The following is a 57,671-nucleotide window of genomic DNA, read 5'->3' on the forward strand; positions in this document are numbered from 1 at the left end:
CATGCGCATCACTGCTCGCCCAGCCGGATGCGCGGATCGAGCGCGACATAGGCGAGGTCGACCAGGAGATTGACGATCATGAAGTTGAAGGCGATGAACAGCACGCTGCTCTGCACCAGCGCGTAGTCGCGCTGGAGGATGGCGTCGAGCACCATGCGGCCGAGGCCGGGCAGGGCATAGATCTGCTCGACGATGACCGCGCCGCCGAGGAGATAGCCGAACTCGATGCCGCTCAGCGTCACCACGGGGATCAGCGCGTTGGGGAGCGCATGTCGCCAGATGACGCTGCGCGCCGAGGCGCCCTTGCTGCGGGCGGTGCGCACATAGTCGTCGCTCAACACGTCGAGCATGGCCGAGCGCGAGATGCGGGTGACCGAGGCGGCGAAGGCGAAGCCGAGCGTGATGGCAGGCAGGATCAGCTGGCTGAGATTACGCAAGGGATCCTGCCAGAGCGGCGTGAATTCGCCCATGGCCGGCAGCACGCCGAAGCCGGCCGACAGCGCGTAGATGATCAAAAGGCCGAGCACGAAGCTCGGCGTCGACTGGCCGATCATAGCGACGACGCGCACACCGAGGTCGGACAGTTTCTCACTATGCGTGGCGGCGTAGATGCCCGCCGGCATGCCGGCTGCGAGTGCGATGATCATCGACAGCACGGCCAGTTCCAGCGTCAGCGGGAAGCGCTCGAGGATGACGTCCAATACCGGCCTGCCATAGGTGACGGAGATGCCGAAATTGCCGTGCAGGATGCCGCCGATCCAGCGCCAGTACTGGACGAACCAGGGCTGGTCGATGCCGAAATAGGCGGCGAGCGCATCGCGCTGTGCCGGCGTCAGCAGGCCGGCTTCGGTGCCCAGCATCGCGGTGATCGAATCGCCCGGCACCATCCGGATCGCCACGAAGACCAGGATCGACACGCCAAGCAGGACGAGAGGAAACGCCGCAAGTCGTCGCATCAGATAATTCACGCGAAGAAGACCTCTCGTCTAGAGCATGATGCCGAAAAGTGTGAAACGGTTTTCGGACGACATCATGCTCTATCCCTTTGATCTGGAGGCGGATTCAAATTTCAGGTCGATTCAACCTGAAATCATCCGTCTCCAGGGCCGCCCACGGCTACTGCTGGATGGTAACCTTGCTGAGGCTGAACAGCGTGCCCGTCGGCGTCGGCACGAACCCGGCGACGTTCTTCTGCTGGGCGGTATAGCTGTAGGACGTGTAGAGCCAGATCCAGGGCGAGACTTCGGCGAGGTGCTTCTCGAACTCGGTGAAGATCGCCTTGCGCTTGGCCGGATCGGTCTCGGCGCGGCCTTTCTGCATCAGGCTGTCCAGCGTATCGTCGATGTAGTTGGCCACCTTCTGCAGATTGCCTGATTTGGTCCAGTAGCGGTTATACATGGTGTAGGGGTCGGCGCGGCCGCCATTGAGCGCGATCGCCATGTCGAAATCGCCCTTCAGCCAGGCGTCGACATAGACGTTGAGCTCCATCATCTTGATGTCGAGCTTGACGCCGATCTCGGCGAGCTGCGATTGGATGACCTGGGCTTCTGCCGCCGCCGTCGGCGGCTCGCCGGTGGCGCCGATCACGGTCGCCGAAAAGCCGTCGGCAAAGCCTGCCTCCGCCATCAACTTCTTGGCCTTCTCGACATCACGCTTGTAGCAGAAGAGCTGGCTTGGATCGGTCGCAAGTGCTGGGATGGTCAGCGGTCCGGTGACCTTGCCTTCACCGAGCGCGGCGGTGTCCAGAACTTCCTGCCGGTCGATGGCGCAGGAGATCGCCTGGCGCACCTTGAGTTCGGTCATCGGCTTGCGTGACGGATTGAGCTGCAGCACGTTATAGGCCAGCACCGGCGCGCGGTTCAGTTGCAGGCTAGCCTCCTTCGGCACCAGCGTGGCGACGAGCGGATCGTTGAGCAGCGCGAAATCGACCTGCTTGGTGCGCATGGCGGCGAGGATCGCCGCTTCATCGGGCAGCACGCTGATTTCGATACCGTCGACGCCGGTCGCGCCGCCGGCCCATTCCTTGTTGGCGCTCAAGACTTCCTTGGCGTTGGGGTCCCATCTATCGAGCTTGAACGGGCCGGAGCCGACCGTTTTGGTGCCGATCGAGCCGGCCTTGATCTCGGCCGCCGGCACGATGGCCGCGTTGATGTCGCTCATCGCCGTCAGGATCGGCGCGTCGGGCTGCGATAAATGGAACACGACGGTTCCAGCGTCCGGCGTGTCGATGCTGGCGATCGACAGGAAGTTGGCGCGGGCGGCGGCGCCTGTCTTCTCGTCCAGGATGCGCTCGAACGATGCCTTGACGTCGGCCGGAGTCACGGCAGCGCCGTCCTGGAATTTCGCCTTGGGATCGAGCTTGAAGGTCAGCTCCTTGCCGTCCTTGGAGAATTCCCAGGAGGTGGCGATGGCCGGGACGATCTGCAGGCTGGCATCGACCCGCACCAGCGGCTCATAGATCAGCTCCAGGAGCCGCAGCGAGGAAAAGGCCGTCTGCTTGTGCGGATCAAGTCCCGTTGCGTCCTGCGACCAGGCCATGTGCAGCGTCGCCGCCTGCGTCGAGACCGTGGCGATGCCGAGCATGGCTGCCAGCGTGATGCCCGACAGCAGCTTTCTTGTGAGGTGAACCATTCTCGTCTCCCATCTTTGCTTGAACCCGATGCCCTTGCAGTTTCTGCGGACCGCTTCCAAGACACACGCGCTTTGGAGCATCGGCCCAGTCTATGCGGCTTCGCGCCGTCTTGTCTAAGCAGCTTCATGCCGTCTCGTCTCAAGCGCCTTCATGCGTCTTGTCGCTGATTGCCTTTCGCAGGAAACCCCCTGCCTTGGCGAGGGCTGCGCGCGCCTCCTCGACCTCAAGCCCGGTGATGGTCAGCAGGATCGCCAGCTTCACGTCGTTGCCGGTCCGGCCGAGCGCCTTGCGCGCCTGCGCCGCCGTGCAGCCTGTGGTCTGCATCACGATCCTGGTTGCCCTGGCGACCAGTTTCCTGTTGGACGGATTAAGGTCCACCATCAGGTTCTGGTAGCTCTTGCCGATGCGGATCATCGAGGCCGTGCTCAGCATGTTGAGCACCAGCTTCTGCGCCGTTCCGGATTTCAGCCGCGTCGAGCCGGTCAGCACCTCGGGACCGACGACCGGCGAGATGGCGATGTCGGCAATGCCTGCTATGGTCGATGCCGGATTGCAGGACAGGGCGACCGTCGTTGCGCCCACCTGCTTGGCATAATTCAACCCGCCGATCACATAGGGCGTGCGCCCGCTGACCGCGATGCCGACCACCACGTCGTCCGGAGTGAGCTTGATGTCCTGCAAGGCCCTGGCGCCCATCTTGGGATCATCCTCGGCCCCTTCGGTCGAGCGCACCAGCGCGTCGGGCCCGCCGGCGATCAGGCCAACGACCATGCCTTTCGGCACGCCGAAAGTGGGCGGACATTCCGAGGCGTCGAGCACGCCCAGCCGGCCGCTGGTGCCGGCGCCCATATAGATAAGCCGAGCGCCTTTCTGGAAGGCGAGGACGATGCGGTCGACCGCGGCCGCGATGTCCGGCAGCACCTTTTCGACCGCTGCCGGAACCACCCGGTCCTCGTCGTTGATCTTGCGCAGCACATCGATCGTCGGCAGCAGGTCGATGTCCATGGTCCGCGGATTCCGGCCTTCGGAAACCAGCCGGTCCAACTCGGACATCAAACCTTGCTCGCTCATCCCAGTGCTTTCAAATCAGTGCTTTCAAAAATCAGGCCGCTCAGCCTGTTCGGAAGTGGTTCCTCTTTGGCTCCGGCACACGCGTATTTCGTTATGCTACCCCGTTTCGTTAACGTCTTAGAATTCAATATTCGTTCCGTCAACGGAAAGATGGAATAAATTATTCCTGCCGCGCTAACGCTTGCCGAGCGACCTGCGGGCAAGAATGATCGCCCCGGAAACCGCGTCGCCATCGGCGGCTTTCAGGCGCCGGCGAACGTCGGGTGCGAGCCATGGTTCGAGCGGACTGGCGAGCCCGCCCAGCAGGGCCACGCGCGGCGCGCCTTTTTCGAACAGAACCCGCACCAGCGTGTCGATCTGTTCGGCGGCCTTTTGCACGATGCGCCGCCCTGCCGGATCGCCTTGGTCGGCGTGGCGCATCACCATCGGCGCCAGGGCCGCATAGTCGGTGGCGCTGGCGCGGTCCATCCAGGCCACGGCTTGCATCGGGTCGTTCTCGAAACGCTGCATGACTTCCGCCAGCAGTGCCGTGCGCTCATGCCGGCCGTCATGGGCGCGCAACGCCAGCTGCACGGCCTTCAGCCCGAGATCGGCGCCGCTGCCTTCGTCGGAGATCGGAAAGCCATAGCCTCCGGCGCGCAGGTCGCGCCCTTCGACGAAGCCGAGGCCGATCGAACCGGTGCCGGCGATGACGATGGCGCCGTCCTGGCCCGAATGCGCGCCGAGGCAGGCGGCGACGCCATCGCTGACGAAATCGATGCTGGCAAAGGGATGCGCGATCGCCCGCAGCGCCTCCAGCGCGCCCTTGCGGCCGATCCCGGCAAGGCCGATGCCGGCGTGAATCCGGGCGCTTTCCGCCGCGCCGAACCCTGCCTCCTCGATCGCCGCGCCAAAGGCCTTGGCAACCGACGCCCAGGCCGTATCGATGCCGAGCCGCGTCGACGCCGGACCGGAGAGGCCTTGTCCCAGCACGGTTCCCTCGGCATTCTCGACGCGGGCGCGACAGCCGGTTCCGCCGCCGTCGACGCCGACAAAATAATCGGAGCGGCCGTTGTTCATGCGCTCAGCCGCTCGATGTCGGCGCCGCACAGACGCAGCTTGCGGTCCAGTTGCTCATAGCCACGGTCGAGATGATAGATCCGGTTGATGGTCGTCTCGCCCTCGGCGACCAAGGCCGCCAGCACCAGCGACACCGAGGCGCGCAAATCGGTGGCCATGACTTGCGCGCCATGCAGTTTCTCGCCGCCGCGCACCAGCGCGGTGGTGCCTTGCAGCTTGATGTTGGCGCCGAGCCGCATCAGTTCGGGAACATGCATGAAGCGGTTCTCGAAAATGGTTTCGCGCAGCAGCGACGCGCCCTGCGCGCAGCACATCAGCGCCATGAACTGCGCCTGGAGATCGGTCGGAAAGCCCGGATAGGGTTCCGTCGTGACGTCGGCGGCCTTGAGCGGCTGCTCGCGCGACACGATGAGCCCGCGGTCGCCCGGCCAGACGCCGACGCCGGTCGCCTCCAGCAGTTGCACCACGGAGGCCATGTGCTCGAGCCGGGCATGCGTCAGTTCCAGTTGCCCGCCGGTGATCGCCGCGGCGATGGCATAGGTGCCGGCCTCGATGCGGTCGGGAATGATGTCGTGCCTGGCCGCGCGCCAGTCCGTGTCGCCGGCGATCAGGATGCGATGCGTGCCGGCGCCTTCGACGCGCGCGCCCATCGCGTTGAGGCAAGCGGCGAGGTCGGCCACCTCCGGCTCGCGCGCCGCGTTGAGGATTTCGGTTTCGCCCTTGGCCGTGGCCGCCGCCATCATGGCGGTTTCCGTCGCCCCCACCGATGGCGAGCTCAGCACGATGCGCGTGCCGGTGAGCCCGTTTGGCGCCGAGGCGACGATCAGCCCCTTCTCGATGGCGATGCGGGCGCCCAGCGCCGCGAGTGCGGCGACATGCATGTCGACCGGCCGCGCGCCGATCGCGCAGCCGCCGGGCAGCGAAACCCGCGCATGGCCGAAACGGGCGAGCAGCGGCGCCAGCACCAGCACCGTCGCGCGCATCTTTCTGACGGTGTCGTAGGACGTCTCCCTGGAAACGGCGGCACTGGTGTCGATCGTCGCGGCATGGGCCGATCGCGTCACCTCGGCGCCGTGCAGCCGCACCACGCCGAGCATGTTCTCGACATCGGTCACATCGGGCAGGTTGGTCAGTTCGAGCGGGTAGGGACTGAGCAGCGCCGCCGCGATCTGCGGCAGAGCGGCGTTCTTGGCGCCCGATATGGTGACCGCGCCTTGCAGTCTTTGCCCGCCGACGATGCGCAGTCTGTCCATGGCTGAAACCTTGTGCGCCGGGCCGCGTCCGGGCGCGGCGCTCTCGAAAGCTGTTCCCGAGCTCAATCCGGCCCGCTTGAGAATTAATTCCGCGTTCTTGGCTGTCAATCGAAATTGGAATAAATTATTCCTTGGCCGTGCGGCTGGACGCCAAAGCGCAAGGGGAATCATGTCCGTTCTGAACAGGATCTATGCCAAGCTCGACGGCATGGCGCCCGGCGATCGTGAGATCGGCCAGTACATCGTCGAAAATCCCGAGGAGATGCTGCGGCTGTCGACGGCTGCTCTTGCGGCTGAGATCGGGCGCAGCCAGTCGAGCGTCGTCAAATTCAGCCAGAAGCTCGGCTATGCCAGCTACCAGGAGCTCAAGCTCGCCGTCAGCGAAGCCAAGGCGCGGGAATGGCAGGTGCCGGCCGGTATGATCCACGGTTCGATCGAGGTCGGCGACGGCTATCAGGTCATCTTGAAGAAGCTGATCGGCAGCAAGCTTCTGTCGATGGAGCGGACCGTCGCCGCCAACAGCGAGCGGATCATCTCCAGGGCGCTGGAACTGCTGGATGGTGCGCGCCGCATACATCTGGCCGGTGTCGGCGCCTCCTCGCTGGTGGCGCGTGATTTCTCCTACAAGCTGATGAAGCTTGGCCGCAATGTGCTGCATGACAGCGACAGCCATATCCAGATGGCCAATGCCTCGACGCTCGGGCCTGACGATGTGCTGTTCGCGCTCTCCCATTCGGGCGCCAGCATCGAAACTCTGCGCATCGCCGAGCTTGCCCGCAAGCGCGGCACCATGGTGATCGCGGTCACCGGCCTGCACGACAATCCGCTGAGCCGCGTTGCCGATATCTGCCTCTACACCGTCGCCGACGAGGAGCGTGCGCGCTCATCGTCCATCACCGCGCGCGATGCGCAGCTGACGCTGACCGACCTTCTGTTCATCCTCATGGTGCAAAAGCAGCCGGACGCCAATGACTACGTCCACAACAGCGAGGCGGCGGTCTCGGTGCTGAAGGCCGAACGGTCTTCCTGACATGCCCGGACCGCGTCAGCCCTGGCGCGGCACGCCCCTGGCAAGCAGGTAGACGAGATACGGCCCGCCGAGCAATGAGGCGAACAGGCCGACAGGCAGTTCGTACGGGAAAGCCGCCATGCGCGACAGCCAGTCCGATATGGTCATCAGCAAGGCGCCCAGAAGCATCGCCCCGGCAAGATGAATGCGTGCGCGCCAAAAGCCGAGGAGCCGGGCAAGGTGTGGCGCGATCAGGCCGACGAAGCTCAACGGGCCGACGATCAAAGCGGCCAGCGCGGTCAGGAGCGCGCTGACGACGACCAGCATCAGCCGCCCGCCGGCTACGGGCACGCCAAGTCCGCGCGCGCTGTCGGCCCCGAGCGGCAGGATGTCCAGCCAGCGCGCGGCAAGAAAAAGCGGCAGCGTCAGTGGCAACAGGCAGGCCAGTGCAACGGATGCGTCCAGGGCGGTCGCCTGGCCGGTCGAGCCGCTCAGCCAGCGCAACAGCATATAGGACTGTGCATTGCCCATCGCGATCGTCGCGGTGATCAGCGCGCTACACAGCGCGCTCATGGCAATGCCGGCAAGCAGCAATCGGTCGGCGCCGAACTTTGCCTTGGCGGCGATGGCCAGCATGGCGGCCAGTGCCGCCAGTGAGCCCGCGGCCGAGCCGGCGAGCTGCCAGCCAAGCCCGGCCGTTGCGCTGACCGTCAGCACGGCGGTCAGGCCGGCGCCCGCGCCGGTGCCGACGCCAAGCACTTCGGGGCTCGCCAGAGGGTTGCCGGTAACGCGCTGGATGACCACGCCCGCCGCCGCGAGCATCGCGCCGGCGGCCGCGGCCACGCCGACACGCGGCGCGCGCCAGGAGACGAGATCGGCCAGCAGGTCGCAGCCGGCGATCGACCACCCTGCCGGTCCACGCCCGACGACGAGAGCCAAGGCGGCGGCGGCAAATGTGAGCGCAAGCAGGACGAAGATGATGAGCCATGGCCGGCGAGCCTTGCGCGGTGCCGCGCCATTGGAACCGAGATGCGGCCATTCGAACATGCGCAACCGCGGCAGCAGCCACAGCAGCAGTGGGCCGCCCAGAAGCGCGGTTCCCGCGCCGGTCGGAATACGCTCGCCGCCGGAGCCGGCGGCCAGCTGGACCAGCCCGTCCGTCAGCCACAGCAGTACCGCGCCGATCAGCGGCGCGGCGATCAGCTTCTGCCGCAGGGTGCGCGCGCCCGAAAGCATGGCGAGCGCCGGCGCGGCAAGGCCGACGAAACCAATGACGCCGATCTGCGCCGCGACCGTCGTTGCCATCCATACCGCAAGAGCGATGATGAGAAAGCGGCTGGTGTGGCGGGCAACGCCAAGGCCGCGAGCCGAGGCGTCGTCGAGGCCAAGGATGGTCAGCGGCCGCGCCAGCATCAGCGCCGCGGCGGCGCCGGCCGCCAGCCTGATCGTCAGCGCGATGGCCGGTCGCCAATCCTGCTGCACCAGCGACCCGCCGCCCCAGATGAACAGCGAGAACAGGTAATCGCCATTGGCGAGGATCAGCGCGGCGCTGACGGAACTCGCGGTCAGCGCCACCATCATTCCGGCGAGCACGACCGACACCGGCTCCAGCCCGCGCCGCCAGGTCAACGCCAGCACCAGCAGCACAGCGGCGGTGCCGCCGGCAAAGGCCACCAGCCCTTGCGATCGCTCCATCAGCAACGGCGCGTAAAGCGAGGCGAGCGTCATCGCCAGTTGCGCGCCGCCCGAAATGCCGAGCGTCGATGGTTCCGCCAGCGGATTGCGCAGCACATGCTGCAACAGCAGGCCGGACAGGCCGAGCACGGCGCCCGCCAGCACCGCTACGACGGCGCGCGGCAGCGAGCTGTAGAACAGGATGACATGGCGGAGATCGCCCGGCACCGATGCCGGCTGCTGCATGCCGACGCGCCATGCGAACAAGAGTGCGGCCAGCCCCGCGAGCAGGCCCCACAGGATGATGGGCGACAGCGCGCCGCCGATGGTGCGGTGAGGTATCTCGCTTCGGGCCACAGCGCGCTCCGTCACGAAGCATGACCCGCAAGCGCCGCCGTCGCCAGGCGCGCGAAGCGGCGGGCCGACGGCAGGCAGCCGAAATGGTTGATGGCTTCGAGCACCGCGACGCGGCCCTGGCGCACGGCCGGCAGCGCGTTCCACAAGGCATTGGTGGGAAGCGAGCGCCCGACGTCCGCCGGCAAGGGCGAGACGATCAGGATGGAGGCCTCGGGCACCCGCGCCAGCGCCTCCAGGCCAACGGGTGCTGCCGCGCTGTAACTTGTCTCGTCGGACCAGGCATTGACCAGGCCGAGCCGCGTGAGCACGTCACCGAACATGGAGTCCCGGCCGAAGGCGCGGAAGTGCCTGGAGTCGCCGAGGCTAATGACAAAGACCGGCCGTGCGGACCTGGTTGGCAAGGCGGCGCGACGCCGCGCTATGTCGTCGGCGGTTTCGTCGAGGTAACGCTTCGCCTCGGCCGGTCGTCCGAGCTTCTCGCCCAGCGCCAGCGTCGCTGCCTCGGCAAGAGCGTAGGGCGGTACTCCGGCCTCGTAGACGGTTTGCGCGAACACCGGCGCTATGCGTTCCAGAATCGGGCGTTGGTACTCGTAGAAATTGGAGATGACGATCAGGTCCGGCGCGACGATGCGCAACAGCTCGTAGTTGGGCGTGCCGCGCAGTCCGAGATCGGTCACGGTTTGGGGAACGGCAGGCTCGACCGCAATCCTGCGGAACTGGATCAGTTCGGTCGCCGCCGCCGGCTCGACGCCGAGCGCCAGAAGCGTTTCCAGCATGCCCCAATCGATCGCGGCAACATTTGGGGTCGCAGTCCTGCCGGCAACCGGCGGCAGCAAGGCCGCGGCCGTTAGCGCAAGCACCTGCCGTCTGTTGGGCGGATGGATCATCGCCGGTGGGTTCGGTCCATGACTACCAACTCGTGTGCGCCTTCAGCTTGAAGGAGCGGCCTTCGCCGTAGGAGCAGGTGAGCGTTGTCTGGCAACTCGACACATAGCTCTTGTCGAAAAGGTTGGTGATGTTGAGGTCGACGCCCCAGTTCTCTTTCTCGTAGCCGAGCTTCAGGTCGGCCAGCGTTACCGCCGGAACTTTCGATGTATTCTCATTGTCTGCCCATGAGGAGCCGATATAGCGCAAACCGCCGCCAATCGAGATGCCGTCATACCAGTCGCCACGGAAGGTGTAATCGACCGATGCGGAAGCCATCACTTCCGGCACGATGAAAGGCGTCTTGCCGATGAGCGCCGGGTTGGCGTCCTTGGTGATGTCGATGTCGTAAGCTGTGAATGCACCGGTAACCCGGAAATCCTCCGTCACGTTCACCTTGCCTTCGAGTTCGACGCCGCGTGAACGCACCTCGCCGGTCTGCATCTGGGTGAAGGGAGTGACATTCGACGGCACGTTCTGGCGGGTCAGGTCGAACAGCGACAGGGTGAACAGGCCATCGACAAAAGTCGGCACGTATTTCACGCCGACTTCGTATTGCGTGCCCTCTTCCGGCTTGAACAGATTGCCCATCGCATCGGTGCCGATGATCGGATTGAAGAAGGTGGCGATGCTGGCATAGGGGGTTACGCCGTTGGCAAACTCATAGGCCAGGCCGGCGCGGCCGGAGAAGTCGCCAACCGTGCTGCTCTGCGTGCTGGAGCCCGCCGAGTAATAGGTCGGGCGGTTGTCGGCTTCGAGCCAGCCACGGTCGTAGCGGCCGTTCAGTGTCACCAGCCAACCATCGCCGAAGCGCATTTGATCCTGTGCATAGAAGCCAAGCTGCTTCTGCGTCAGGTCCTGATTGAGATAGCTGACGCGAGGCGTCAGCGGCGAACCGTACACCGGATCGAAAGCGTCGATCGGATTGTCATAATTGGGATCGTAGAGGCCGGAAGACTGTACCTGGTCGATGTTGTAATATTTGAAATCGACGCCAGCGAGGATCGTATGTTCGATCGCACCGGTTGCCACCTTGCCTTCGATCTGGTTGTCGGCGAGGAACGTCTTGGCCGTGGTGTCGTGATCGAAATTGATGCGCGCCAGCTCGGTCGGCCCTCCGATGGTTGACCAGCCGTTCGGATAGACGCTGACCTCGTCGATGTCGGCGGCGGTGAAACGGGCGCTGGAGCGAACGGTCCAGTCGTTGTCGAACGTGTGCTCGAACTCGTAGCCGAGGGAGTCCTGTTCGCGCTTGTAGAGATCGATGCTCGGCTCCGTGAAGTTCGCATCGGGATCGATGCGGCCATAGTTCACGCCGCCGACAATGTGATCGACCACGGTGCCATCGTAGGGCAGGAAGCTGCCGCCATTATGGTTCTCGTCGATGTGGCTGTAATTGGCCAGTATGGTTAGCGTGGTCGCTTCGTCCGGCTTCCAGCTAATGCTCGGCGAGATGAAGCCGCGCCAACCGTTCTGCAGGTCGCTGTTGGTATCGCCGCCGGCGACCTTGCCCGTCATCCGGTAGCTGACCGTGCCGTTGTTGGCGACGTCGCCGATGTCGAAGCCGAGATAGACATTGCCGGCATCGTTGATGCCGGTTTCGACACAGCGCGTGCGTTCGAAGTCTGGGCGCTTGCTGACATAGTTGACCAGGCCGCCCGGATTGCTGCCGCCATAAAGCACCGAGGCCGGCCCCTTCAGCACTTCGATGCGCTCAAGGCCGAAGCTGTCGACATAGAAACCGCCGAAACCATAACTGAACAGCTGGAGGCCATCCATGTAGGTGCCGGTGGCCGTTGCATCGAAGCCGCGAATGTACATCCAGTTGGTGTCGCTGTCGGGACCGAAGGGTTGGGCAAAGACGCCGGCGGTGTAGCGCAGCGCCTCGTCAGCTTTCTGTGCACCCTGATCCTCGATCTCCTGCCGTCCGACCACCGAGACGGATTGCGGGACCTCCTTGATGTCGGTCGCCGTCTTGGAGCCGGTTCTGGTCGTCTTGGCGACGACGCCGTCGACCGGCCCGGTCGCGCTATCTCCGGCCTCGCCTTCGACCACGACCGGTTCGAGCTGGGTGCTGGATTGCGCCGTCTGCGCGAACGCCGGCATTGGCGGGATCATCGCGGCAGCTGCGACGCCAGCCGCCAAAAGCGCCTTGATCCGGTAAATTCTGCTCATTCAGGAAAGTCCCCGCCTGTCGTCGTTGAGATACTTGATGGTTTACCTCAACTTATCAACGGGTCATTGGACTGATTTGGGCGGCTTGTCCATTCTTGTCCAAACCACTGATATCGCGGTGCCGTGTTGCGGAAATGTCACCGGCGGCCGGCGCTCTTCATCCACGCACCCGGGGTCAATCCGACCACGGACTTGAACACGCGGGTGAGGTGCGCCTGGTCGAAGAAGCCGGTGGCCTGGGCGATGTCGCCAAGCGAGGCAGCCTCATGCGCCATCATCGCCTTTGCCCTGTCGATCCGCACCTGCATGTGCCAGCGGTGCGGCGGCACGCCCGTTGCCGCCTTGAAGGCATGGCTCATCGCGGTTTCGGACAGGCCGGTCAGCGCGGCAAGATCAGCAAGGCGGATCCTGTCCAGGCAGTGGGCGTCGATGTAATCCGTGACGAGGCGCAGTTTGCGGCGGGGCAGGGGCGACCGGCGCCTGGCGGCACTTGGCCGGTCTATCCGGAAAAGGCATGCGAACAAGGCGTTGAGCAGACCTTCGCCATAAAGATCATGCAGGTTCCACTCGCTGCCGCATTCAGCGGCGATAAGGCCGGCAAGCGTAGCGATCCGATCATCGCGAAACTGGAGGCGCGAGATCTGCAAGGCATCGCGATCGAGGCTGCGGCCGAAGCGGCGGGTCAGTGTCGCCGCGTCGAAATGCAGGTCGAGATGCCTGATCCGTTTGAGTCCCTCGACGCGGCCGCGGATCGGCACCCCGGCCGGTATATAGGCTGCGGAAAACGCCTGGTTGTGGCGGCGCGGTTCGCCCTGGGCGCCTTCGACGACGAAGGCACCGTCGCCGTCGATATCGAGAGCGACGAACAGCCGGGGGTCGGGAGAGATGTAGTAACCCTCGGCATTGTCACCGCATGAGACGTCCCAGAGGTCGGCGACCACGCCGTCCCAGACGTGCCATTTCAGGTCGCCAATTACGGCAAATCCCTGAATCCGGCTCTCCATGCGCGCGACGAAGGTCAATTCTGCTTATCCCAGGCATAACATGATAGAAACTATCATGTTATGCCCGGTCAGCGACAGCACCGCAAGCCCTTGCGTCGAAGGTCGTGCTGAGCCGACGCCGCTGCTGTCGGTCAGCGCAGCCTCAGACGCTTTCGAGATAGGTCTCGATCTCGAAGTCGCTGACGTTGAGCGCGAACGTATTCAGTTCCTGGCGTTTGCAGGCGATGAAAGAGTGGCGCAGGATCGCCGGGAAGATCTCCGCCACATGCGTCCCGCTTTCAAAGGCCGCGATCGCGGATGCCCAGTCCGGCGGCAGCTTGGCCGGGGCAAGGCCTTGCCCGTCGTTCCCGGTTGGGTCGCCCGGTGACATCTGCCTTTCGATGCCGACCAGTGCCGCGCCCAGTATGGCGGCAAGCACAAGATAGGGATTGGCGTCCGCTCCCGACACGCGATGCTCGATCCGGCGCGCACCAGTCGGGCCGCCGGGAATGCGGATCGCGACCATGCGGTTCTCGTAACCCCAGGCGACGGCGGTCGGCGCGTAGGATCTCGGCCGGAGCCTGCGGTAGGAGTTGAAATGCGGCGCGAACACCAGCGTGCTCTCGGCCATCGCCGCCAGCAGTCCGCCGACAGCGTGGCGCATAATGCCGGAGCCCTGGTCGGTGCCGTCGTCGAAGACGTTGCGCCCGTTGGCGTCGACAAGGCTGAAATGGACGTGGAAGCCGTTGCCGGCTCGGTCGCCATAAGGCTTGGCCATGAAGCAGGCGGCAAAGCCGTGCTTGCGGGCAATGCCCTTCACCGTGCGCTTGAACAGGACGGCGTCGTCGGCCGCCCGCAGCGCGTCCGCGACATGGTTCAAATTGATCTCGAACTGGCCGACGCCGTTCTCGGCAATGGCGGTATCGACGGGAATGCCTTGTGCTCGGCAGGCTTCGTAGATGTCGTGGATGAAGGCTTCGAAGTCGTCGATCTCGTCGATTGACAGTGCCGCGTCGGAATCCAGACGCCGCCCGGTGACCGGCGAGACAGGCCCGACCGGTCGCTGCGATTGCGGGTCGACAAGATAGAATTCGAGCTCGGTGGCGGCCACAGGCGTCAGGCCCAAAGCCTTGTAGCGGTCGAGGATACGGGCCAGTGCCCGCCGGGGATCCCCGAGATACGGTGCGCCGCCTTCGTCGGCGAGCCAGAGCGGGATGAGGGCGGTCGGATGCGCCGTCCAGTTCACCGGAAGGATGCCGCGGCCGGTCCATTGGCACAATCCGTCTGCGTCGCCGGTCGAGAACACCAGCGCGTTGCCTTCGATATCCTCGCCCCAGATGTCCAGCCCGATCAGCGAATAGGGCATGCGCAGCTTGCCCTCCAGTGCCTTGCGCGCCTGCTCGACGGGGATGCGCTTTCCCCGCATGATGCCGTTGAGGTCGCACACCGCGGCCCTCAGGCTCTGGATGTCGTTTCGGTTCTCAAGCCAGCTCAGAACGTCCGCAATTGCATCGCCCAATTTCCAACCTCTGGTTTCGAAGGTGCCCGAGCCCTGATCGGCCGCGCTGTCCCTGGTAAAAATGGCTTGTGAGTTTTCGGGATCCATATCAGGCCGCAGCCGGATGTTTCCCTATTTATTCAAGTCATTAGCTGGGATGTCGGGAGGCATTTCAAAACCAGTTGCGCGATCTGCGACCGAAACATAGAGGCAAGAGCGTGGAAAGCCAAGGCTCGGCATCGGGCTTGGCGCGCGCAGGGTGAAGCCGGGATGCCGGCATCACTCTCGGGCATGCGCGGCCGTCGTGGGGATATGAAACGTCCCTATCACAAATCTTGACCTTCCCCGCACTTGCACCTCTGGCCGCTCTCTGGCTTTTTGGGACACCCATCCGAGCGGACTGATTCGTCACGCCGCTCTGCGTCGATTGCCGTTTTGCGGTGTGATCGATCTGGCGGGGCGTGAAGCGCGAGCGACTGGCGAAGGAGAAGACGCATGGCCGAGTTCAAGAAGCCCGAGATCTCCGAGATGAGACCCAAGATCACCGTTGTCGGCGTCGGCGGCGGCGGCGGCAACGCCATCAACAACATGATCGCCGAGCAGCTTCAGGGCACCGAATTCATTGCCGCCAACACAGATGCACAGGCGCTCACCATGTCCAAGGCGACGCGGCTGATCCAACTCGGCGCGCATGTGACCGAAGGGCTGGGCGCCGGATCGCTTCCCGAGATCGGCCGCGCCGCGGCCGAGGAATCGCTGGACGAGATTATGGACCATCTGGCCGGCACCCACATGTGCTTCGTCACCGCCGGAATGGGCGGCGGCACCGGAACCGGCGCCGCGCCGGTCATCGCCCAGGCGGCGCGCAAGGCAGGCATCCTGACGGTCGGCGTCGTCACCAAGCCGTTCACTTTCGAGGGCAGGCGCCGCATGCAGATGGCCGAAGAGGGCATCGAGCGGCTGCGCGAAAGCGCCGACACCGTGATCGTCATCCCCAACCAGAACCTGTTCCGGATCGCCGACGCCAAGACCACATTCGCCGATGCCTTCGTCATCGCCGACCGGGTGCTCTATGCCGGCGTCAGCTGCATCACCGATCTCATCGTCAAGGAAGGCCTGATCAACCTCGACTTCGCCGACGTCAAATCGGTGATGCGCGGCATGGGCCGCGCCATGATGGGAACCGGCGAGGCGTCAGGCGATAGCCGGGCGATGAAGGCGGCGGAAGCCGCCATCGCCAACCCGCTGCTGGACGAAATGTCGATGAAGGGCGCCAAGGGCGTGCTGGTCTCGATTTCCGGCGGCCGCGACATGACCCTGTTCGAGGTGGACGAGGCCGCCACGAGAATCCGTGAAGAGGTCTATGAAGACGCCGACATCATCGTCGGCGCCATCTTCGACAAGAGCATGGAAGGCCGGTTCAGGGTTTCGGTGGTGGCCACCGGCCTCGACCGCGGGCTCGGCGTGGAAGATGCCGATGCCGGCATGGCGCACGACCATTCCATGCCATTCGCGGCGCGGACGTTGCAATAGGCGCTGCTCGCCGGCGGCCTTGGCCGCTGCCGGGCACCTCGACGTCGCCGGCGCACCACCAAGTTCAGCCTGGACCTGATCACCCGAAAGCGGCTTGCCGAATGGTGCGATCCGCTCACCGGCGAATGCTGGGCGCCGCCGCTTCGCCTGGACGGCGACGATGGTGATCGAGTTCCTGTGCGAAACGTAAGTCGACACCGCTTTCTTTCGCTGCCGCTGTGACCCTGACCGGTGCCACGCCCGGTGTTCGCTCGTCCATTCTCGTTGAAAATCAGCGTTTGCAGGCGCTTGGCGCTTGACTCCGATGCGTCCATGTGAAAAATTTTGCAGAAACTGAAAAAAATATCAGAGGGCGGAACGTGGTTGGATTTGGAAACGGCCTCTTGCGCGATGATGAAACCGGCATGGCGGCACGCGCCGCCTGGCTTCATTACGCCGGCGGCCTGACCCAATCCGAGGTTGCCAAGCGCCTCGGGCTGACCAGCCTCAAGGCCCACCGCCTGATCACCAAGGCCAATCAGGAAGGGCTGGTGAAGGTCTATATCGACGGCGAAGTCTCGGAATGCGTGGAGCTCGAGGACGAGCTGTCGCGCCGCTACGGCCTCGATTATTGCGAGGTGGTTCCCGATTTCGATTCCGAGGAGTTGCCGCTCAAGGCGCTCGGCATCGCCGGCGCGCAATTCCTCAAGCGTGAGATCGAACGCGGCGAGCAGGCGCTGATCGGCGTCGGCCATGGCCGCACGCTCGCCGCCTGCGTGGAATACCTGCCGCGCAGCTCGACAGACAAGATCCGCTTCGTTTCGCTGCTCGGCGGCTTGACGCGGAAGTTCTCGGCCAACCCGCATGACGTCATTCACCGCCTCGCCGAGCGCACCGGCGCCGAAGCCTATGTGATGCCGGTGCCAATGTTCGCCAACACGGTGGACGACCGCGCGGTGTTGCTGGGACAGAAGGGCATCAGCGAGGTTTTCGATCTCGCAAGATCCGCCGACCTTTTGTTTGCCGGCATCGGCACGGCCGAACGCGAAGCCTCGCTCGTCGCCACCGGCATGATCGAGAAGGGCGAGATGGAGGAGATCCGCCGCAATGGCGGCGTCGGCGAATTGCTCGGCCATTTCTTCGACGATGCCGGCAAAGCGGTGGCGACAACCCTTTCCAATCGGGCGCTGGCGCTGGCGCGCGAGGACATCGCCAGCCGCCGGATCGTCGCGGTCGCCGGCGGCAAGGTCAAGGTTCGAGCCGTCAAAGCGGTGCTGGAGGGCCGCTATCTCAAGGGCCTGATAACTGATGAGCGGACAGCGCGATCGCTCGTGGAGGAGACGCCAGTCGGGTAGCCGGCGTCGGTTCAGTTAAAACTACCCTGTGGAGGAGAAGACCAAATGCATGAGAAAGAGAAAGACCTCATTGACGCTTTCCTGCGCGGACAAGTCGACCGTCGTGGGCTGATCAAGGGCCTGGGTGCGATGGGCCTTGCCGCCGGCACGGCCGGTACGCTGCTCAATTTTGGGCAGACCCGGGCGCTGGCCGCCGACTTCGACTGGAAGGCGCACCAGGGCAAGACCATCAAGCTCCTGCTCAACAAGCATCCCTATGCGGATGCGATGATCGCCAACCTCGAAAACTTCAAGCAGTTGACCGGCATGAATGTCGTCTACGACGTGTTCCCGGAAGACGTCTATTTCGACAAGGTCACGGCCGCGTTGTCGGCGAGCTCGCCCGAATACGATGCCTTCATGACCGGCGCCTATATGACCTGGACCTACGGCCCAGCCGGCTGGATCACCGACCTCAATGAATGGATCAAGGATCCGGCCAAGACCAACCCCAACTATGCCTGGGATGACTTCCTGCCCGGCGTCAAGAACTCCTGCGCCTGGAACGGCAAGCCGGGCGGGGCCCTGGGGTCCGAAGACGCCAAGCAATGGTGCATTCCGTGGGGCTTCGAACAAAACAACATCACCTACAACAAGGGGATGTTCGACAAGGCAGGCGTCAAGGTTCCCGGCAATATGGACGAGATGGTGGCCGCGGCCGCCAAGCTCACCAAGGATGTCGGCGGCGGCGTCTACGGCATTGGCGTGCGCGGGTCGCGCTCCTGGGCGACGATCCATCCGGGTTTCCTTTCGGCCTACGCCAATTTCGACCAGAAGGACCTGAACGTGTCGGCCGACGGCAAATTGTCGGCCGCCATGAACACCGCCCAGTCCAAGGCTTTCCACAAGCAATGGGTGCAGATGATCCAGGAAAGCGGTCCGAAGGACTGGTCGACCTACACCTGGTACCAGGTCGGCGCCGATCTCGGCGCCGGCGCCTCGGCGATGATCTTCGACGCCGACATCCTCGGCTACTTCATGAATGGCGGCGACAACAAGATGGCCGGCAAGCTTGCCTTTGCCGCCTTCAAGGCCAACCCGGAGGCCAAGGCGCCAACGCCGAACATCTGGATCTGGTCGCTGTCGATGTCCAACTTCTCCAAGGACAAGGACGCCACGTGGTACTTCATGCAGTGGGCCTCCGGACCCGAGCATGCTCTGTTCGGCGCCACCAAGATGGATTTCGTCAATCCGGTCCGCCAGTCGGTCTGGAAGGATGAGACGTTCCGCGAGAAGCTGAACAAGAGCTATCCCGGTTATGTCGAAATGTTCGACGCCTCGGCGCCGGGCGCCTCGATCAAGTTCACGGCGCAGCCGCTGTTCTTCGATCTCACCACCGAATGGGCGGCGACGCTGCAAAAGATGGTGGCCAAGGAAGTGCCGGTGGACGAGGGTCTCGACAAGCTGGCCGAAAGCATCAACGGCCAGCTCAAGGAAGCCGGCCTCGGCTAGATGTAACAGAGGACCGGCCAGCCTTGGCAGGCCGGTCCTCACCTGACCTTTTCAAGATTGCGACGCGGGGCCGTAAGGTGGCCGCCAATTCGCCCGACCGGCCGCCTTGCTCCCTTGGGCGGCCGGCAGGGCGGAGCGACAGGGACAACGGAGCAGCACGATGACTGCGGTGGTATCGCAAAGGCCCAAGCCCTCGGGCTTCAGGATCAGCAAGAGAGTGCTGCCCTACGTGCTCAGCCTGCCGGCTCTGCTGGTCTGCATCGGCATCCTGATTCCGTTCCTGACCTCGGTCGTCTATTCCTTCCAGCGCTATCGGCTGAGCCAGCCCTGGGCGCGGCAGTTCAACTGGGGCGACAACTATATCTCCTTCTTCACCGATCCGAAGTTCTGGAACACGCTCAAGATCTCGCTGCTCTATGCCGGCACCACGGTGGTGCTGGAACTGCTTCTCGGCCTCGCCATCGCGCTGCTTTTGCAGAAGCGCTCGACCCTGAACAACTTCATCTCGATCATGCTGCTGATGCCACTGATGACGGCGCCGGCACTGGCCGCGCTGATGTGGAAGCTGATGACCAATCCCGGCTTCGGCGTGCTGAGCTATCTTGCCAGCCTCATCGGCTTACAGGACTTCCGGTGGGCCTCGTCGCCGTCGACGGCTTTGTTCACCGTCGTTCTCGTCGATATCTGGGTCTACACGCCCTTCATCATGATCCTGCTGCTTGCCGGCCTGCGCAGCCTGCCGACGCAGCCCTTCGAGGCCGCGGCCCTCGATGGCGTGCCGAGGAGCTTCGTCTTCTTCCGCATCACGCTGCCGATGCTGACGCCGTATATCCTGACGGCGACTTTGTTCCGCCTGCTCGATTCCATCCAGCAGTTCGACATCATCTACGCCATGACGCAAGGAGGACCGGGCGACACGCTGACCGTCTTCCAGGTCGAGGCCTATCTCAACTTCTTCCAGTCGACCAATGTCGGCCGCTCGGCGGCGCTGATGATCATCCTGTGGGCAATCACCTATTTCCTCTCCAACATCTTCATCAAGAACTGGCTCAGGCTGCGCGAGCGCGCCCGTGGCCAGGCATAGGAGGAGGCAGCCATGGAACACACCTCCTTGCTTGAACGCACCCTGCGCGGCGCGGCACTCACGCTGGTCGTGGTCTTCTTCATGTTCCCGATCGTCTGGATCCTGATGATGTCGTTCCAGACCAACGAGACCATCCTGCGCATTCCGCCGCAGCTGGTCTTCGAGCCGACGCTCGCCAACTACACCGCGCTGATCACCGGCAAGCTGACGACCGCCGCCGGCACGCTCGACATCGCCTTCATGCGCAACCTGTGGAATTCGGTGTTCCTGTCGGTGACCTCGGTCGCGGTCTCGCTGCTGCTCGGCGTCCCGGCGGCCTACGCCTTCGCGCGGCACAAGTTCCGCGGCTCGGAGGACATCGCCTTCACGCTGCTGTCGTTCAGGTTCGCGCCGGCCCTGCTGGTGCTGTTGCCGCTCACGCTCTATTTCCAGAAGCTCGGGCTGGCCAACACCTATATCGGGTTGATCTGGGTCTACCAGCTGATCTGCCTGCCGCTGATCCTGTGGATCGTGCGCGGCTATTTCGAGGATATTCCGGCCGACATCGAATATGCCTATCGCATCGGCGGCCATTCCTGGTTTGCCACCTTCCGCAAGATCGCGCTGCCGCTCGCCGGCCCCGGCATCGCCGCTGCCGGCCTGCTTGCCTTCATCTTCGCCTGGAACAATTTCGTCTTCGCGCTGGTGCTGGCCTCGGCCGACAAGCAGCCGGTGACGGTCGGCGCGCTCGCCTTCATCACCTCCTCGGGCATCCAGTACGGCCAGATCTCGGCGGCCATCGTCCTGTCGATCACGCCGACGCTGGCGCTCGCCCTCTATGCACAGCGCTATCTGGTCGAAGGCCTGTCGCTCGGCGCGGTGAAGGGGTAGTTCCATGGCCAGCCTCGAACTCAGAAACCTCGTCAAGCGCTACAAGAGCCAGACCGTGCTCGACAATCTTTCGCTGACCGTCGCCGACGGTGAGATGCTGGTCCTGTTCGGACCCTCCGGCGCCGGCAAGACGGTGCTGCTGCGCCTCGTCGCCGGCGTCATCGACCCCGACGAAGGCAAGATCCTCATCGGCGGCGAGGACATGACCGACGTCGACGCCGAATTTCGTGGCGTCGGCATGGCGTTCCAGAATTTCGCACTGTTTCCGCATATGAGCGCGTTCGACAACATCGCGACGCCGCTGGAGGCCAAGCGCTCGTCGCAAGGCGCGATCAAGGCCGGCGTCGAGAGTGTCGCCAAGCTGTTGAAGATCGCCCATGTGCTCTCCCACAAGCCGCGTGCGCTCTCCAATGGCCAGAAGCAGCGCACCGCGCTTGCCCGTGCGCTGGTCGGCTCGCCACCGCTGCTGCTGCTCGACGATCCCTTGCGCAATGTCGATGCCAAGCTGCGTTTCGAGATGCGTCTCGAACTGCCGCGCCTGCTAGCCGACCGCGGCGCCACCGTCGTCTACGTCACCCAGGATTATAAGGAAGCCATGGCGCTCGGCGACCGCATCGCGGTGATGTCGCAAGGCGTCATCAGCCAGCTCGGCACGCCCGAACAAATCTATCGCGAGCCGGCCAACATCGAGATCGCGCGGCTGTTCGGCGACCCGACCATCAACCTGCTCGACGTCAAGCCGGCGCTTGGCGCCAAGGGAATCCATGTCGCCCTGTCGAATGTGCAGGTCCATCTCGGCGGGGCTCCCGAGACCGCGGTCGGCCGCGACTGCATCATCGGGCTCAGGCCGGAAGCACTGCATTTCGTCGGAGAAAATGAACCCGGCGCCATTCCGGTGACGGTCGAGGCCGAAACCCCGCTCAACGAAAAGATCGTCACGCTGGTGCGCACATTGCGCGGCCGCGAGATCCTGGTTTCGCGGCCGGCCGGAACACCGGGCCGCAGCGAAGGCAAGGCCCACATTGCCGTCGACGGCAAGAGCGCCCTGTTGTTCGATCGCGCCGGCGGCGAGCGCATCGGCTCGAAGAATGTCGTCAGTTTGCGCAACGGAGAAGCCGCATGAGCGCGAGCGCACTCACCATTTCCGGCGTCGACAAATTCTATGGCCCGATCGACCGGGGCGTCCACGCCGTCAAGAAGCTGACGATGGAGATCGGCAAGGGCGAGATCGTGGCGCTGCTCGGTTCGTCCGGCTGCGGCAAGACCTCGACCTTGCGCATGATCGCCGGCTTCGAGGAGGTGTCGCGCGGCGCGATCTCGGTCGCCGGCCGCCAGGTGCACACGCTGCCGCCGGTCAGGCGCAACGTGGCGATGGCCTTCGAGGGCTATTCGCTCTACCCGCCGCTGACGGTGCGCGAGAACATGGCCTTCGCGCTCAAGGCGGCCCGGCTGCCCAGAAGCGAGGTCGAGGCCAGGGTCGCCAGCATCGCCAAGCTGCTCGAGATCGAGGATATATTGGAGCGTTACCCAAGCTCTATCTCCGGCGGCCAGCAGCAGCGCGCCAGCCTCGGCCGGGCGCTGATCCGCGACGCCGATTTGCATCTGCTGGACGAGCCGATGGGGCAGCTCGAGCCGCAGCTTCGCGCCGTGCTGCGCGGCCGCATCAAGCATTTCATCAAGGAGCGCGGCTTGACAGCGATCCTGGTCACGCACGACCAGACCGAGGCCAATGCGCTTGCCGACCGCATCGCGGTGATGGAAGGCGGCGTGCTGCAGCAGTTCGATACGCCGGACAGGATCAAGGAGCGTCCGGCGAACCTGTTCACCGGCACCTTCGTCGGCGAGCCGCCGATGAATGTCTTCGAGGCCTATGTCGGCGCCACCGCCGGGCGCATCAATCTCAGGCTTCCCGACGGGCTGTCGCTGGACTACGACAAGGACGCCTTCAGCGCTCCCGTCCGCGACCAGTTGCTCAGCCGCGAGCGCGTCGTCATCGGCATCAGGCCTTACGCGGTGCGGCGCTCGAAGGAGGGTGTTCCCGCCAGGGTCTCGGCCAACCAGTGGCTTGGCGACCAGACCCATATCGCGGCCGATTTCGCCGGCGGCTCGCTGGTCCTGGTCGAGCACGACCGCACCCGGCTGGACCTTGGCGCGCCGATCAATGTCAGCATCGACCCGAAGAACCTGCATGTCTTCGACCAGGCGAGCGGCGAGGCCATTTCGCACGGCATGGAGCTCGCCTGATGCGTGATCTCTTGATCGGTATCGACGCCGGTACTTCCGTCATCAAGTCCATCGCCTTCGACACGAAAGGCCGGCAGATCGCCGCCGCGGCAACGCCGAACCATTACGAGACGCTGCCGGGCGGCGGCGCCGAACAGGATCTGGCTTGCACATGGGCGGATGCGGCGGCGACCTTGCGCCAGCTTGCCGACAAGGTGCCCGATCTCGCCAGCCGGACGATCGCCATCGCGGTGACCGGGCAGGGCGACGGCACCTGGTTGATCGACGGCAAGGGCGAGCCGGTGGCAAAGGGCTGGCTCTGGCTCGACGCGCGCGCCGCCGGCGTCGTCGAGGAGATCCGCGCGCGGCCCGAGGACCGGCTGCGTTTCGAAAAGACCGGCAGCGGGCTCGCCGCCTGCCAGCAGGGCTCGCAGTTCGTGTTCATGAAGCGCAACATGCCTGAAATGCTCGACAAGGCGGCGACGGCGTTTCATTGCAAGGATTGGCTCTATTTCAAGCTGACCGGCGAACGCGCCACCGATCCTTCCGAGGGAACCTTCACCTTCGGTGATTTCCGCACCCGCGACTATAGCGACGATGTGCTCGACGTGCTCGGCGTCGCGGACCTCCGGCATCTCCTGCCGCCGGTCACAGACGGCACCAGGCACAGCGCCGGTCTGTCGCAGGCGGCGGCCGCCGCCACCGGCATGCTTGCCGGCACGCCGATCGTGCTCGGCTATGTCGACGTCGTCTGCACCGCGCTTGGCGCCGGCCTGCTCGACCGCGAGCGCAAGCCCGGCTGCACCATCATCGGTTCCACTGGCATGCATATGCGGCTGGCCGAGACGCCGGACGACGTGCAACTGAACGAGGCGGCAACCGGCTACACCATGGCCATGCCGGCGCCCGGCGTGTTCGCGCAGATGCAGTCCAACATGGCGGCGACGCTAAACATCGACTGGGTGCTTGGGCTTGCCTCCGGCATCCTCGCCTCGCAAGGCATCACCCGCAGCAATGGCGAAATGATTGCGCTCGTCGATGCCTGGATCGCGGCCTCGCAGCCCGCCTCACTGCTCTACCAGCCCTATGTGTCGGAGGCCGGCGAGAGGGGGCCGTTCGTCGATGCCAATGCGAGAGCCGGCTTCGTCGGCATTTCCTCGCGCCACGGCTATGCCGACCTGGTGCGCGCTGTCTTCGAGGGATTGGCCTTCGCCGCGCGTGACTGCTACGCCGCCATGGGGCCATTGCCGCGCGAGATCCGGCTGACCGGCGGCGCCGCCCGAAGCCCGGCGCTGCGCAAGATCCTCGGAGCCGCCGTCGGCGCAGACATCCGCACCAGCCAGCGCGAGGAGGCCGGGGCGGCCGGCGCGGCGATGATAGCCGCGGTCTGCGTCGGCCTGTACAAGTCGATGGACGAATGCGTCGCGGAATGGGTGACGCCGCTGCTTGGCGAGGCGGAGCCGAGCGACCGGAACCTCGCCGCGATCTACGACAGGATGACCCCGTCCTACATGTTGGCGCACAAGGCGCTGCGGCCGGTCTGGCGCGCGATGGCTTCAGTGCAGGCAAATTGAGAAGTCGAGTATGCCCAGGAAAATAGCGATCATTGGCGACAACTTCATGCTTCCGGAGGTGTTTCGCGCCAAAATCGAGAAGGTCGCGAGCGGTGACCTCGATGTCAGGACATTGCAGACGGCCTGGCCCGACGAGCCGATGGAATTCGGCGATCCGGCGCTCGGCCTCGACAAGGTCAAGGAGTATTTCGGCCGTCCCGACGAGGTCGTCGAGTTCATCGGCGACGCCGAGATCCTCGTCACCCAGCTCGCGCCGCTGTCGGAAGGCATGATGCGGCGCCTGCCGGCGCTGAAGCTCGTCGCGGTTTCGCGCGGCGGCCCGATCAACATCGACATGGAAGCGGCCCGCACACATGGCATCACTGTCGTCAATGTGCCCGGCCGCAACGCGACCGCCGTGGCCGAATTCACCATCGGCGCGATATTGGCCGAAACACGGCTGATCCGGGTCGGCCACGAAGCGCTGCGCAGGGGCGAATGGCGCGGCGATCTCTACCGCGCCGACCGCACCGGCCGCGAGCTTAGCGAGATGACGGTCGGCGTCGTCGGTTACGGCAATATCGGAACAAAGGTAGTCAGGCTGCTGCGCGCTTTCGGCTGCCACGTTCTGGTCAGCGACCCCTATGTGCAGTTAAGCGCCGAGGACCGTAACGCCGGCGTCGAACTGGTCGCGCTTGACGATCTCCTATCCCGCTCCGACGTGGTCACGCTGCATTCGCGGGTGACGCCGGAGACGCGCGGCCTGATCGGCAAGGACACCATCGCGCGGATGAAACCCGGCGTGATCTTCGTCAACACGGCGCGCGGGCCGCTGGTCGACTATGACGCACTCTATGAGGCGCTTGTTTCAAGCCAGATCGCCAGCGCCATGCTGGAGACGTTCGCGGTCGAGCCTGTGCCGTCGGACTGGCCCTTGCTGCAGCTTCCCAACGTGACGCTGACGCCGCATATCGCCGGCGCCTCGGTGCGCACCGTGACCTATGCGGCCGAGCAGGCCGCCGAGGAAGTGCGCCGCTATATCGCCGGGCTGCCTCCGGTCAATCCGTGCTGAGGCGGCAGCCATGGTGTGTAAATCCGGCAGCGAGATCGTGACGAGATGAGCGGCGGACCCGAAATCGTCGACCTTTTCGTCATCGGCGGCGGCGTCAACGGCGCCGGCATAGCCCGCGATGCAGCAGGCCGCGGCCTCTCCGTCATCCTGTGCGAAAAGGACGATCTGGCGGAAGGCACCAGTTCGCGATCGGGCAAGCTCGTCCATGGCGGCCTGCGCTACCTCGAATATTACGAGTTCCGCCTGGTGCGCGAGGCGCTGATCGAGCGCGAGGTACTCCTGGAATCGGCACCGCACATCATCTGGCCGATGCGCTTCGTGCTGCCGCACAGTCCTGACGACCGGCCGGCCTGGCTGGTGCGGCTCGGCCTGTTCCTCTACGACCATCTCGGCGGCCGCAAGCGGCTGCCGGCCACCCGCACGCTCGACCTGCGCACCGCGCCCGAGGGCGCGCCGATCAAGGACGAGTTCAAGCGCGGTTTCGAATATTCCGATTGCTGGGTCGACGACGCCCGTCTCGTGCTGATCAATGCGCTGGATGCGCGCGAGCGCGGAGCGAAGATCTTCACCCGAACCGCCTGCACCGCCGCCCGCCGGGAAGGCGGCCTCTGGTCGGTGGAGATGCGCGACGGCAAGACCGGCGTGAAAACCACCGTGCGAGCGCGGGCGCTGGTCAATGCCGCTGGCCCTTGGGTCAACGACATCATCAACCGCGTTGCTGGCCAGAACTCGACGCGCAATGTCCGGCTGGTCAAGGGCAGCCATATCGTCGTGCCCAAATTCTGGGAGGGCCGCCAAGCTTACCTCATCCAGAACAGCGACAAGCGGGTGATCTTCATCAATCCTTATCAGGGCGATCTCGCCTTGATCGGCACCACCGACATTCCCTATGACGGCCGACCCGAGGACGTGGCGGCGGATGAGAGCGAGATCGAATACCTGATCAGGGTGGTCAACCGTTATTTCAAGCGTGGCCTCGCGCGCGGCGATGTCGTCTATTCGTTCTCCGGCGTCAGGCCGCTCTATGACGACAATGCCGACAACCCGAGTGCCGTGACCCGCGACTATATTTTCGAACTCGACGCGCCGGATGCTGAGGCGCCGCTGCTGTCCGTCTTCGGCGGCAAGATCACCACCTTCCGCAAGCTCGCCGAGCATGCGCTGGACAGGATCGCTCCGTTCTTCCCCCGGATGGGCAAGCCTTGGACGGCGAAGGCGCATCTGCCTGGCGGCGACATCGCCAATGCCGATTTCGAACAGTTTCTAGGAGATCTCGGGCGGGAGTATCCATGGATGCCTGCATCGCTGCTCAAGCATTACGGTCGGCTCTACGGCACCAGGACACGTCTTCTGGTCGGCGCGGCCCGTTCGCTCGCGGAACTCGGGCGATGTTTCGGCAAGGATTTCTTCGAGCGCGAGGCCAGTTACCTGTTCGAGCAGGAATGGGCTGAGACACCGGCCGACATTCTCGAACGGCGCACCAAGCACGGCCTGCATCTTTCCGCCGAGGAGAGATCGGCTTTCGAACACTGGTGCGCGAGCCGGCTGGCGAGGGCAGGGTGATGGCAATCATTGCCAATGTAGCGCGACAGGGCTGAGAGGATCGCGATCTTGGCATTCACGCTCTCCCTCAACACCAATCCGCTGGTCAATCGCTTTGCCGAGCCTGACGACCTGGTTGATACCATTGCCTACGACATCGGCATCAGGGACATTCAGCTCACGCATGAATTCGTCAATCCGGGCTGGCCGGCGGCGACGATCGTGAAATTCGTCCGCCTGTTTCGTGGCGCACTCTCCCGCACGGGCGTGCGCGTGACCTCGGGCATGACCGGTCCTTACGGCCGGCTCAACCATTTCGGCCATCCAGACGCGGACGTGCGCCGCTACTATGTCTGCTGGTTCAAGACCTTTGCCGACATCTCGGCCGAGCTTGGCGCCGGCGGCATGGGTACCCAATTCGCGATCTTCACCCATCGCGATTATGATGATCCCGCGCGCCGCGCGCGCCTGTTCGACATTGCACTGGAATGCTGGCGCGAGGTCGCCGAACACGCCCGCGCGGCCGGGCTTAACTACCTGTTCTGGGAGCCGATGTCGGTCGGCCGCGAGTTCGGCCACACGATCGAGAATTGCAGGCTGCTGCAGAATGCGATCGACGCGGCCGGCATGGCCATTCCGCTGGAGATGATGGTCGACATCGACCATGGCGACGTCACCTCCAGCAACCCGGCCGATATCGATCCCTATGCCTGGGCCGAGGCTTTCCCCAGGAAGTCGCCGATCATCCACATCAAGCAATCGTCGATGAACAAGGGTGGTCATTGGCCGTTCACAGCGGCTCACAACAGGGACGGCCGCATCACGCCTGAAAAGCTGCTGGAGACGGTGCGGCGCGGCGGCGGCACCGACAACGAGATCTGCCTCGAACTGTCGTTCCGCGAGCGCGAACCGGTCGACCACCAGGTGGTCGCCATGATCCGCGAATCGGTCGACTACTGGGCGCCCTTTATCGACACGGGCAGGCCTGATCTGCTGCCGAAAACCGGGTAGAGGTCGGGGCGGCAGCCGATGCCACTCGCGCCTGTTGGCGGTCCAACCGGTTGGCCCGCCAGCGAAGCAATCAGATATCCCAGATACATTACATAATGCGAGTATTGCGGCAGCCTGCGTCGCTGATTGCTATAAAAGTACAATGCGAAAGATACTTTTGTTTAACTTCGCCATGCATACTGCGAATTGGTCCGATTTGTTTGTCCGGCTTCCCTCGCGAACTAGAGAATCCGCATGTCGGTTACACGTCGTACGCTGCTCACGGCCGGAAGCGTCGGCTTGCTGGTCGCGCAAGCTCGGGCGGCCAATACTCCAGGACAGCAGGCGGAGATCGCTCCCGTCGTCGGCGACAATGCGCTGCGCATTGCAATGCCGGCCTTTGCCTCCGATCCATTCTTCCCGGCCGATGGATCGGGGAACAGCGGCATAGACATGGAACTGGCCCGCGGCATAGCAGCGGAGCTCGGCGTCGAGCCGGTGTTCGACCGATCCGCCGCAACGTTCGACGGCATGGTGAAACAGCTGACTTCCGGCCAGACGGACATAGCCATCGGCAAGCTCAGCCGAACCCTTCGCCGTGGCCGCTCAATCCTCTATTCCCGGCCCTATGCCCTGCTGCACCAAGGCCTCATCGCCAATCGCCTCAACCTGGCGCGCATCGCGCAAGGCAAACCACCCGAGCAGATCATCCGCGATTTCTCGGGCGATCTCGGCGTGATCGAGGGCTCTTCATTCGCAACCTATGCGGCGACGACCTTCCCCCATGCACAAGTTCATCGTTTTACAGGCTGGGACATGGTTGTCGATGCGATCCGCGATGGGACGATAGACATGGCGTATCGCGACGATTTCGAGATCAAGAAGCTGATGGTCGACGATCCGTCGATGACGGTCGCCGCGCGCTCGATCACGCTGACCGACAAGGTAGACACGATCGCAATCGGCGTGCGACCGGACAATCCGCATCTCGCGGCGTTTATCGACCTTTATCTCGATCTCGCGCGCGGTCAGCAGGTTCTCAACACTGACGAGATCATCGCGCGCTACCGGTTGGGGAGCAAAGCCTGACGATGGCCGTCACGGAAGCAGGCGGACCCTTGGCTTTCGATTGGCGCCTGGCGGCGAGGCGCATATTGCGCTCGCCCGCGACGACGATTGCGATGATCGGGGCGGGAATCCTTTGCGGCCTCTATTATCCAGCATTTGCCCATGCGATCAGCCCTGTGGCGCAGCTCTACCTGAATTTCCTCAAGATGGTCGTCCTGCCCTACCTGGTCTCGTCGGTCATCTTCTCGATCATGTCGATGGTTCAGGATCCGAACTCGGTCCGTTACCTTGGCCGGGTGGGTATGGCGGTGCTGGTCGTGTCGTTCCTGAGCGTATTGGTGAGTGGCACCTACTCGCTTGTCCTTCAGCCGGGCCAGATCGAGAATCCTCAATCGCGCATCGAGCTTGGCGAGTTCATCAATTCGCAGGGTAGCGTATCCACCGATCTCGCATTCCCCTATCAACCGCCACCCAATGAGGGCTCCGACAACGGGCATTCGATACTGCTCGATCTTGTGCCGAACAACGTCTTCAGCGCGCTGGCCTCCGGTCAAACCATCCAGGTCCTGCTGTTCTGCCTGCTTTTCGGGCTCGCGATGGGCAAGATTCCCCAGCCTTCGTCCATGAGCCTGTCTCAGGCGCTGAACGCGGTTTACCGGGCCTGCACGGTCCTTACCAACTGGTTCATCTGGGGATTGCCGTTTGCAACCTTCATCCTGATCGCGGATCAGACCGCGTCGACCGGAACCAAGCCGCTCACGCTGATGGGCGGTTATCTGCTGGTGATGGGTCTTTCCTGCCTCACATTCATCGCCGGCGCATTTGGCGTTATCGCCATCCGCTCTCGGCGAAGCTACTGGGCCACGATCAAGACCTGTCAGCCCCTTCTCATGGTAGCCATCACCACGCGCTCTACCGTCGCCTCGCTTCCGTGGGTCATAAACCTGCTGAGCGAGCGTCTGCGGTTCAGCCTCGTGGTCGTCGAACTGCTCGTGCCGCTGCAGGCGGCACTGCTGCGGACAGGCCCGGCGCTGCTTTACACGTCTGGTGTTCTTTTCATCGCTCAGCTCTACGGCCGTCCGCTGGCAATCCCCGACCTCCTGCTCGTCGGCATCACCTCGGCGCTTCTCGCGCTCACGACCGGCGGCATGGGCAGCCTGCTCATCCTGTCCCAGATGTCGATCGTCTGTGGCTACCTGAAGATTCCCTTCGAGGCGGCGTTCGCCTTGTTCGTCGCGGTCGACGCGGCCGTCGACACGTTCATGACGCTGTCCAGCGTCTGCACCGTTGCAGCGAGCACCGCAATGATCGCGCCCAGCCACAGGGAGACAACGCAGTCTGTCGAAGCGGCGTCGGAACAGCTCGAAGCCGAGCCCGCTCGATGATCGACCATGGCATCAGCCTCCAGCTCGGCGTCATTGGCGGCCTCGGGCCGTTGGCATCGGCTGACTTCTACTTCAAGCTGACCCGAATGACCCAGGCGTTCCGGGACAATGAGCATGTGCCCGCCGTCATCCTCAGCGTGCCACAGCTGCCTGACAGGACCGAGGCGATCCTTGCCGGCCATGACGGTCCGTTGGCGTCTTTGAAAGCCGCGGTCTCGACGCTCAATGCGCTCGGCGTTGCCTGTATCGCGATGCCGTGCAACACCGCCCATCATTGGTATGAGCAGTTGGCGGCGAGCTCGCAGGCGCGGATCATCCATATCGCCGACGCGGTCGTAGCTGAAACCCATCGTAGCCTGGGCCGAGGCAAGGTTACGATCCTCGCCACGCAGGGCACGCTGGTCTCCGGCTTCTATCGGGACAGGATGTCGGCGGCGGGATTTGAGCTCTGCTTTCCCGCCGTCACGGAATTCCAGGGTCGCGTCGATAGAGCGATCGGCCTGGTCAAGGGTGGTTCGATCGCGGAGGCGGCGAGCGAAACTGAGCGCGCGCTTGAAATCGCGCGATCGGCCGGCGCCGATACGGCCGTTCTCGGCTGCACCGAACTGTCGGTGGTGGCCGCCAGCCTCAACCCTACGAACGGATTGGTCGTCATCGACAGCAATGCAGCCTTGGCGCGAGCCTGTTTGACACGGTTGGGCTTCGCCGCGCAGGACGTTCCGCGACCTCGGCCGGTGTTCTCATCCCGCAAAGAGCTGGAGCGGTTCGGCGGTTCTATCCAACACTGAACCGCTCCGGGAATTGGTCGTTTAGCCGAATTTCGGATCGAGGCTGCCCGCTTTGTAACGCTTGGCCATTTCCGAGACCGGCAGCGGCTTGATCTTCGGCGCGTTGCCGGCGGTGCCGAACTGCTCGAAACGCTCCTTGCACAGCTTCCTCATCGCCGCCATCGCCGGCGTCAGATATTTGCGCGGGTCGAATTCCGAGGGATTTTCCGTCAGCACCTTGCGGATCGCGCCGGTCAGCGCCATGCGGTTGTCGGTGTCGATGTTGATCTTGCGCACGCCATGCTTGATGCCGCGCTGGATCTCTTCCACCGGCACGCCCCAGGTCGGCTTCATCTGCCCGCCATATTTGTTGATGATCTCCTGCAGATCCTCCGGCACCGAGGACGAACCATGCATGACCAAGTGCATGTTCGGCAGGCGGCGGTGGATTTCCTCGATGACGTTCATCGCCAGCACCGCGCCATCCGGCTTGCGCGAGAATTTATAGGCGCCGTGGCTGGTGCCCATGGCAACCGCCAGCGCGTCGACATGGGTGTCGCGCACGAACTGCTCGGCCTGCACCGGATCGGTGAGCAATTGGTCGTGGCTGATCGCGCCTTCGATGCCGTGGCCGTCCTCCTGTTCGCCGCCGCCGCTCTCCAGCGAGCCCAGCACGCCGATCTCGCCCTCGACCGAAACGCCGCCCCAATGCGCCATGTCGACGACGCGCTTGGTGATGCCCGAATTATAGGCGTAGTCGGCCGGCGACTTGCCGTCCTCCTTGAGTGATCCATCCATCATTACCGAGGTGAAACCATGCTGGATCGCGGTGACGCAGGTAGCCTCGTTGTTGCCGTGGTCGAGGTGCATGCAGACCGGGATGTCGGGATGGATCTCGACCAGCGCATCGATCAGCTTGGCCAGCACCACGTCATTGGCATAGGCACGCGCACCGCGGCTTGCCTGCAGGATGACCGGCGACTTGGTCTCCTCCGCAGCCTCCATGATGGCGAGGCCCTGTTCCATGTTGTTCATGTTGAAGGCCGGCACGCCATAGCCGTATTCGGCGGCGTGATCGAGCAATTGTCTCAGTGTGATGCGAGCCAACGAATAGTCTCCCGTATCTGGTTTCTAACCTTTGCTTGCTGGCTGTCCGCGCATCGTCCAGCCCACCGATGCTTCTGGCCGGATTTCCGCGCAACCGCAACCGTCAGACACCGTCCCGGCAGCAATTCTTGTTACAGGGCCGTGATGAAAGCCACGGGAATATCCCAGGAAAATATCTCATTATAACAAAAATCATGATAGTTTCAGGAAGAAATATGTTATCTTGTCGAGGAGCCAGCGCCGGTTGGCGGATAACGGCAGCAATGAAGAGCGATAGCAGACGTCAAGGCATCATGGACTTTCTGATGGACGTCGGCGCGGCGAGCGTCGACGATCTTGCCTCACGCTTTGGCGTCTCCAGGATGACGGTGCATCGTGATCTCGACGACCTTGAGGAGAGCGGTTTCCTGCGCAAGGTGCGTGGCGGCGCTTCGATCCAGCCGAGCGGTCTCTTCGAAAGCGATTTTCGCTACCGGCAAAAGCAGGCGACGGGGGAAAAGCAGCGCCTTGCGGCGGCCGCCGTGGCGATGATCGAACCCGGCCAGACTGTCATCATCGACGACGGCTCGACGGCTGGCGGCATCGCACGGCATCTCGCCGATTTCAGGCCGCTGACGGTGATCTCCAACAATCTGGCCGTCATCCAGGACCTGGCCGGCGCCGGGGGCATCGACCTGATTGCGCTCGGCGGCCAGTATAGCAAGAAGTTCCACGGCTTCTTCGGACTGCTTGCCGAGGCTTCGCTGAGATCGCTGCGCGCGGACGTCGCCTTCCTGTCGTCATCGGCTATCCACGGCGCCTCCGCTTTCCACCAGGACCAGGAGGTGGTGCAGATCAAGCGGCTGATGATGGAAGCAGCGACCCGCAAATACCTTCTGGTCGATCACGGCAAGTTCGGCCGCACGGCGCTGCATTTCCTGACCGAACTCGAGGCGTTCGATGCCGTCTTCACCGGTCGCGCGCCTGAGCCCGGAATGCGCGCCGCACTGGATGCCGCCGGCGTTTCGCTGACGGTGGTCGCCAACAAGGATTGAGGATCAAGGAGCGCAGGCGTGGTTTATTGGGTCGGTACAAGCTGGAAGATGAACAAGACGCTCGCCGAGGCGCTGGATTTCGCCGGGGCATTGGCCGGCTTCGTGCCAGGCTTCGACGAGCGCATCCAGCCTTTCGTCATCCCGCCGTTCACGGCGGTGCGCGAGGTCAAGCAGGCGCTGTCGTCGACGCGGGTCAAGGTCGGTGCCCAGAACATGCACTGGGCCGATGCCGGGGCCTGGACCGGCGAGATCTCGCCGCTGATGCTGAGCGACTGCGGTCTCGACATGGTCGAACTCGGCCACAGCGAACGGCGCGAGCATTTCGGCGAGACCGATCGCACCGTCGGCCTGAAGACGGCGGCCGCCGTCAAGCACGGACTGATACCGCTGATCTGCGTCGGCGAGACGCTGGCGGAGCGCGAAAACGGCAAGGCGGATGCGGTGTTGACCGGCCAGGTCGAGGGTGCGCTGCTGTTCCTCGAAGGCGAGGCGAAGGCGGCAAAAATCCTGTTTGCCTATGAGCCGGTCTGGGCGATCGGCGACAAGGGTATTCCGGCCAGCTCCGCCTATGCCGAAAAACAGCAGGCGCTGATCAAGAAAGTGGCCGGCGGCCTGCTGCCGTCCATCCCGCCGGTGCTCTATGGCGGCAGCGTCAATCCCGGCAACGCGGCCGAGCTGATCGGCCAGCCCAGCATCGATGGCCTCTTTATCGGCCGCTCGGCCTGGCAGGCGGAGGGCTACATCGACATCCTCAGGCGCGCCTCGGCGGCGATCTGAACGAACGAAATCTCATTCAAGAAAGGACACGACCATGAAAATAGCCATTGGAGCCGACAGCGCCGGCAAGCCGTTGCTTGATGTCATCGCCGCGCATCTCGCGACAAAATCCGGCCTCACCGTCAGCGACCTCAGCCAGGCCGGCTTTTATGCCGACCTGTCACAAAAGCTCGCCCAGACGATCATCGACGGCGAGAACGACCGCGGCATCCTGTTCTGCGGCACCGGCATCGGCGTCTCGATCTCGGCCAACAAGGTGCCTGGCATCCGGGCGGCACTCACCCACGACACCTATTCCGCGGAGCGCGCCGCCAAATCCAACAACGCGCAGATCATCACCATGGGCGCCCGCGTCATCGGCCCGGAACTCGCCAAGGCGATCGTCGATACCTGGTTGGCCTCGGAGTTCGACGAGAAGGGACCGTCGGCCGGCAATGTCCAGGCGATCAACAAGCTCGATGAAGCGAAGCAGGCCTAAGCCAGGTTGTCGCGCAAAGCCTCGATGACGGTCACGGCCGAGGCGGCGCCGGGGTCGATATGGCCGAGCGAGCGTTCGCCGAGCCGCGAGGAGCGGCCCTTGACGGCGATCATGTCCTTGGTCGCCTCGGCCCCCCGGCGCGCCGCGTCCACTGCCGCGTCGAGGCTTTCGGCAAGACCTTTTCCCGCCGCATTGCTGGCGCCGGCCGCTTCCGCCGCCGGCAACCAGGCGTCGATCATCGTCTTCTCGCCGATCTCGGCCTTGCCGCGATCGCGGATGCCTTGCGCCATCGCCTGGAACAGCGCGACGACATCCGCATCAGCTAGCGTGGTCTTGCCCTTGACGGCAGCGGCGGCGCGCATGAAGGCGGTGGCATAGAGCGGGCCAGACGACGCACCGACCGCGTTGAGGAACGATTTAGCCGCCATGTTGAGAAGCGCGGTCGGCTCGGTCGCCGCCAGGTCGAGTGGCGCCAGCGCGTCGCGCACTGCGTTGAAGCCGAGCGCCATGGCGATGCCGTGATCGGCGTCGCCGATGACGCCGTCGAGCTGGCAGAGCCGGTCCTTGTCGGCTTCGATCGCCACCGCGATCGCATCGAACATTCTCTTCAGGTCAGCGCTATCGATGCTCACGGGTCACTCCTCAGCCGGCGCGGAACATGGCGCAGTCGCACGGATGGTCGAGCATGGTCTGCAACTCGCCATCGAGATGGAACAGCGTCACCGAGGCGCCGGCCATTTCGAGCGACGTGCAGTAATTGCCGACCCAGGTCGCATGGATGGAAACGCCGATGTCGTCGAGACGCTGCTTGACGCGACGGTTCATGATGTAGAGCTCCATCAACGGTGTCGAGCCCAGCGAATTGACCAGCACCGCGACCTTGTCGCCACGCGAAGGCGCCATCTCGGCGAGGATCTTGTCCAGCATCTCGTCGGTGATCTCGTTGGCGGTCCCGAGCTTGCCGCGCGCGATGCCCGGCTCGCCATGGATGCCCATGCCGATCTCCATCTCGTCGGCGCCGATCTCGAAATTCGGCCGCCGGGTCTGCGGCAGCGAGCAGGGCGACAGCGCCACGCCCATGGTGAAGGTGTGATCGTTGGCCTTGCGCGCGATGCGCTCGCATTCGTCGAAGGAGAGCATGCGGTCACAGGCCGCGCCGGCCGCCTTGAAGACGAAGAAATTGCCGGCGACGCCGCGACGCTTCTGCCGCTGGTCGCGCGGTGCCGAGGCGACATCGTCGGTGGTCAGCACCGTGCGCACCTCGATATCGTCCATGGCGGCCATTTCGGCCGCCATGTCGAAATTCATCACGTCCCCGGCATAGTTGCCGTACGTGAACAGGACGCCGGCGCCGCCGTTCGCCGCCTTGGCGCATTCAAGGATGGGATCGGGTGGCGGCGAGGCAAAGACATTGCCGATCGCCGCCGCGTCCGCCAGGCCCTTGCCGACAAAACCGAGAAAGGTCGGCTCATGGCCCGAGCCGCCGCCGACGACGAGCCCGACCTTGCCGGGACGCGGTCCGTTGCGGGCGATGATCGAGCGCGGGTTGCCGTCCACGCTCCTGAGATGGCTGGGATGCGCGGCCAGAATCCCCTCTAGCATCTCGTCGACGGCACGGTTGCCGTCATTGATGATCTTCTTGGTCTGCACCGGCATCCTCCCGAACTCGGCATTTTCCCGAGATACTACAGGCTGTTACCGGGATTTCTACCCCGCTCTCGGCTGTTTCAGGCGGCGATGTGCCTTCGCGCCGCCAGAATCTGGAGGCATGCGCCGGCCGCTTCCTTGCCCTTTACCTGGAAGTGCTCGAGGAAGAAGCGGTGGTGCTCGGAGCTGTCGTGGTAATTGTGCGGCGTCAGTACCGCCGAAAGCACCGGCACGCCGGTCGTCAACTGCACATTCATCATGCCGTCGATGACCGCGCCGGCGACGAATTCGTGCCGGTAGATGCCGCCATTGACGACGAAGGCAGCGCCGAGGATCGCGGCGTAGCGACCCGTCTCGGCCAATGTCTTGGCGTGCAGCGGGATCTCGTAGGCGCCGGGCACGTCGAAGATTTCGACGGCAAAGCGGCCGTCGCCCAGTGCAGCAAGCTCCGCCTCGAAGGCAGCGACACACTGGTCGACGATATCCGCGTGCCAGCGCGCCCTGACAACGGCAACGCGGGTCGTTTCATAGTCTTTGTGGGAATGCTGATTCATGGGTCCATCCTTCCGTTTCGAACCAGAATCAGGACGCACGATACGAAAACCGGCCGCCGGGGCGGTCCGTCTTCCGTTTCGTTCTCTTCCATCCGGACTGTAACCGTCGGCTCCGGAATCACACCGGATCTGCTGACCCTTCCGGTTTTGCCGGAAAGCGCTCGCGGGCTTGGGTCCCGCGCATGACCCCGAAAACCGGACCGGTTTTCGGAAAGAAATCATGCGCAATCAGGAGTCCTTACCGCCGGTGGGGACTTTCACCCCGCCCTGAGAACATTAACGGCTTTGTATGGAAGGGCAGGGGCGCCGCTGTCAACCGCGCGCGGGCTGGTGGCCCATCACGTCCTGTGTGGCTGGCGCGTGCGCCAAGCGGCGGCCGAAGCCGCGACCAGCATCAGCAACGCCGCCACCATTGCCGATGCGGCAAAGCCGAAATCCGAATATAGCGGCCCGAAGCCGGTGGTGCCGACAAAGACCGCCAGATATGTCACCGCGCTGTTCAGGCCCATGATCGTGCCGCGCCGTGACGGATCGAGCGCCGACAGACGCATCACCAGTACGTTCAGACCGAAGTGATTGGCGAGACCCCAAGCCGCCACCATGGCGAGCATCATGCCATAGCTGTTGCTTGTCGCGGCGATCGCGACATAGACGATGGCGACGAGCAGGTAAGCGAAGGGCATGACGCGGCGAGCCCCCAGACGATCGATGATGCCGTCGAAGAGCGCCGCCGTGCCGAACCCGGCGCCATAGGCGAGTGCGGCCAGGCCGTTGGCGCTGACCGGCTGACCCAGCCCGCTGTGCAGATGGTCGCCAAGATAGCCATAGACACCATAGAAGGCGGTCATGAAGGCGCCGCAGGCGATCAGAAGCGGCACGATGCCGGGAATGCCGAGCGCCTCGAGCGGCGCCGGCGCCGGGCCGGCCTTTCTGACATCCGGGAGTGACGACGCGGTAAGGCTGCCAAGCGCCAGCGCCGCCAGCAGCGCCACGGCGGCGAAGACGGCCCGCCAGTGCACGAGATCGGCAAGCACCGCCGACAGCGAAACGCCGGCCACCATGCTGAGCGTCCATCCGGTCAGCACAACGCCGATCGTTCCGCTTTCCCGTCCAGGTGGGGCAATCGCCGCGGAACTGGCATAGATTGCCGGCATGGCGACGCCGGCGGCGATGCCGGTGAGAAGCTGCGCAGCGACCAGCGCCGTCACCGTCGGCGCCACCGCGCTTGCGACAAGCGCCAACGTCAGCAGCAGCAAGGCCGCCTGAAGCATCCGGCGCGCGCCGACCCGGTCGATGTAGCGTGCCAGGAACAGGGCGCTCGCCGAGGTGCCGAGGCCGAACGCGGCGGCCGCCATCATGACGACAGGCACGCTGGTCGCGAACGACACGGCCACGGCGGGAGCAATCGGACCCAGCACCAGGGAGTTCGAGCCGATGACGGCGATGCATCCGGTCAAGAGATAGGCCAGCGCCGGAATGGGCGGCCGGGCATTCGCACCCAGGGTTGCTGCTTGATCGCTGTTCGACATATATTCATAATGGCCGTATTTTATTCGGCTACAATCGGGAATTTCCACTATGGACGAAGAAACAAATGGCATTCCGCAGAACAGGCCGGCGCCCCGCGATCTCGACGCGATCGACAGAAAGATATTAGGCGTTCTCGTCGACGACGCCATGGTCAGCTATGCTGAGCTTGGCGATCGTGTCGGCCTCTCGCCGCCCGCCGCGCATGAGCGCGTCAAGCGCCTTCGGCGCAGCGGCGCCATTCGCGGCACGGCTGCCATCATCGACCCCAAGGCGGTCAAGAAGCCGCTGCTGGCATTCGTGCATATCGACACCAAGGGCTGGGGCAAGACGCCGGAGCTGATGGCGGTTTCGCAATATCCGGAGGTCGAGGAGATCCACACGGTTGCCGGCGACACCTGCATGCTGCTGAAGGTCCGTACGGAGGACACGCGGGCGCTCGAAGGCCTGCTGTCGCGCCTCTACGAGACACCCGGCGTCACCTCGACGCGCAGCTACGTGGTGCTGTCGACCTATCTCGAGCGGCCGGTGCAGCCCGGCGTCACGACGCAGTGGCCGGCGCCCAAGCACATGGCCGAGCCTCTGTACTAAGGCCTGATGCCATAAGCGCGAAGCGGTTTTCGGACGACATCATGCTCTATCTCTTTGATTTGGAGCTGGACTCGCCGCCTCCGCCGAAAACGCCGCAAAACAAGGAATGATATGCTAATCTCCCGAGCCTCTAGGCAGAGGGCGGGTGGTGGCAATGCTGGAAACGGACAAGGTATTCGCTGGCTCCATACCGGAAAACTACGACCGCTATATGGTGCCGTTGATTTTCGAGCCCTTCGCTGCGGATATTGCAGGACGAGCAGCATCCCTGTCGCCCGCCGCCGTTTTGGAGACGGCCGCCGGCACCGGGGTCGTCACCCGTGCATTGGCGCCGAAACTGTCTCCCGGCGCAAGCTATACGGTAACCGACCTCAACCAGCCGATGCTCGACTACGCCGCTTCGCGACAACCTCCCGACGGTCGCATCACATGGCGTCAAGCGGACGCCTTGGCGCTGCCGTTTGAAGATGCGGCCTTCGACCTCGTTTGCTGTCAGTTCGGTGCGATGTTCTTTCCCGACCGGCCATCGGCCTACCGCGAAGCCAGGCGTGTCCTGAGGCCGGGCGGACATTTCCTGTTCAGCGTATGGGATCGCATCGAGGAGAACGTCTTTGCCGATGATGTGACGAATGCTCTCGCAAGGATCTTCCCCAACGATCCGCCGCGCTTTCTGGCACGCACGCCGCATGGCTACCACGACAAGGCAGTGATCCGTCGCGAGCTGGAGGAGGCTGGCTTTTCTCCTGTGATGATCGAGACGAGAGCCGAACAAAGCCGTGCATCCTCGCCGCGCCTTCCCGCCGTCGCTTATTGCCAGGGAACTGTGCTTCGCACCGAAATCGAGGCCCGGGAGGCAGGGAAGCTGCAAGCCGCGACCGACTACGCCGCATCCGCGATTGCAGACAGACATGGCAGCGGCGCGGTGGCCGCCAAAATTCAGGCCCACGTCATCATGGCAACGGCTTAGAGCAATTCCAGGAAAAGTGTATCCGGTTTTCCGTCCGGAATTGCGCAAAAACAAACGTCTAGCTTCCCAGCCGGATCGTCTCGAAATAGGCGTCGGTGCCGACCTGGCCGCCCTTGAGCGCGATTTCGAGTCCATCGATCGCACCGCCGCCATGGGCGACACAGAGCGGTGATCCCGGCGATTGCGGCAACGGCATGCGCACGGTCAGCGCGTCGATGGCCAATTGTCCGAGCGCGTGACTGGAGGTGTCGCCCCCAGCGATCACCGCGCGCTTGAGTTTCTTCTCGACGACCAGCCGGCGCAGAATGTCACCCAGCGCCCGGCCCAGCCTGTTGCGTGCCCCTTCGATATGGTCGATCTCCGCACTACGGTCGGCCTGTGGGCCAAGAGCTGTGTAGAGGATGACGCTGCGCCCCGCAGCCAGGCTTGCCAATCCGCTCGCGACGGCGCGCTCGATTGCCTCCTTGGCGCCCTCCGTGACCAGTTGCATGGCATCCATCTCGACGCCGTCGAAACCGTGGGCAAGGGCGTGGCGGATCTGCTTTTCGGTGGTCGGCGACACGCTGCCCGAGACCACCGCGAGGCGGTCTACCGGTCCCGGCGGCGCGAACGACGCCTGCCCGGAGGCAATGCCTTTGCCGGCCCATTCGGCAAGCAAGGCATATTCGACGCCCGAGGATCCGACGACGAAGCCATGGCCTTGGTCATGGATGCGCCAGATCTGTTCGCCGACGCGTCTCTGTGTCTGGCGGCTTTCGACATCAAACAGGATGACCGCCCTGTTTTGCACGGCCTGGTCGACCGTTTGCGCGAGATCGTCGGTCTGCAATGCAGCCAGGTCGACAAGGCCGGAACTGAGACTGGTCTGGCGCGAGAGATGCACGAGCAGGTCTGCTTCGTTCATCGGCGTCACCGGATGCCTGCTCATCACCGGATGCCTGTCGATGCGGAAATACTCGCCGCGGAATGCCGCGAAAAGATTGCCGAAGGCCGTGTAGCGCTTGAGCTGCGGCGCGCCGACGACCATCGGCACGCTACTCTGGCCGAAGATGCGCCGGCCGATCTCGATGGCGCGGCCGATATTGCCGACCGTCGGACTGGAATCGAAGGTCGAACAGATCTTGTAATGGCAAACCGCCGCTTCGAGGCTCTTCAGCCATTCGAAGGCGGGCGCCAGATTCTGCTCCATCCATTGCGGCGTTTCGCTTCGGCTGGTGCCGGCCAGTCCGACGGCGCGGCAATGGGAAAATCGCGCCAGCAGGCGCCCGTCGGGCCGACGCATGAACAGCACCGTCGGCACGCCGCCGAGCTCGAGCGCCTCCATGACGTCGGTCGAGCCGGTGAGGTCGTCGCCATAGTAGCTCAGGAGCAGGTTCTGCATGGCTTCGCTCAGGCCGCCTTGCCGTCGCTGAATTTCTCGATCGAGCGTGCCAGCTCGGCATGGTCGCGCGCGAATTCGTCGAGAGCAATGCCCTCGACCGCGGCCTGCCACGCTTGCAGCACCGCGCGCACGCCGGCGCCGGGCCCGTCCGGATGGCTGACGATGCCGCCGCCGCAGAGATAGAGGAGATCGACCGTGCGGCCGGTGCGCTCATAGGTCTCGGGCGCCTGGCCGCCCCATTGGCCGGAGCAGGCCACGGGCAGCGCGCAATCGTCTGATGAAAACAGCGGCGTGGTCACCGCTTCGAAGGAGCGGATGAAAGAATCGTCCGACTCCCAGTATTTCGAGCCGATGCCGTTGATCTGGAACTGGTCGACGCCGAGCAGCCGCCAGAATTGCTGCCATACCTTGAAATCCATGCCGAGGCCGGGATGGCGGGTGAGAATGTCCCAGCCATTGCGGTGCGCATGCAGCACCAGCCCGGAGCGCTTCCTGAGGAAAGCCATGCCGCCGAATCCGATGGAGTTGATGTTGACGACCGCGCAATTGCCGCCGGCTTCGAGCACCAGATCGTGGTTGCGCATCATCTCGTCGGGATCGGCATGCGAGATTCCGAAGGCGTACATTACTTTCTTGCCGGTCTTTTGCTCGTGGTCGCGGATCAGCGGCATGATCGCCTTCACCCGCTCAGCGAGCGGCGAATAGGCCGGGCTCATCAGCTTCTCGTCGTCCTTGATGAAATCGACGCCGGCTTCGATCAGTTCGCCCACCATCGCGGCTGTCTCGTGCGGCCTGAGGCCAAGCGCCGGCTTGACGATGGTGCCGATGATGGGACGGCCCTCGACCCCGGTCAGCCTGCGGCTGCCGGCAACGCCGAATTGCGGGCCGGGATGGGCGCCCCGGTATTGTTCCGGCAGCTTCATGTCGATGACCCGGATACCGGACAGGCCCCTGATCGAATAGGTGCCGCTGATGGCGATCGTCATCAGCGCCGACAGGTCGGTGCCGATGGCGTCGAACGGGAAGCCGATATCGACATCGGCGCGCCGGAAGGGGCCGTTCCCGGATCCGGGAAGCGACGGCTGCTCGGCATCGGGCAGGGGACTGATCGCCAGCACACGAGCCGCCACACGCGCCTTTAATTCCTCGGTCTCGCCGGGCAGTGGGACGAAGGTGCCGGTCGACTGGTCGCTCGCGATCTTGGCCGCCAGCGCTTCGATGCTGCCAGAGGTTTCGATGCGATAGGTAAGCGTGATCATGGTTTGTCGGCCGCTCGAAAAGGGTTCGAAAAAAGTTTTGTCGCGCAGGAAATCTGGTATAATGAGTACCTAAGTATTGCAAGCAATATCCCGACTTCGGCAAGAGGGCCGGCTTCGGCAATTCCGGGAAATGAGCGGCGTTTTTCGTTCGGAATGCCTGGAACAAACAGCTGGCGCGGCTTGGCGATTGCATGAAATCGCGGGACCGCTCCAGGCGCAGGCATTCCGGTAATCCTGCCTGGAATGCTAAACAGGAACCGGGCCAGGGAGTGATTCGTCACGATGAACCGTTCGGAGCCGATCGTCCGGCGCAAACTTTCCGACGAAGTCTTTGCAAGGCTGAAGCGGCTGATCACCAGCGGCGAGCTGCAGCCGGGCGACGACATGCCGTCCGAACGCGAGTTGATGGAGCGCTTCGAGGTCGGCCGGCCGGCGATCCGCGAGGCCATGCAGGCGCTGAGCAATATGGGACTGGTCGCCATCTCGCATGGCGAGCGCGCCAAGGTGCTGCAACTAACCGCCAAATCGATCATCAAGCAGGTCGACGGCGCGGCCAAGATCATCCTGTCTTCATCCAGGGACACGCTGGAGCACCTGAAGACGGCGCGCATCTTCTTCGAGCGCGGCATGGTCAGGGAAGCCGCGGAAAAGGCGACCGCCGAGGATGTGCAGCGGCTCAGGGCAACGGTGGCCGAGCAGCGCGCCGCGCGCGGTGATTCCGAAGCCTTCATCTCCGCCGACATGAAGTTCCACACCCAGATATCGGCGATATCGGGCAATCCGATCTATGTTGCCGTCAGCGAAGCCACACTCGGCTGGCTGAAGGAATACCACACCGAGATGCTGATCTGGACCGGCAAGGAACAATACACGCTGACCGAGCATGAGGAGATCATCGACCGCATTGAGCACCGGGATGCCGACGGCGCCGAAAAGGCGATGATCAAGCATCTCGAACGCTCGCGTGCGCTCTATGTGATGAATTCCGATAAGTAAGGCCTAGCCAACCCGGACAATGGCGTAGGGCGACATCGTAAGATGGCCCTGACCCAGTGCCGAAACATCAACCGGGACGTCGTTCGCCGTCAGGTTCGCCAGCCAGACGGCAATGTCGCCCGAGGCGGCGCGTCCGGCCAGCGCCGCAACACGCGTCTCATCGCTTGTTTTCGCGGCAACATGCGCGAGCCCAGCCAGTTCGCAAAGCCCTTGGACGGCCCGGAAAATCGGCCGCGGTGATCCCTCGGCGACAGGTTCGCCGGATGCGGCCAGCACGCCGAACGGGCCGGTGATGCTGGACAGTGTCAGCATCTCCAGCCCGGCCGGCGCGACGCGCGCGGCATAGCCAATGGTCCAGGCGGCGGCAAACTGCGCGGCATGGCGGGGATCACGGTTCGCCATGGCAATGCGTTGGCCGGCAAAATTGTCCTTGGTCGCGCCGCCATAGGGGTTCTGTCGCATGGCAATGGTCGACGGGCCGATCCGGTAAGGCTTGTCGCCGAAGATCGCCCGGGTCGACCGGGTGATGAAGGGCAGCGCCTCCAGCGATTGCATGACGCTGAGATCGTCGGCGGCGTGAACGATCGGACAGGTGCAGTGCGTGACGAAATCGAGTTGGTCGGCGGGCACGCGCTTACGGTTGAGCTCGGTGAAATAGCTGAACATGCCGCCGCCGAGGCGGATCCCGGGAAAGGCGCGCCGCGCCGCGGCATAGATTTCTTCCAGCGGCGGGCATGCCGGCCAGGCGCTGCCCGGCGGCGTCGACTGGCGGTCGACCGAAGGCGAGACGGCAACCGCATCGAGCCGCAGGCCGACCCGGCGCACCATATCGGCGACATCGGAGAATTCGGCATCGAGGTCGCCCGTGCAGGCCACCACGCATTCGAGCGTGGTCGAGGCGGGATGCGCCGCGGCGAGCCGGGCATGGGCGCGCAGCGCGTCCAGGCCGTGGCCGCGCGTCGGATCGAAATGGAAAAGGAGTTGCCGCGGGCCGAGCCTTGCCAGCATCAGCAATTCGGCCAACGTTGCCTCGATGTCCTCGGGATAGACGATCATGCCGATATCGGGCAGCCTTGGCCCGGTCTCGCCGAGTTCGATGCGGACCGGTTCGGCACTCGCGGTCGCGGCGGGCATCCCGGCGCCGCCGGTGAGGCGCAGGCTCACCGTCTGGCGCAGCGGTTCGCGGGCCGGCAGCACATAGGGCCACGGCAAGGCCAGCGGCCGCACATAGGTCTTGTAGGAGGCGTCCGACCAGTTGCGCTGGTCCTCCATCTCGAAAATATCGCCTTCCATCCGGCATTCGGCACTGACGCCGGGACGCACTCCATGGGTGATGGCACGCAGGTTCTTGAAGGGCTGCCACGGGTCGATCAGATCAGGCAGTTCCGTCTCCGCCACACTGCCGTCGGTGTGCTCCACCGTCACCGGGCTGCCGGCGAGGCCGGCGATCGGATGCAGGATGCAGAAGCCGCAGCGGTTGGTCTCGAAATCGCTCTCCGGCAGCGCTGTCACATCGAAGACCAGCCTGCCGTCGGCGGAGCCTTCGATCGTCGCGTGGAAGCGCAGGCTGCTGTCGTCCGGGCCGGTGCAATTCGCCTCATAGCTTACCGAGAAACGGTCGTCCTTCTGGTCGACGGTCAGGTCCGTCAGCTCCGGCTCATAAGTGCCCCAGTCGCGGTCGCGCACGATATAGGCGATGGCGCGCAGCACTTCGATGCCGGCATGACGGATGGTGCGCAGATTGCCGTTGACCAGCTCGGCACTCAACGCGCCCGCCTGCAGCAGGATCGGTGCCGCTTCGGCCGCCCGTGTGCCGTAAAGATCGAACACGTCGGCCGTCATTGCAGCAAGGCTTCGATCTGCACCGGTTCGCGGCTCGCAGCACCCGCATAGGCGGCCTCGACCAGGGCGAATGTCTTCAGATTGTCGGCGCCCGAGGTCGCCGGCTCCTTGCCGCCGACAAGGCAGTCGACCCAGTGCCGCTGGATGGCCAGCACGCTTTCCTGGATGTTGTGCCATGGCCGCGAGGCCCAGGGCAGGAGCGGCGGCGAGACATCGCTCACTCTGGTTCCGCTCTTGCCGGTGACGGTCAGCCGGTAGCCCTGCGCCAGCCGGATCGTGCCGTCGACGCCGTCGAGCTCGATAAGTGTTTCCGGGAACGGCTCGGTGGCAAGCTTGGTCGCATAGCTGCAATCGACAACCGACGTGGCGCCGCCGGCATGATCCATGAGCATCGTCGCCACATCCTCGCCGGCGATGGCGGGGTTGATGCGTGTGGTCCGCGCGGTCAGGCTCGTGACGTCGCCGAGCAGGAAGCGGGCGATGTCGAGGATGTGGATGCCGAGGTCCTCGATGATGAAGCGTTTTCCGGTCGCCAGATAGGGCTGGCCGGAAAACACGTCGTAGCCGGAGCGGAAGGAGATGCGGCCGAAGAACGGCGTGCCGATCTCGCCTCTGTCGAGCACAGCGCGCACCGCCTGGATCGGCGACTGCCAGCGGAAGTTCTCATGCACCATCAGCGGCACGCCGGCTTTGGCGCAGGCCGCGACCATCGCCTTGGCATCGCTAAGCGTCGGCGCGAACGGCTTCTGGCAGATGACGGGAACGCCATGCGCTGCCGCCATCTCGACCAGCGGTCGATGGCTGCCGACAGTGGTGGCGATGTCGACGAAGTCGAGGGTCTCGGCGGCGAAAAGTTCCGCCGCATCGGTGTAGCGCCGCACCACGCCGAACTGGTCGCCGACGATCCGCAACCGCTCCGGATCGCGGTCGCAGATGGCGTCGATCGAGGCGCCTTCGATATCGCGCCAGGCATGCATCTGGTTGACGGCGAAGAAGCCGCAACCGATCAGCGCTCCACGCAACTCCGCCATGCTCAGCCCGCCTTTGCCATCTGCATCAGGGTAACGCGCTGCTGCAGCCGGCGCTGCGCCTGGTCGACGACGACGGCGACGATGATGACGAGGCCCTTGATCACCATCTGCCAGAACGAGCTCACGCCCATCATCACCAGCCCGTCCGAAAGGATGCCGATGACGAAGGCGCCGACGATGGTGCCGCCGATCGTGCCGCGGCCGCCCGACATCGAAGTGCCGCCAAGCACCGCCGCGGCGATGGCGTTGAGCTCAAAGCTCTCGCCCGTCGCCGGATGCGAGGCCATCAGCTCCGACGAGATGATCAGCCCGACGATTGCCGCGCAGAAGCCGGAGAACATGTAGACGAACATCTTGACCATGTTGACGCGCACGCCCGAGATGCGCGCGGCGCGCTCATTGCCGCCGACGGCGAAGATGTGGCGGCCAAGCGGCGTGTAGCGGGCGAGATAGGCCGCCCCCACCGCCACCACGATCAGGATCCAGATCGAGACCGGCAGGCCGAGCAGCCGGCCGGCACCCAGGAAGCCGAAGCCGGTGGTGCCGAGTTCCGGCTTGCCGACGAGATTGGGGAAAGTGCGGCCGTCGGAGGAAAGCAGCGCGAAGCCGCGCGCCACATAGAGCACGCCGAGCGTGGCGATGAAGGGCGCGACGTTGAGCCTGGTGATCAGCAGCCCGTTGACGGCGCCGATCAGCATGCCGACCGCGAGCGTGATCAAGGCGATCTCGACGACATTGAAATAGATGGTGTAGCCGATCTGCAGGTCGATGCCGTTGAGCACGAGGTAGCCGGCCACCATGCCGCACAGGCCGACGATCGAGCCAACCGAAAGGTCGATGCCGCCGGTGATGATGACGAAGGTCATGCCCATGGCGAGAAAGGCATTGAGCGCCACGTGCTTGGCCATCAGGATCAGATTGGCGGCCGACAGGAAGTTCGGCGCCGCGATCGAGAAGAACACCAGCACGGCGATCAGCGCAATGAAGGTTCTGAGCTTCATCAGCGTCAGCAGCGCCGAGCCGCTGGAGGCGGAGGAAGCGGCAGCCTTGGCCGGAATGTCAGTCATCAGCGTTGCTCCCCATGTGCGGCCGGTCCGTGGCCCAGCGCCGACGCGGCGACGATCGCCGCCTCCGTCGCTTCGGCGCGGTCGAACATGCCGGTCAATCTGCCATTGCTCATCACCGCGATGCGGTCGGACAGCGCCATCACCTCGTCGAGGTCCGAGGTGGCGAACAGGATGCCCAGCCCGTCGCGCGAAAGCTTGCGCATGGTGCGGAAGACATCGGCCTTGGCGCCGACATCAATGCCGCGGCTGGGCTCGTCCATCAGAAGCACTTTCGGTCCGGTGAGCAGCGCCTTGCCGATCACCACCTTCTGTTGGTTGCCGCCCGACAGCGACGAGACCTCCTGCGCCGGGTCGGCGACCTTGATTGCGAGTTCCCGCACCATCTGCATCACGGCCTGCCGCTCGGCACCGCCGCGGATGTGAAACAGGCGCACGAAGCGCGACAGGCTCGCCATCGTCAGGTTGCTAGCGACCGACAGGATCGACACCAGGCCCTCGCGCTGGCGGTCCTCTGGGATCAAGGCCAGCCCTCGCTGGATGCGGCGCGTCGTGTCGCGCTCCTTCACCTGCTTTCCGGCGATGAAGATCCTGCCGCTGGCATGGCCGTGACGGCCCATGATGCAGTCGAACAGCTCGCTGCGCCCCGCACCCATCAGCCCGTATATGCCGAGAATCTCGCCGGCGCGCAGCGACAGCGAGACGTGGTCGACCGCCAGCCCGCCGGTGACGCGTGGCAGGCAGATCTCCTCGGCGCGGAAGATTTCCGCGCCCGGCACATGGCCGTCGGCCTTGGCGAAGTCCTTGGCGTCCGAGCCGATCATCTGCCGCACGATCCACTGCGTATCGACGTTTTTCATCTGCTCCTGGCCGGTGATGCGGCCGTCGCGCAGCACGGTGATGTAGTCGCCGATGCGGATCAGTTCCTCCAGCCGGTGGGAGATGTAGACGATGGCGACGCCGCGCGCCTTGAGGTCGGCGATCACCTTGAACAGGATCTCGACTTCGGCGGCGCTCAGCGCCGAGGTCGGCTCGTCCATGATGAGGATCTTGGCGTCGAGCGAAACCGCCTTGGCGATCTCGACCAGTTGCTGCTGGCCGATGCGCAGATCCTCGACCAGCATGTCGGGCCGGATGCCGGCTTCCAGCCGCTCCAGGAATTCACCGGCCCGGCGCTCCTGTTCCTTGCGGTCGATCTTGCGGAAGCGGTTGGTGATCTCGCGCGTGGCGAAGATGTTCTCGGCGACCGACAGGTTGCCGAACAGGTTCAGCTCCTGGAACACCATGCCGATGCCGCGGTCGACCGCATCTCCCGACGACGAGAAAGAGACCTCTTCGCCTTCGAGCAGGATGCGCCCTACGGTCGGCTGCTCGACGCCGGCGATGATCTTCATCAGCGTCGACTTGCCGGCGCCGTTTTCGCCGACCAGCACGTTGACCGCGCCCTTGCGCACTTCGAAATTCGCCTGCTTGACCGCGACCGTGCCGGCATAGACTTTCGAGACATCCTCCAGCTTGAGGATGACCTCATGGCCATTGGCCTGGCTCATGGCTTCGGCCCGATCTCGGCCTCAGCCGGCGTCACCAGCGGCAGGTCCTGGCCGCCTTCGATCGTATAGGCGCCGAGCACCTTGGCGGTGCGGCCTTCCAGCGCCTCGCGCGGCAGCTTGGAGAGCACCGTCTTGGCCGCATGGGCGTTGAAAGCCTTGCCGAACTGGGCGAAGTCGATCTGGTTGGTGAAGTCGTTGAACTGGACGAAGTCGAGGCTGTCGCGCAGTGCCGTGCCGCGCATCGCCGGCCCGATCTGAACGCGCGCGTCCGCCTTGCCGTCACCGTCGGCGTCGACATCGATGGTGGCCGCGCGCGACTGCGTGTTTGCCGCGACGATCTTGCCCTCGACGCGCACGGCGAACGTCCATGGCGAATTCGCCTGCTTCTTCGGATTGCCGTATTTGGCGCCGGCCGCGGCCGGATCGGTCTTCGCCAGCGCATGGACCTCGGCGAACGGTCCAGCCTTCTGCTGCAGATAGGGAATGACTTTCGCCGCCCAGATGTCCTCGACCATCTTGTCAGGGTTGAAGGCGGAGGCATTGCCGTCGCCTTGCGCCGATGGCGTCGGAAGGATCTTGCAGGCGCTGAGCGCGATGCCGGCGGTCAGGGCAAGGATCGGCCAACTCGGCTTTTTCTGCATGGCGGTCGAGGCATCCTGGTGAAAAGGAGCGAGGGACGAACCTCGGTTCGCCCCCCGCTGTTCGCGTTGCGCCGGCTCAGTTCTTGAGCGCGAAGGTTTCCAGCTTGGCGGCATTGTCGCCATTGATGAGCACGCAGTCCATCAGCTGCTTTTCCTTCTCGGGCGACTTCTTGTTCTTGATGAAGTCGTTGGCCTGTTCGACCGCCATCTGCGCCTGGGCATAGGCCGGCTGCAGCACCGTCGCCTTGATGCCGCCCGAGGTGATGGAATCGCGCACGTCGTTCGATCCGTCGAAGCCAACGACGATGACGTCCTTGCGGCCGGCCGCGGCAAGCGCCGCATAGGCGCCCATCGCCATCGTGTCGTTGCCGGAGATGACGCCCTTGATGTCAGGATTGGCCTGCAGGATCGATTCCATCTTGGAATAGGCCTCGGTCTGGCTCCAATTGGCCGATTGCTGCGCGACCATCTTCAGGTCCGGATAGTCGTCGATGACGTCGTGATAGCCCTTGGAGCGGATGCCGGCATTGGTGTCGGATTCCTTGCCGACCAGCTCCACGAAATTACCCTTCTCGCCCATCAGCTTGACGAATTCCTGCGCGCCGAGCTGGGCGCCCTGGTAGTTGTTGGAGACGATCTGAGCCACCGCGACGCCGGTGGCGTTGATCTCGCGGTCGATAAGGAAGGAGGGGACGCCGGCCTCCTTGGCCTTCTGCACGGCGGCGACGGTGGCGTCGGCACCGGCATTATCGAGGATGATGGCCTTCGCGCCGCGGCCGATCGCGGTGTCGATCAGTTCGGACTGCTTGTTGGCGTCGTCGTCATGGACCAGCACCAGCGCCTCGTAGCCCAATTCCTTGGCCTTGGCTTCGGCGCCGACGGCTTCCGCCTTGAAGAAGGGATTGTCGTGCGATGGGGTGATGATGGCGATGAGATCCGCCGCGTAGGCGGGCATCGCCGTGCCGAGTGCCAGCACGCCTGCGAAGGCGGCAAGCGTCATTCTACGTGTCAGTTTCATGAAGTCCTCCCGTTGAAACCCATGCCTCGATCGTTTCGAGGCCTCTATCTACGATTGAATTCGTCAGGCAGGGCCGGCAGCGCGCCGCCCGGATTTCAGAGCCGATCGCCGGCTGTCATCCGAACTGCTCCTCGCTCCGCTCCCGCCGTCCTCACTCGCATCAACTTCAAACTTCAACGAAGCATGACCGATCCGAGTCCGGGAACAGCTAAAGCTAACTGGTATAATGAGTCAACCACTAATTCAGGTGATCTGTATCTAAGCGGCGGCCCACTCAGGTAATCCGCTGGATGCTGGCTGCGATCTCTTCCGGTTCGAAGACCCGCTTCCAGTCGTCGCGCATCAGCACCGGCTTGCCGAATTCGATGGCCTTGTTGCAGGCGTCGGAGAACACGCCTTTGGTTTCGCCGAAGATTACGGCGCCGAGCACATTCATGTGGCCGAGCAGGAAATCGAGGGCCGCCTGCTGGTCGACGCCCCGCGCCACGACCTCGTCGACAGCTTCCTTCATGACCACCAGCAGCGAGGCGCACACGGTCTCAGAAAGGCCGGGCTCGAGCAGCGCCATCTGCTCGACGGAAACGCGGTGCGAGCGCATCACCGGCGCCCAGATGATCTTGGCGATGGCCTCGCCCTTGGCGTAGTCCGCTTCCGGTCCCTGCATCAGTGCGCTGACCATGTGCTGCTTGGCCTTGACGCCGCCGAAATAATCCTTCTTGGCCGCCATGTCGGTTTCGTCGTTGAAGATCGGCGGATGGCAGGGGTGGGTGACGAAGTAGGTCAGGTCGGGACGATCAGGCAAATGGCCGGCAAACGGCGCCGCGGCATCGAGAACGATCACCATCGTGCCCGGCGCAAGCTTGCTTTCGATGCTTGCCGCGACCTTGCCGATATGGGTGTCCGGAACCGCCAGGATCACCACCTCGGCGCCTTCCAGCGCCTCGTCGGCACTGACCGTATCGAAGCCCAGCCCGGTCTTCAGCCGCTCGCGCCCGGCGTCGCTGACCTCGACATGGCGGATCGTATAGGGCGAGCCGCGGAAATTGGTCGAAAGGCGGTAACCCATTTTGCCGCCGGCACCGAACAGCGCGATCGTCGTCATCTAGCCTTGCTCCTAAACATTGAACGATGGTCTCGCCAATCGTCACCTTATATACTGGTATGATCACTCTACCATCTTGGCAAGAGAAATCATTGTCACTGCGGCCTGATTGCCGCAGCGCCCGCCTTAGGTTTCGCCGTGCCGTCGCCGGCTGCGCTCTCGAGGGCGGCGGGGTCGATGGCGGCGCGCCGCGACAGCACCTGCCGGCCGGCCAGCGCCAGAACGAAAATGACCACGATGCCCTGGACGATGTCCTGCGCGCCGGGCGGCAGGCCGATGATCTGCATGGTCGTGACGATGAGGATCAAAAGGATGCTGGCGAACAATGTGCCGAGCGCCGTCGCGGAGCCGCCGAAGATCAGCGTCCCGCCCAGCACCACCGCGGCGATGGATTGCAGGAGATAGGGCTGGCCCATTTCAAGAAAGGCGCCGCCGATATAGGCGCCCAGCAGCAGCCCGTTGAGCGAGGCCAGCACCGAGGAGATGATGAAGGCCGAGGCGATGACCCGGTTGTTGCGGATCGCTGCTAGCCGCGCCGCCGCGCGGTTCTGGCCGACTGCCGAGAGCAGTTGTCCGTAAACGGTATAGCGTAGCACGAACGACGTTGCGGCGACGCCCAGGATGGCGATGACTGCCATGATCGGCACGCCCGCGACGCGGCCCGTCGCCAGCGTCTTCAACAGCGGACTGACGGCGAAGCCCGATATCGCGCGGTTCGACAGCAGCGTTGCGGTTGCCAGCACATAGCCCGTCGCCAGCGTGGCGATGATGGCCGGTATGTTCAGCCCGACGACGAGCAGCGCGTTGAGAGCGCCGACCGCAAGGCCGAGCAGGATCGCGGCGCCGACGCCGACGGCGAGGTTGGCGTCCTGGCCCTTGATGGTCAGCAGCGCCACGAAGGCGCTGAGCGTGATCACCGAGGCCACGGAAAGGTCGATATTGCCGCGCCCGGTGGTGACGACGAACATCTGGCCGATGCCGACGACCGTTAGGAACGAGGCCGACAGAACGATGCCCGACAGGCTGGAGAGGCTGAAGCGGTTGGTGACGATGGACAGCACCAGCCAGAGCAGCAGCACCCCGATCGCCGACCAGATCCAGCGGTTTTTCTGCGCCCAAGGGCTGAAGGCGGCAAGCGCATTCATTGTTCGCTCCTGCGGTCCGCGGTCAGGCTGCGCAAGGTCAGCAGGGCGATGAGGATCAATCCCTGCGTCGCCGCATTGAAGTCGCTGCTCACGCTCAGGGTGCCGAGCAGGGCGCCGATCAACGCCAGCGTGACCGCGCCGGCGACGGCGCCGACCGGCGAGATGACGCCGCCCAGCAGCGAACAGCCGCCCATCACCACGGCGGCGACGCTGAGCAGGGTGAATGAATTGCCGGAATTGATGTCGCTCGCCGTATTGATCGCCGTCAGCGACAGGCCGGCGGCGGCGGCGAACAGCCCGGCGACGAGGTAGCGCACCAGCGCGTAGCGCGTCGGCGACCAGCCGGAACGGATCATCGCGGTCGGATTGTTGCCGAAACCGCGCAGCACCACGCCGAGCGGCAGCCGGTCGATCACGAACACCACGATTGCCACCGCGGCGATGAGGATGATCGAGGTTGGCACGAAGCCGAGCGACCAGTTGAACATTGCCGACAGCCATTCGGGGCTGGCGCCGCCCGGCGTCGGCTGCAGCGCATAGCCTATCCCGACCCAGATGAAGGACGCGCCCAGCGTGACGACGATGGCCGGGATCTTGCGCGCCTGGATCAGGCCGCCGAGGCCGGCATAGGCGGCGATCGCCGCAGCCAGCGCCAGCGCGCCGAGCCACGGCTGGTCGTAGAGCAGCGTGGCGCTGAGCACGCTGACGAGCCCCGCGAACGCGCCGACGCCGAGGTCGATCTCGCTGCCGCCGACGATGAACATCTGCGCCGCGGTCACCAGTACCAGCGACAGCGCCGGCATCAGCAAGAGGTCGAGCCCGAAAATGGAGGCGACCGCCGGATTGGCCGAGATCATCACCGCCAGCACGGCGGCGAGGCCGATGAAGGGGGCAGCATTCACCAGCCTGCGGGCAAGCCCGGCGCCGGCAGCGCCGCTGCGTCCCGCACTGGCGGCTTTGTCCGTCTGCTGGGCAAAGGACGCTCCAACGACGGCTGATTCCGTGATCGCCTCGCCGGCCAGTTCCTTGACGATGCAGCCGCCTGAAAACACCAGCACGCGGTCGCAGGCCAGGAGTTCGGCATCTTCGGTCGTGTGCCAGATGAGCGTGCGCCCGCCTCGCGCAATGTCGTTGCAGAGGCGGTAGAAGTCCTGCTTGGTGGCGATGTCGACGCCGCGTGTCGGGTCGTCGAGCAGGACGATCGGCGTGTCGGCGACGAGCGCCCGGGCGACGAGCGCCTTCTGCTGGTTGCCGCCGCTGAGCTCCAATATGTTGGATCCGAAGCGGGTTTCGTCGAGCCGCAGCCGGCCGGCGGCATCCGCCGCTGCCGCGCGGTTGGCGCGGTCCGAGACCAGGCCCAGCGCCGGGCGGCGTGCCAGGGCGCCGATGCTGATGTTCCCAAGCACGCTCCACAAGGGGAACACGCCTTCCTTCTGGCGGTCGCCCGCGATGAAACCGGCTTCACCGTTCCTGGCGACGGCCGCATCCGTTCCGGAATCGGGCTTGAAGATTGCGTGCAGCAACTCCTTCTGGCCGCTGCCTTCGAGGCCTGCCAATCCGATGATTTCACCGCGGCCGATCTCGATGTCGCGGCCGAGTTCGGCCGTCAGGAACCCGGACAGTCGCACCAGCGCTTCGCGGCTGCCGGTGGTGGCGGTACCATGCTGGTGGATCGAGTTGGCGTCGCCCCCCATGAGCTGCACCAGCCTGCCGATCGACGTCTCGGCCACATCGCCGCGCCAGGCGGTGCGCCCATTGCGCAGCACGACCACCTGGGTGGCGATGTCGATGATTTCCTGAAGCTTGTGGCTGATGAAGATGAAGGCGAGGCCGGATTTGGCCCGCTCGCGGATGAAGGCCCGCAACTGTCTCGAGCGATCGAGATCGAGCGAGGAGGTCGGTTCGTCAAGAACGATCAGCTTGACACCGGGGGTCGCGGCGGCGCGCGCAATCTCGACCATTTGCCGTTCGGCGATGGAGAGGTGGCCGACTTCGGCATTCACATCGATGCCGTTTGCGGGGAAGACGGCGTCCAGCGCCGAGCGGGCGCGCGCCCTGTAGAGTGCCCGCCAGCCCGGCCGGTTGGCGGCATCCGCCGGAATTTCCAGGAAGAAGTTTTCGGCCACCGAGAGGTTGGCGCACAGCGACAATTCCTGGTGCACCATGCGGATGCCGCGGCGCTGTGCTTCCGCCGTGTCGTAGCCGGCGAAGCCGATATTCTGGCCGGCAAACGAAATCGAGCCCAGGGTCGGCCACATCGCCCCGCACAGGATGCGCATCAGCGTCGATTTGCCGGCGCCGTTGCCGCCGACCAGCCCGATGATCTCGCCGGTGGAGACGGCGAGGTCGATCTCTGCATTCGCCAGCGTCGGTCCGAAGCTCTTGGTGATCCCGGAAAGCGAAACAACGCTCTGCCGGGTCGGATCGGCGAGCACCGCGGCGGCTGCGCCTTCCGGGGCTACGGCGAGATGGGACATTCGTCCTCCGTTTCTTCACGGGCAGGGACCGGGCGCGGCCGTTCCGCGGCGCCCGGTCCCTGGCATTGCCAACCTTACTTGCTCAGCAGGTTCTGCTTGACCCAGTCGAGCGAATAGCTGGGGCTGATGATCTGGCCGCCAGGCAGCTTTGCATATTCCTTGAGGTTGCCGGCATCGACCGTGGCCACCGGCATGATCATCATCTTGGGTGCCTTGGCGCCCTTGAGCAGCGACAGGCCGAGCCAGAACGCGGCGCCGCCAATACCGGGCGTGGTGTTCATCGAGACCGTCTGGTAGCCGTTCTTGGCGTTCTCCTCGGCCCACCATTTGACGAAGTCGGTGCCGCCGCCGCCTTCGATGATCGGCATCTTGCCGGCATAGTCGCCGCCATACTGGACGAACGCCTGGGCGATGCCGACATCGTCGCTGCCGCCTTGTGCGAGCACGGCGTCGACATGCGGCAGGGAGGGCAGCACGTTGGCGATGGCCGCCTGTGCGACCGACGCGGTCGCCTGGCCATAGACCGTGGCGACAACCTTGATATCGGGATATTTGGCCAGCACCGACTGTTGCGCGTTGAACATGTCGTTGTCGGGCGCCGAGCCCTTGACGCCGCGCACCTGGATGACGTTGCCCTTGCCGCCGATCATCTTGAAGACGGCCTCGGCCTGGGCTGCCTTGTAGCCCTTGAAGTCGAAGTTGAGCTGGTAGTTGCAGGGCGCCGAGGCGACCGAATCGAACGAAACGACGATGATGCCGGCCTTGCAGGCTTTTTCGATGATCCCGTTGACCGCGGTTTCCGACGCGGCATCGACGGCGAGCACGTCGACCTTCTTGAGGATCAGCTCGGCGATCTGGCTGTTCTGCTGCGCCACCGAGCCGTCGCCGTTCATGACGATGTAGTCGGCAATCTGGCCGGCCGCCTTGGCTTCCTTGGCCGAGGCTTCGAAAGCCTCCACCATCTGGTGCCGCCAGGTGTTGCCGTAATAGGCGTTGGCGAGCGCGATCACCGGCGCATCCGGTGACGCCATTGCCGGCACAGCCGAGACGCTGACCAGCGCGGCGCCGGCAAGCGCCGCCACGGTTGAAAACTTCATGATATTTTCCTCCCAAAAAACACCGGCCGATACGTCGGCCTTCTGCCATTCCGTTACGACGTCCTCCGAAAGACGCCATACCAGCTACATGTTATACCAGCATACCAAATAGGCAAGCGGGCACCGGAACCTCGATTGCCGAAACCTCCTTCGATTTAAGGACGAGACGAAGCTCGGCCGTCAGCTTCGTTCTTCCTTGGCCAAACGGAGCCGGCCTGCTCCAGCAACTGGTGACCAGTCCAAAGTCGGCCGTAGACGGACGTTAGGTCATCATATATGTAAATGTCAATCGATGGCGCGACCCTTGTCTGCCGACGCGACTCGGGATCGATTGTTCCGCGAACACCCCAGGGAGGGACAGATGGAGCCGGTCCAGAAAAAGAAATTGTATGTGGAGGTGCTTGACCGGCTGATGGCGGCAATCTCGACGTCCGAATTCCCGCCCGGCTCTCAATTGCCGTCGGAAAAGGAACTAATGACGATGATCGGCGTCGGCCGGCCCTCGATCAGGGAAGCGATGCTGTCGCTGCAGCAGATGGGACTTATCAGGATCTCGCACGGAGAACGTGCCCGCGTCATCAATCCGACGCCTGATGTCATCGTCGATCAGGTCTCCGCGGCGATGGTCATGATGCTGGCGACGAACTCTCGCGGGCTCGAAGAACTCAAGGAAGTCAGGCTCTTGCTGGAAACCGGCCTGGTTCGGATAGCCACGCGGCGCGCCACGGCCAAGAGTCTGGAACGCCTCGCGGAGACCTTGCGTCATTTGCGCGAGGCAAAGGGCGACCAGGCCCGGTTCGTGGCGGCCGACATGGAGTTCCACGCCGTCATTGCGGAGA

At 64.3% G+C, this 57,671-nt stretch carries 50 protein-coding genes and 1 riboswitch (2 of these 51 cut by a window edge); of the genes, 22 read left to right on the forward strand and 28 right to left on the reverse strand.

Annotated features, from left to right (window positions below):
* The 6 genes from FJ942_RS01125 to murA all read right to left on the reverse strand — a co-directional run.
* Positions 1-9 carry the 5' portion of an ABC transporter permease gene (locus FJ942_RS01125; RefSeq protein WP_140897097.1) on the reverse strand. Its footprint begins 831 nt before the window's first position, so only the first 9 of its 840 coding nucleotides appear in the window; it begins with the start codon at positions 7-9; the stop codon falls past the left edge of the window.
* Complete coding sequence (locus FJ942_RS01130) at positions 9-968, reverse strand: ABC transporter permease (protein ID WP_140897098.1); 960 nt, start codon at positions 966-968, stop codon at positions 9-11. The genes FJ942_RS01125 and FJ942_RS01130 overlap by 1 nt, the downstream gene beginning before the upstream one ends.
* A 148-nt stretch (positions 969-1,116) precedes the next feature.
* Positions 1,117-2,631 carry an ABC transporter substrate-binding protein gene (locus tag FJ942_RS01135; protein ID WP_140897099.1) on the reverse strand — a complete coding sequence of 505 codons (1,515 nt, stop codon included), beginning with the start codon at positions 2,629-2,631 and terminating at the stop codon, positions 1,117-1,119.
* 139 nt (positions 2,632-2,770) lie between these two features.
* Positions 2,771-3,703: an N-acetylmuramic acid 6-phosphate etherase gene (murQ, locus tag FJ942_RS01140; RefSeq protein ID WP_140897100.1), complete on the reverse strand. Its 933-nt coding sequence runs from the start codon at positions 3,701-3,703 to the stop codon at positions 2,771-2,773.
* A gap of 174 nt (positions 3,704-3,877) precedes the next feature.
* Positions 3,878-4,762, reverse strand: coding sequence for an N-acetylglucosamine kinase (locus FJ942_RS01145; protein WP_140897101.1), 885 nt, complete (start codon positions 4,760-4,762; stop codon positions 3,878-3,880).
* Positions 4,759-6,015 (reverse strand): UDP-N-acetylglucosamine 1-carboxyvinyltransferase, encoded by a 1,257-nt coding sequence (gene murA / locus FJ942_RS01150; protein WP_140629082.1) that lies wholly within the window; start codon positions 6,013-6,015, stop codon positions 4,759-4,761. The genes FJ942_RS01145 and murA overlap by 4 nt, the downstream gene beginning before the upstream one ends.
* A gap of 169 nt (positions 6,016-6,184) precedes the next feature.
* Between murA and FJ942_RS01155 the strand changes: the two genes are divergently transcribed.
* Positions 6,185-7,045 (forward strand): MurR/RpiR family transcriptional regulator, encoded by an 861-nt coding sequence (locus FJ942_RS01155; RefSeq protein WP_140897102.1) that lies wholly within the window; start codon positions 6,185-6,187, stop codon positions 7,043-7,045.
* Positions 7,046-7,060: 15 nt separating this feature from the next.
* Here FJ942_RS01155 and fhuB read toward each other — a convergent pair whose 3' ends face one another.
* The 5 genes from fhuB to FJ942_RS01180 all read right to left on the reverse strand — a co-directional run bounded on the left by fhuB (position 7,061) and on the right by FJ942_RS01180 (position 14,656).
* Positions 7,061-9,055: a Fe(3+)-hydroxamate ABC transporter permease FhuB gene (gene fhuB, locus FJ942_RS01160; RefSeq protein ID WP_210243337.1), complete on the reverse strand. Its 1,995-nt coding sequence runs from the start codon at positions 9,053-9,055 to the stop codon at positions 7,061-7,063.
* 11 nt (positions 9,056-9,066) lie between these two features.
* Positions 9,067-9,915 carry an ABC transporter substrate-binding protein gene (locus tag FJ942_RS01165; protein ID WP_224680222.1) on the reverse strand — a complete coding sequence of 283 codons (849 nt, stop codon included), beginning with the start codon at positions 9,913-9,915 and terminating at the stop codon, positions 9,067-9,069.
* Positions 9,916-9,964: 49 nt separating this feature from the next.
* The gene (locus FJ942_RS01170; RefSeq protein WP_140897103.1) at positions 9,965-12,154 is read right to left on the reverse strand and encodes a TonB-dependent siderophore receptor; all 2,190 of its coding nucleotides are present in this window, start codon (positions 12,152-12,154) and stop codon (positions 9,965-9,967) included.
* Between the two features lie 137 nt (positions 12,155-12,291).
* The gene (locus FJ942_RS01175; protein WP_181169536.1) at positions 12,292-13,176 is read right to left on the reverse strand and encodes an AraC family transcriptional regulator; all 885 of its coding nucleotides are present in this window, start codon (positions 13,174-13,176) and stop codon (positions 12,292-12,294) included.
* A gap of 124 nt (positions 13,177-13,300) precedes the next feature.
* On the reverse strand, positions 13,301-14,656 hold the full coding sequence (locus FJ942_RS01180) for a glutamine synthetase family protein (protein ID WP_140897104.1): 1,356 nt from the start codon (positions 14,654-14,656) through the stop codon (positions 13,301-13,303).
* Between the two features lie 474 nt (positions 14,657-15,130).
* On the opposite strand from FJ942_RS01180, the gene ftsZ reads away from it, so the two are divergent.
* The 14 genes from ftsZ to FJ942_RS01250 all read left to right on the forward strand — a co-directional run bounded on the left by ftsZ (position 15,131) and on the right by FJ942_RS01250 (position 31,568).
* Positions 15,131-16,168 carry a cell division protein FtsZ gene (gene ftsZ / locus FJ942_RS01185; RefSeq protein ID WP_140497755.1) on the forward strand — a complete coding sequence of 346 codons (1,038 nt, stop codon included), beginning with the start codon at positions 15,131-15,133 and terminating at the stop codon, positions 16,166-16,168.
* A 359-nt stretch (positions 16,169-16,527) separates the two neighbouring features.
* Positions 16,528-17,502 (forward strand): sugar-binding transcriptional regulator, encoded by a 975-nt coding sequence (locus FJ942_RS01190; protein WP_181165158.1) that lies wholly within the window; start codon positions 16,528-16,530, stop codon positions 17,500-17,502.
* Between the two features lie 45 nt (positions 17,503-17,547).
* Entirely contained in the window at positions 17,548-18,993 is a 1,446-nt protein-coding gene (locus tag FJ942_RS01195; protein ID WP_140559298.1) for an extracellular solute-binding protein, read from the forward strand.
* Positions 18,994-19,153: 160 nt separating this feature from the next.
* Entirely contained in the window at positions 19,154-20,077 is a 924-nt protein-coding gene (locus tag FJ942_RS01200; RefSeq protein ID WP_013896837.1) for a sugar ABC transporter permease, read from the forward strand.
* Positions 20,078-20,089: 12 nt separating this feature from the next.
* Positions 20,090-20,947: a carbohydrate ABC transporter permease gene (locus FJ942_RS01205; RefSeq protein WP_140629088.1), complete on the forward strand. Its 858-nt coding sequence runs from the start codon at positions 20,090-20,092 to the stop codon at positions 20,945-20,947.
* A 4-nt stretch (positions 20,948-20,951) separates the two neighbouring features.
* Complete coding sequence (locus FJ942_RS01210; protein ID WP_140897105.1) at positions 20,952-22,070, forward strand: ABC transporter ATP-binding protein; 1,119 nt, start codon at positions 20,952-20,954, stop codon at positions 22,068-22,070.
* Positions 22,067-23,191, forward strand: a complete 1,125-nt coding sequence (locus FJ942_RS01215; RefSeq protein ID WP_140497763.1) for an ABC transporter ATP-binding protein — start codon at positions 22,067-22,069, stop codon at positions 23,189-23,191. Before FJ942_RS01210 ends, FJ942_RS01215 begins: the two co-directional genes overlap by 4 nt.
* Positions 23,191-24,744, forward strand: a complete 1,554-nt coding sequence (locus FJ942_RS01220; RefSeq protein WP_140897106.1) for an FGGY-family carbohydrate kinase — start codon at positions 23,191-23,193, stop codon at positions 24,742-24,744. Before FJ942_RS01215 ends, FJ942_RS01220 begins: the two co-directional genes overlap by 1 nt.
* A 10-nt stretch (positions 24,745-24,754) precedes the next feature.
* The gene (locus FJ942_RS01225; protein ID WP_140897107.1) at positions 24,755-25,795 is read left to right on the forward strand and encodes a 2-hydroxyacid dehydrogenase; all 1,041 of its coding nucleotides are present in this window, start codon (positions 24,755-24,757) and stop codon (positions 25,793-25,795) included.
* Positions 25,796-25,840: 45 nt separating this feature from the next.
* Complete coding sequence (locus FJ942_RS01230; protein WP_140497769.1) at positions 25,841-27,358, forward strand: glycerol-3-phosphate dehydrogenase; 1,518 nt, start codon at positions 25,841-25,843, stop codon at positions 27,356-27,358.
* Positions 27,359-27,406: 48 nt separating this feature from the next.
* Positions 27,407-28,348 (forward strand): TIM barrel protein, encoded by a 942-nt coding sequence (locus FJ942_RS01235; protein ID WP_140497771.1) that lies wholly within the window; start codon positions 27,407-27,409, stop codon positions 28,346-28,348.
* A gap of 234 nt (positions 28,349-28,582) precedes the next feature.
* Positions 28,583-29,416, forward strand: coding sequence for a transporter substrate-binding domain-containing protein (locus FJ942_RS01240; protein ID WP_181169767.1), 834 nt, complete (start codon positions 28,583-28,585; stop codon positions 29,414-29,416).
* A gap of 2 nt (positions 29,417-29,418) precedes the next feature.
* Entirely contained in the window at positions 29,419-30,780 is a 1,362-nt protein-coding gene (locus FJ942_RS01245) for a cation:dicarboxylase symporter family transporter (RefSeq protein ID WP_140897108.1), read from the forward strand.
* Positions 30,777-31,568: an amino acid racemase gene (locus FJ942_RS01250; RefSeq protein ID WP_140629103.1), complete on the forward strand. Its 792-nt coding sequence runs from the start codon at positions 30,777-30,779 to the stop codon at positions 31,566-31,568. Before FJ942_RS01245 ends, FJ942_RS01250 begins: the two co-directional genes overlap by 4 nt.
* A gap of 21 nt (positions 31,569-31,589) precedes the next feature.
* Here the strand turns inward: FJ942_RS01250 and fba are convergent, their stop codons facing one another.
* Positions 31,590-32,654 (reverse strand): class II fructose-bisphosphate aldolase, encoded by a 1,065-nt coding sequence (fba, locus tag FJ942_RS01255; RefSeq protein WP_140559305.1) that lies wholly within the window; start codon positions 32,652-32,654, stop codon positions 31,590-31,592.
* Between the two features lie 263 nt (positions 32,655-32,917).
* On the opposite strand from fba, the gene FJ942_RS01265 reads away from it, so the two are divergent.
* From FJ942_RS01265 to FJ942_RS01275, 3 genes are read left to right on the forward strand one after another with little or no spacing between them, the layout of a single operon-like run.
* Positions 32,918-33,688 (forward strand): DeoR/GlpR family DNA-binding transcription regulator, encoded by a 771-nt coding sequence (locus FJ942_RS01265; protein ID WP_140580661.1) that lies wholly within the window; start codon positions 32,918-32,920, stop codon positions 33,686-33,688.
* Positions 33,689-33,706: 18 nt separating this feature from the next.
* Positions 33,707-34,465, forward strand: coding sequence for a triose-phosphate isomerase (locus FJ942_RS01270; RefSeq protein WP_140514632.1), 759 nt, complete (start codon positions 33,707-33,709; stop codon positions 34,463-34,465).
* Positions 34,466-34,499: 34 nt separating this feature from the next.
* Positions 34,500-34,943: an RpiB/LacA/LacB family sugar-phosphate isomerase gene (locus FJ942_RS01275; RefSeq protein ID WP_140497783.1), complete on the forward strand. Its 444-nt coding sequence runs from the start codon at positions 34,500-34,502 to the stop codon at positions 34,941-34,943.
* Here FJ942_RS01275 and dhaL read toward each other — a convergent pair.
* The 4 genes from dhaL to FJ942_RS01295 all read right to left on the reverse strand — a co-directional run bounded on the left by dhaL (position 34,940) and on the right by FJ942_RS01295 (position 38,673).
* Positions 34,940-35,575 carry a dihydroxyacetone kinase subunit DhaL gene (gene dhaL / locus FJ942_RS01280; protein WP_181169769.1) on the reverse strand — a complete coding sequence of 212 codons (636 nt, stop codon included), beginning with the start codon at positions 35,573-35,575 and terminating at the stop codon, positions 34,940-34,942. The two genes, FJ942_RS01275 and dhaL, sit on opposite strands and share 4 nt — an antisense overlap.
* Before the next feature lie 10 nt (positions 35,576-35,585).
* Complete coding sequence (locus FJ942_RS01285) at positions 35,586-36,593, reverse strand: dihydroxyacetone kinase subunit DhaK (RefSeq protein ID WP_140655634.1); 1,008 nt, start codon at positions 36,591-36,593, stop codon at positions 35,586-35,588.
* A 77-nt stretch (positions 36,594-36,670) separates the two neighbouring features.
* Positions 36,671-37,144, reverse strand: coding sequence for a 6,7-dimethyl-8-ribityllumazine synthase (locus FJ942_RS01290; RefSeq protein WP_140497787.1), 474 nt, complete (start codon positions 37,142-37,144; stop codon positions 36,671-36,673).
* A 76-nt stretch (positions 37,145-37,220) separates the two neighbouring features.
* Positions 37,221-37,423, reverse strand: a riboswitch (FMN riboswitch).
* A 59-nt stretch (positions 37,424-37,482) separates the two neighbouring features.
* Entirely contained in the window at positions 37,483-38,673 is a 1,191-nt protein-coding gene (locus FJ942_RS01295; protein WP_140878821.1) for an MFS transporter, read from the reverse strand.
* 49 nt (positions 38,674-38,722) lie between these two features.
* Between FJ942_RS01295 and FJ942_RS01300 the strand changes: the two genes are divergently transcribed.
* Together FJ942_RS01300 and FJ942_RS01305 are read left to right on the forward strand one after the other, a co-directional pair.
* Positions 38,723-39,262 carry an Lrp/AsnC family transcriptional regulator gene (locus FJ942_RS01300; RefSeq protein ID WP_140878822.1) on the forward strand — a complete coding sequence of 180 codons (540 nt, stop codon included), beginning with the start codon at positions 38,723-38,725 and terminating at the stop codon, positions 39,260-39,262.
* 154 nt (positions 39,263-39,416) lie between these two features.
* Positions 39,417-40,229, forward strand: a complete 813-nt coding sequence (locus tag FJ942_RS01305; protein WP_140897109.1) for a methyltransferase domain-containing protein — start codon at positions 39,417-39,419, stop codon at positions 40,227-40,229.
* Between the two features lie 58 nt (positions 40,230-40,287).
* Here the strand turns inward: FJ942_RS01305 and FJ942_RS01310 are convergent, their stop codons facing one another.
* Entirely contained in the window at positions 40,288-41,610 is a 1,323-nt protein-coding gene (locus tag FJ942_RS01310; protein WP_140897110.1) for a four-carbon acid sugar kinase family protein, read from the reverse strand.
* A gap of 8 nt (positions 41,611-41,618) precedes the next feature.
* Positions 41,619-42,869 carry a 3-oxo-isoapionate-4-phosphate decarboxylase OiaX gene (gene oiaX / locus FJ942_RS01315; RefSeq protein ID WP_140897111.1) on the reverse strand — a complete coding sequence of 417 codons (1,251 nt, stop codon included), beginning with the start codon at positions 42,867-42,869 and terminating at the stop codon, positions 41,619-41,621.
* A 282-nt stretch (positions 42,870-43,151) separates the two neighbouring features.
* Between oiaX and FJ942_RS01320 the strand changes: the two genes are divergently transcribed.
* Positions 43,152-43,865 carry a transcriptional regulator NanR gene (locus FJ942_RS01320; RefSeq protein ID WP_140514647.1) on the forward strand — a complete coding sequence of 238 codons (714 nt, stop codon included), beginning with the start codon at positions 43,152-43,154 and terminating at the stop codon, positions 43,863-43,865.
* Positions 43,866-43,868: 3 nt separating this feature from the next.
* On the opposite strand, the gene FJ942_RS01325 is transcribed toward FJ942_RS01320, so the two are convergent.
* The 10 genes from FJ942_RS01325 to FJ942_RS01370 form a co-directional block, all read right to left on the reverse strand.
* A complete protein-coding gene (locus tag FJ942_RS01325) occupies positions 43,869-45,707 on the reverse strand; it encodes a hypothetical protein (protein ID WP_140897112.1) in 1,839 nt (612 codons plus the stop codon).
* A complete protein-coding gene (locus tag FJ942_RS01330) occupies positions 45,704-46,738 on the reverse strand; it encodes a Gfo/Idh/MocA family oxidoreductase (protein WP_140520884.1) in 1,035 nt (344 codons plus the stop codon). Before FJ942_RS01330 ends, FJ942_RS01325 begins: the two co-directional genes overlap by 4 nt.
* A gap of 2 nt (positions 46,739-46,740) precedes the next feature.
* The gene (locus FJ942_RS01335; protein ID WP_140675085.1) at positions 46,741-47,805 is read right to left on the reverse strand and encodes an ABC transporter permease; all 1,065 of its coding nucleotides are present in this window, start codon (positions 47,803-47,805) and stop codon (positions 46,741-46,743) included.
* A complete protein-coding gene (locus tag FJ942_RS01340; protein WP_140897113.1) occupies positions 47,805-49,352 on the reverse strand; it encodes a sugar ABC transporter ATP-binding protein in 1,548 nt (515 codons plus the stop codon). Before FJ942_RS01340 ends, FJ942_RS01335 begins: the two co-directional genes overlap by 1 nt.
* Positions 49,349-49,993 (reverse strand): DUF2291 family protein, encoded by a 645-nt coding sequence (locus tag FJ942_RS01345; protein ID WP_140547284.1) that lies wholly within the window; start codon positions 49,991-49,993, stop codon positions 49,349-49,351. The genes FJ942_RS01340 and FJ942_RS01345 overlap by 4 nt, the downstream gene beginning before the upstream one ends.
* A 76-nt stretch (positions 49,994-50,069) precedes the next feature.
* Entirely contained in the window at positions 50,070-51,011 is a 942-nt protein-coding gene (locus tag FJ942_RS01350) for a D-ribose ABC transporter substrate-binding protein (RefSeq protein WP_140559315.1), read from the reverse strand.
* Between the two features lie 274 nt (positions 51,012-51,285).
* A complete protein-coding gene (locus tag FJ942_RS01355; protein WP_140497811.1) occupies positions 51,286-52,113 on the reverse strand; it encodes a phosphogluconate dehydrogenase C-terminal domain-containing protein in 828 nt (275 codons plus the stop codon).
* A gap of 95 nt (positions 52,114-52,208) precedes the next feature.
* Positions 52,209-53,258 carry an ABC transporter permease gene (locus FJ942_RS01360; protein WP_140514656.1) on the reverse strand — a complete coding sequence of 350 codons (1,050 nt, stop codon included), beginning with the start codon at positions 53,256-53,258 and terminating at the stop codon, positions 52,209-52,211.
* A complete protein-coding gene (locus FJ942_RS01365; protein WP_140514658.1) occupies positions 53,255-55,735 on the reverse strand; it encodes an ATP-binding cassette domain-containing protein in 2,481 nt (826 codons plus the stop codon). Before FJ942_RS01365 ends, FJ942_RS01360 begins: the two co-directional genes overlap by 4 nt.
* 74 nt (positions 55,736-55,809) lie before the next feature.
* Positions 55,810-56,832 (reverse strand): ABC transporter substrate-binding protein, encoded by a 1,023-nt coding sequence (locus FJ942_RS01370; protein ID WP_140520883.1) that lies wholly within the window; start codon positions 56,830-56,832, stop codon positions 55,810-55,812.
* A gap of 361 nt (positions 56,833-57,193) precedes the next feature.
* Here FJ942_RS01370 and nanR point away from each other — a divergent pair, with 361 nt between their 5' ends.
* Positions 57,194-57,671: the 5' portion of a transcriptional regulator NanR gene (gene nanR / locus FJ942_RS01375; protein WP_140497819.1), read on the forward strand. It continues 236 nt past the right edge of the window; 478 of the gene's 714 nt are visible here — the first part of the coding sequence; the start codon lies at positions 57,194-57,196; its stop codon lies beyond the right edge, outside the window.

Origin of the sequence: Mesorhizobium sp. B2-4-2 (assembly GCF_006442845.1) — a bacterium.
Classification (GTDB): Bacteria; Pseudomonadota; Alphaproteobacteria; order Rhizobiales; family Rhizobiaceae; genus Mesorhizobium.

Coding starts and splice junctions, on each gene's coding strand:
- FJ942_RS01225 (WP_140897107.1), top strand. CDS start 24,755: ATGCCCAGGAAAATAGCGATCATTGGCGACAACTTCATGCTTCCGGAG.
- FJ942_RS01170 (WP_140897103.1), bottom strand. CDS start 12,154: ATGAGCAGAATTTACCGGATCAAGGCGCTTTTGGCGGCTGGCGTCGCA.
- FJ942_RS01230 (WP_140497769.1), top strand. CDS start 25,841: ATGAGCGGCGGACCCGAAATCGTCGACCTTTTCGTCATCGGCGGCGGC.
- murA (WP_140629082.1), bottom strand. CDS start 6,015: ATGGACAGACTGCGCATCGTCGGCGGGCAAAGACTGCAAGGCGCGGTC.
- FJ942_RS01370 (WP_140520883.1), bottom strand. CDS start 56,832: ATGAAGTTTTCAACCGTGGCGGCGCTTGCCGGCGCCGCGCTGGTCAGC.
- FJ942_RS01345 (WP_140547284.1), bottom strand. CDS start 49,993: ATGCAGAAAAAGCCGAGTTGGCCGATCCTTGCCCTGACCGCCGGCATC.
- FJ942_RS01295 (WP_140878821.1), bottom strand. CDS start 38,673: ATGTCGAACAGCGATCAAGCAGCAACCCTGGGTGCGAATGCCCGGCCG.
- FJ942_RS01250 (WP_140629103.1), top strand. CDS start 30,777: ATGATCGACCATGGCATCAGCCTCCAGCTCGGCGTCATTGGCGGCCTC.
- FJ942_RS01310 (WP_140897110.1), bottom strand. CDS start 41,610: ATGCAGAACCTGCTCCTGAGCTACTATGGCGACGACCTCACCGGCTCG.
- FJ942_RS01360 (WP_140514656.1), bottom strand. CDS start 53,258: ATGAATGCGCTTGCCGCCTTCAGCCCTTGGGCGCAGAAAAACCGCTGG.
- FJ942_RS01135 (WP_140897099.1), bottom strand. CDS start 2,631: ATGGTTCACCTCACAAGAAAGCTGCTGTCGGGCATCACGCTGGCAGCC.
- FJ942_RS01195 (WP_140559298.1), top strand. CDS start 17,548: ATGCATGAGAAAGAGAAAGACCTCATTGACGCTTTCCTGCGCGGACAA.
- FJ942_RS01320 (WP_140514647.1), top strand. CDS start 43,152: ATGAACCGTTCGGAGCCGATCGTCCGGCGCAAACTTTCCGACGAAGTC.
- oiaX (WP_140897111.1), bottom strand. CDS start 42,869: ATGATCACGCTTACCTATCGCATCGAAACCTCTGGCAGCATCGAAGCG.
- FJ942_RS01205 (WP_140629088.1), top strand. CDS start 20,090: ATGGAACACACCTCCTTGCTTGAACGCACCCTGCGCGGCGCGGCACTC.
- FJ942_RS01210 (WP_140897105.1), top strand. CDS start 20,952: ATGGCCAGCCTCGAACTCAGAAACCTCGTCAAGCGCTACAAGAGCCAG.
- FJ942_RS01245 (WP_140897108.1), top strand. CDS start 29,419: ATGGCCGTCACGGAAGCAGGCGGACCCTTGGCTTTCGATTGGCGCCTG.
- FJ942_RS01350 (WP_140559315.1), bottom strand. CDS start 51,011: ATGAAACTGACACGTAGAATGACGCTTGCCGCCTTCGCAGGCGTGCTG.
- FJ942_RS01325 (WP_140897112.1), bottom strand. CDS start 45,707: ATGACGGCCGACGTGTTCGATCTTTACGGCACACGGGCGGCCGAAGCG.
- FJ942_RS01340 (WP_140897113.1), bottom strand. CDS start 49,352: ATGAGCCAGGCCAATGGCCATGAGGTCATCCTCAAGCTGGAGGATGTC.
- FJ942_RS01355 (WP_140497811.1), bottom strand. CDS start 52,113: ATGACGACGATCGCGCTGTTCGGTGCCGGCGGCAAAATGGGTTACCGC.
- FJ942_RS01335 (WP_140675085.1), bottom strand. CDS start 47,805: ATGACTGACATTCCGGCCAAGGCTGCCGCTTCCTCCGCCTCCAGCGGC.
- ftsZ (WP_140497755.1), top strand. CDS start 15,131: ATGGCCGAGTTCAAGAAGCCCGAGATCTCCGAGATGAGACCCAAGATC.
- FJ942_RS01275 (WP_140497783.1), top strand. CDS start 34,500: ATGAAAATAGCCATTGGAGCCGACAGCGCCGGCAAGCCGTTGCTTGAT.
- FJ942_RS01200 (WP_013896837.1), top strand. CDS start 19,154: ATGACTGCGGTGGTATCGCAAAGGCCCAAGCCCTCGGGCTTCAGGATC.
- FJ942_RS01365 (WP_140514658.1), bottom strand. CDS start 55,735: ATGTCCCATCTCGCCGTAGCCCCGGAAGGCGCAGCCGCCGCGGTGCTC.
- murQ (WP_140897100.1), bottom strand. CDS start 3,703: ATGAGCGAGCAAGGTTTGATGTCCGAGTTGGACCGGCTGGTTTCCGAA.
- FJ942_RS01290 (WP_140497787.1), bottom strand. CDS start 37,144: ATGAATCAGCATTCCCACAAAGACTATGAAACGACCCGCGTTGCCGTT.
- FJ942_RS01330 (WP_140520884.1), bottom strand. CDS start 46,738: ATGGCGGAGTTGCGTGGAGCGCTGATCGGTTGCGGCTTCTTCGCCGTC.
- FJ942_RS01155 (WP_140897102.1), top strand. CDS start 6,185: ATGTCCGTTCTGAACAGGATCTATGCCAAGCTCGACGGCATGGCGCCC.
- FJ942_RS01220 (WP_140897106.1), top strand. CDS start 23,191: ATGCGTGATCTCTTGATCGGTATCGACGCCGGTACTTCCGTCATCAAG.
- FJ942_RS01145 (WP_140897101.1), bottom strand. CDS start 4,762: ATGAACAACGGCCGCTCCGATTATTTTGTCGGCGTCGACGGCGGCGGA.
- FJ942_RS01300 (WP_140878822.1), top strand. CDS start 38,723: ATGGACGAAGAAACAAATGGCATTCCGCAGAACAGGCCGGCGCCCCGC.
- FJ942_RS01240 (WP_181169767.1), top strand. CDS start 28,583: ATGTCGGTTACACGTCGTACGCTGCTCACGGCCGGAAGCGTCGGCTTG.
- FJ942_RS01215 (WP_140497763.1), top strand. CDS start 22,067: ATGAGCGCGAGCGCACTCACCATTTCCGGCGTCGACAAATTCTATGGC.
- FJ942_RS01265 (WP_140580661.1), top strand. CDS start 32,918: ATGAAGAGCGATAGCAGACGTCAAGGCATCATGGACTTTCTGATGGAC.
- FJ942_RS01305 (WP_140897109.1), top strand. CDS start 39,417: ATGCTGGAAACGGACAAGGTATTCGCTGGCTCCATACCGGAAAACTAC.